This window comes from Streptomyces sp. NPDC003038, assembly GCF_040611115.1.
GTDB lineage: Bacteria > Actinomycetota > Actinomycetes > Streptomycetales > Streptomycetaceae > Streptomyces.
Genome location: NZ_JBEXNN010000031.1, coordinates 1 through 55,603, shown reverse-complemented (window position 1 = coordinate 55,603; position 55,603 = coordinate 1). Strand labels below are relative to the sequence as shown.

General features: G+C 72.7%; 50 protein-coding genes, 4 tRNA genes and 3 pseudogenes (1 of these 57 cut by a window edge). 24 read left to right on the top strand and 33 right to left on the bottom strand.

All coding sequences use genetic code 11. The features are described 5' to 3' along the window. Window positions 1-397, bottom strand: the 5' portion of a protein-coding gene (locus tag ABZX75_RS28255; protein ID WP_355415366.1) for a universal stress protein. The gene continues 137 nt to the left of window position 1, outside the view; the window shows 397 of its 534 coding nt (coding positions 1-397); its start codon is at window positions 395-397; its stop codon lies off the left edge, out of view. Window positions 398-604: 207 nt separating this feature from the next. Further along, entirely contained in the window at window positions 605-796 is a 192-nt protein-coding gene (locus tag ABZX75_RS28250) for a hypothetical protein (RefSeq protein ID WP_355415364.1), read from the bottom strand. Between the two features lie 27 nt (window positions 797-823). On the opposite strand from ABZX75_RS28250, the gene ABZX75_RS28245 reads away from it, so the two are divergent. The 4 genes from ABZX75_RS28245 to ABZX75_RS28230 all read left to right on the top strand — a co-directional run bounded on the left by ABZX75_RS28245 (window position 824) and on the right by ABZX75_RS28230 (window position 3,591). Next, window positions 824-1,144: a hypothetical protein gene (locus tag ABZX75_RS28245; RefSeq protein WP_355415362.1), complete on the top strand. Its 321-nt coding sequence runs from the start codon at window positions 824-826 to the stop codon at window positions 1,142-1,144. 376 nt (window positions 1,145-1,520) lie between these two features. Next, window positions 1,521-2,693 carry a helix-turn-helix domain-containing protein gene (locus tag ABZX75_RS28240; protein WP_355415360.1) on the top strand — a complete coding sequence of 391 codons (1,173 nt, stop codon included), beginning with the start codon at window positions 1,521-1,523 and terminating at the stop codon, window positions 2,691-2,693. Between the two features lie 114 nt (window positions 2,694-2,807). Beyond that, window positions 2,808-3,410, top strand: coding sequence for an oligoribonuclease (orn, locus tag ABZX75_RS28235; RefSeq protein ID WP_355415358.1), 603 nt, complete (start codon window positions 2,808-2,810; stop codon window positions 3,408-3,410). A gap of 108 nt (window positions 3,411-3,518) precedes the next feature. Beyond that, a tRNA-His gene (locus tag ABZX75_RS28230) sits at window positions 3,519-3,591 on the top strand. A gap of 173 nt (window positions 3,592-3,764) precedes the next feature. On the opposite strand, the gene ABZX75_RS28225 is transcribed toward ABZX75_RS28230, so the two are convergent. Further along, window positions 3,765-4,790: a LacI family DNA-binding transcriptional regulator gene (locus ABZX75_RS28225; protein WP_355415356.1), complete on the bottom strand. Its 1,026-nt coding sequence runs from the start codon at window positions 4,788-4,790 to the stop codon at window positions 3,765-3,767. Window positions 4,791-4,892: 102 nt separating this feature from the next. On the opposite strand from ABZX75_RS28225, the gene ABZX75_RS28220 reads away from it, so the two are divergent. From ABZX75_RS28220 to ABZX75_RS28195, 6 genes and pseudogenes are all read left to right on the top strand, one after another. Continuing rightward, window positions 4,893-6,233: an ABC transporter substrate-binding protein gene (locus tag ABZX75_RS28220; RefSeq protein WP_355415354.1), complete on the top strand. Its 1,341-nt coding sequence runs from the start codon at window positions 4,893-4,895 to the stop codon at window positions 6,231-6,233. A gap of 4 nt (window positions 6,234-6,237) precedes the next feature. Then, window positions 6,238-7,230: pseudogene (locus ABZX75_RS28215) on the top strand (sugar ABC transporter permease); the annotation flags it as partial. A gap of 137 nt (window positions 7,231-7,367) precedes the next feature. Further along, window positions 7,368-8,192, top strand: a complete 825-nt coding sequence (locus ABZX75_RS28210; protein ID WP_355415352.1) for a carbohydrate ABC transporter permease — start codon at window positions 7,368-7,370, stop codon at window positions 8,190-8,192. Then, window positions 8,189-9,559, top strand: a complete 1,371-nt coding sequence (locus tag ABZX75_RS28205; protein ID WP_355415350.1) for a GH1 family beta-glucosidase — start codon at window positions 8,189-8,191, stop codon at window positions 9,557-9,559. Before ABZX75_RS28210 ends, ABZX75_RS28205 begins: the two co-directional genes overlap by 4 nt. 291 nt (window positions 9,560-9,850) lie before the next feature. Continuing rightward, window positions 9,851-10,351, top strand: coding sequence for a MarR family transcriptional regulator (locus ABZX75_RS28200; protein ID WP_355415348.1), 501 nt, complete (start codon window positions 9,851-9,853; stop codon window positions 10,349-10,351). Between the two features lie 124 nt (window positions 10,352-10,475). Beyond that, the gene (locus ABZX75_RS28195; RefSeq protein ID WP_355415346.1) at window positions 10,476-11,924 is read left to right on the top strand and encodes an MFS transporter; all 1,449 of its coding nucleotides are present in this window, start codon (window positions 10,476-10,478) and stop codon (window positions 11,922-11,924) included. Between the two features lie 61 nt (window positions 11,925-11,985). Here the strand turns inward: ABZX75_RS28195 and ABZX75_RS28190 are convergent, their stop codons facing one another. From ABZX75_RS28190 to ABZX75_RS28175, 4 genes are all read right to left on the bottom strand, one after another. Next, a complete protein-coding gene (locus tag ABZX75_RS28190; RefSeq protein ID WP_355415344.1) occupies window positions 11,986-12,636 on the bottom strand; it encodes a disulfide bond formation protein B in 651 nt (216 codons plus the stop codon). 3 nt (window positions 12,637-12,639) lie between these two features. Next, on the bottom strand, window positions 12,640-12,804 hold the full coding sequence (locus ABZX75_RS28185; RefSeq protein ID WP_355415342.1) for a DUF5993 family protein: 165 nt from the start codon (window positions 12,802-12,804) through the stop codon (window positions 12,640-12,642). 118 nt (window positions 12,805-12,922) lie between these two features. After that, on the bottom strand, window positions 12,923-14,365 hold the full coding sequence (locus ABZX75_RS28180; protein WP_355415340.1) for a HAMP domain-containing sensor histidine kinase: 1,443 nt from the start codon (window positions 14,363-14,365) through the stop codon (window positions 12,923-12,925). Continuing rightward, window positions 14,362-15,048: a response regulator transcription factor gene (locus ABZX75_RS28175; protein WP_355415338.1), complete on the bottom strand. Its 687-nt coding sequence runs from the start codon at window positions 15,046-15,048 to the stop codon at window positions 14,362-14,364. The genes ABZX75_RS28180 and ABZX75_RS28175 overlap by 4 nt, the downstream gene beginning before the upstream one ends. Window positions 15,049-15,127: 79 nt before the next feature. Here ABZX75_RS28175 and ABZX75_RS28170 point away from each other — a divergent pair, with 79 nt between their 5' ends. Then, complete coding sequence (locus ABZX75_RS28170; protein WP_355415336.1) at window positions 15,128-15,667, top strand: hypothetical protein; 540 nt, start codon at window positions 15,128-15,130, stop codon at window positions 15,665-15,667. A gap of 25 nt (window positions 15,668-15,692) precedes the next feature. On the opposite strand, the gene ABZX75_RS28165 is transcribed toward ABZX75_RS28170, so the two are convergent. Together ABZX75_RS28165 and ABZX75_RS28160 are read right to left on the bottom strand one after the other, a co-directional pair. Beyond that, the gene (locus ABZX75_RS28165) at window positions 15,693-16,583 is read right to left on the bottom strand and encodes a fused MFS/spermidine synthase (RefSeq protein WP_355415334.1); all 891 of its coding nucleotides are present in this window, start codon (window positions 16,581-16,583) and stop codon (window positions 15,693-15,695) included. Between the two features lie 17 nt (window positions 16,584-16,600). After that, window positions 16,601-17,011: a hypothetical protein gene (locus ABZX75_RS28160; RefSeq protein WP_355415332.1), complete on the bottom strand. Its 411-nt coding sequence runs from the start codon at window positions 17,009-17,011 to the stop codon at window positions 16,601-16,603. Between the two features lie 280 nt (window positions 17,012-17,291). Here ABZX75_RS28160 and ABZX75_RS28155 point away from each other — a divergent pair, with 280 nt between their 5' ends. Continuing rightward, window positions 17,292-18,611 (top strand): tetratricopeptide repeat protein, encoded by a 1,320-nt coding sequence (locus ABZX75_RS28155; RefSeq protein ID WP_355415330.1) that lies wholly within the window; start codon window positions 17,292-17,294, stop codon window positions 18,609-18,611. A gap of 53 nt (window positions 18,612-18,664) precedes the next feature. Here ABZX75_RS28155 and ABZX75_RS28150 read toward each other — a convergent pair whose 3' ends face one another. Both ABZX75_RS28150 and ABZX75_RS28145 read right to left on the bottom strand, forming a co-directional pair. Further along, window positions 18,665-19,006, bottom strand: coding sequence for a VOC family protein (locus ABZX75_RS28150; protein ID WP_355415328.1), 342 nt, complete (start codon window positions 19,004-19,006; stop codon window positions 18,665-18,667). Window positions 19,007-19,086: 80 nt separating this feature from the next. Next, window positions 19,087-19,683 (bottom strand): histidine phosphatase family protein, encoded by a 597-nt coding sequence (locus ABZX75_RS28145; protein WP_355415326.1) that lies wholly within the window; start codon window positions 19,681-19,683, stop codon window positions 19,087-19,089. Window positions 19,684-20,036: 353 nt separating this feature from the next. On the opposite strand from ABZX75_RS28145, the gene ABZX75_RS28140 reads away from it, so the two are divergent. Genes ABZX75_RS28140 through ABZX75_RS28130 form a run of 3 tightly spaced genes read left to right on the top strand, consistent with a single transcriptional unit; the run spans window position 20,037 to window position 24,084 of the window. Beyond that, window positions 20,037-21,176: a hypothetical protein gene (locus ABZX75_RS28140; protein ID WP_355415394.1), complete on the top strand. Its 1,140-nt coding sequence runs from the start codon at window positions 20,037-20,039 to the stop codon at window positions 21,174-21,176. Next, a complete protein-coding gene (locus ABZX75_RS28135) occupies window positions 21,164-22,747 on the top strand; it encodes a hypothetical protein (protein WP_355415324.1) in 1,584 nt (527 codons plus the stop codon). Before ABZX75_RS28140 ends, ABZX75_RS28135 begins: the two co-directional genes overlap by 13 nt. After that, window positions 22,744-24,084, top strand: a complete 1,341-nt coding sequence (locus tag ABZX75_RS28130; RefSeq protein WP_355415322.1) for an AAA domain-containing protein — start codon at window positions 22,744-22,746, stop codon at window positions 24,082-24,084. Before ABZX75_RS28135 ends, ABZX75_RS28130 begins: the two co-directional genes overlap by 4 nt. A 45-nt stretch (window positions 24,085-24,129) precedes the next feature. Here the strand turns inward: ABZX75_RS28130 and ABZX75_RS28125 are convergent, their stop codons facing one another. Next, window positions 24,130-24,603: a MarR family transcriptional regulator gene (locus tag ABZX75_RS28125; protein ID WP_355415320.1), complete on the bottom strand. Its 474-nt coding sequence runs from the start codon at window positions 24,601-24,603 to the stop codon at window positions 24,130-24,132. Window positions 24,604-24,718: 115 nt separating this feature from the next. On the opposite strand from ABZX75_RS28125, the gene ABZX75_RS28120 reads away from it, so the two are divergent. From ABZX75_RS28120 to ABZX75_RS28105, 4 genes are all read left to right on the top strand, one after another. Further along, window positions 24,719-25,291, top strand: a complete 573-nt coding sequence (locus ABZX75_RS28120; RefSeq protein ID WP_355415318.1) for an NAD(P)H-dependent oxidoreductase — start codon at window positions 24,719-24,721, stop codon at window positions 25,289-25,291. A 172-nt stretch (window positions 25,292-25,463) separates the two neighbouring features. Beyond that, the gene (locus tag ABZX75_RS28115; RefSeq protein ID WP_355415316.1) at window positions 25,464-25,811 is read left to right on the top strand and encodes a hypothetical protein; all 348 of its coding nucleotides are present in this window, start codon (window positions 25,464-25,466) and stop codon (window positions 25,809-25,811) included. Between the two features lie 334 nt (window positions 25,812-26,145). Further along, on the top strand, window positions 26,146-26,757 hold the full coding sequence (locus ABZX75_RS28110) for a bifunctional DNA primase/polymerase (RefSeq protein ID WP_355415314.1): 612 nt from the start codon (window positions 26,146-26,148) through the stop codon (window positions 26,755-26,757). Next, window positions 26,748-26,821, top strand: a tRNA-Lys gene (locus tag ABZX75_RS28105). The genes ABZX75_RS28110 and ABZX75_RS28105 overlap by 10 nt, the downstream gene beginning before the upstream one ends. Before the next feature lie 76 nt (window positions 26,822-26,897). Here ABZX75_RS28105 and ABZX75_RS28100 read toward each other — a convergent pair. Next, complete coding sequence (locus ABZX75_RS28100) at window positions 26,898-28,091, bottom strand: M6 family metalloprotease domain-containing protein (RefSeq protein WP_355415312.1); 1,194 nt, start codon at window positions 28,089-28,091, stop codon at window positions 26,898-26,900. Window positions 28,092-28,454: 363 nt separating this feature from the next. Here ABZX75_RS28100 and ABZX75_RS28095 point away from each other — a divergent pair, with 363 nt between their 5' ends. Then, window positions 28,455-30,374 carry an EAL domain-containing protein gene (locus ABZX75_RS28095; protein WP_355415392.1) on the top strand — a complete coding sequence of 640 codons (1,920 nt, stop codon included), beginning with the start codon at window positions 28,455-28,457 and terminating at the stop codon, window positions 30,372-30,374. A gap of 43 nt (window positions 30,375-30,417) precedes the next feature. Here the strand turns inward: ABZX75_RS28095 and ABZX75_RS28090 are convergent. Together ABZX75_RS28090 and ABZX75_RS28085 are read right to left on the bottom strand one after the other, a co-directional pair. Further along, a pseudogene (locus ABZX75_RS28090) lies at window positions 30,418-32,141 on the bottom strand (glycosyl hydrolase family 18 protein). A 254-nt stretch (window positions 32,142-32,395) separates the two neighbouring features. Then, window positions 32,396-33,508, bottom strand: coding sequence for an LLM class flavin-dependent oxidoreductase (locus tag ABZX75_RS28085; protein ID WP_355415310.1), 1,113 nt, complete (start codon window positions 33,506-33,508; stop codon window positions 32,396-32,398). A gap of 252 nt (window positions 33,509-33,760) precedes the next feature. Between ABZX75_RS28085 and ABZX75_RS28080 the strand changes: the two genes are divergently transcribed. Then, window positions 33,761-34,519 carry an IclR family transcriptional regulator C-terminal domain-containing protein gene (locus ABZX75_RS28080; protein WP_355415308.1) on the top strand — a complete coding sequence of 253 codons (759 nt, stop codon included), beginning with the start codon at window positions 33,761-33,763 and terminating at the stop codon, window positions 34,517-34,519. Between the two features lie 167 nt (window positions 34,520-34,686). Here the strand turns inward: ABZX75_RS28080 and ABZX75_RS28075 are convergent. The 5 genes and pseudogenes from ABZX75_RS28075 to ABZX75_RS28055 form a co-directional block, all read right to left on the bottom strand. Beyond that, window positions 34,687-34,760: transfer RNA gene (locus ABZX75_RS28075), tRNA-Lys, on the bottom strand. 84 nt (window positions 34,761-34,844) lie between these two features. Next, window positions 34,845-35,060 (bottom strand): annotated as a pseudogene (locus ABZX75_RS28070) (DNA-binding response regulator); the annotation flags it as partial. A 158-nt stretch (window positions 35,061-35,218) separates the two neighbouring features. Then, window positions 35,219-35,812: a lytic polysaccharide monooxygenase gene (locus ABZX75_RS28065; RefSeq protein ID WP_355415390.1), complete on the bottom strand. Its 594-nt coding sequence runs from the start codon at window positions 35,810-35,812 to the stop codon at window positions 35,219-35,221. A 185-nt stretch (window positions 35,813-35,997) separates the two neighbouring features. Next, on the bottom strand, window positions 35,998-38,097 hold the full coding sequence (locus ABZX75_RS28060; RefSeq protein ID WP_355415306.1) for an SPFH domain-containing protein: 2,100 nt from the start codon (window positions 38,095-38,097) through the stop codon (window positions 35,998-36,000). Between the two features lie 11 nt (window positions 38,098-38,108). Further along, entirely contained in the window at window positions 38,109-39,437 is a 1,329-nt protein-coding gene (locus ABZX75_RS28055) for a peptidoglycan-binding protein (protein ID WP_355415388.1), read from the bottom strand. Between the two features lie 221 nt (window positions 39,438-39,658). On the opposite strand from ABZX75_RS28055, the gene ABZX75_RS28050 reads away from it, so the two are divergent. After that, window positions 39,659-39,732 (top strand) — tRNA-Lys (locus ABZX75_RS28050). A gap of 66 nt (window positions 39,733-39,798) precedes the next feature. On the opposite strand, the gene ABZX75_RS28045 is transcribed toward ABZX75_RS28050, so the two are convergent. The 12 genes from ABZX75_RS28045 to ABZX75_RS27990 all read right to left on the bottom strand — a co-directional run bounded on the left by ABZX75_RS28045 (window position 39,799) and on the right by ABZX75_RS27990 (window position 51,846). Further along, complete coding sequence (locus tag ABZX75_RS28045; protein ID WP_355415304.1) at window positions 39,799-40,461, bottom strand: class F sortase; 663 nt, start codon at window positions 40,459-40,461, stop codon at window positions 39,799-39,801. After that, the gene (locus tag ABZX75_RS28040) at window positions 40,458-41,114 is read right to left on the bottom strand and encodes a hypothetical protein (protein WP_355415302.1); all 657 of its coding nucleotides are present in this window, start codon (window positions 41,112-41,114) and stop codon (window positions 40,458-40,460) included. The genes ABZX75_RS28045 and ABZX75_RS28040 overlap by 4 nt, the downstream gene beginning before the upstream one ends. Window positions 41,115-41,259: 145 nt before the next feature. Then, window positions 41,260-42,039, bottom strand: coding sequence for an HAD-IIA family hydrolase (locus ABZX75_RS28035; protein ID WP_355415300.1), 780 nt, complete (start codon window positions 42,037-42,039; stop codon window positions 41,260-41,262). Between the two features lie 116 nt (window positions 42,040-42,155). Beyond that, the gene (locus ABZX75_RS28030; protein WP_355415298.1) at window positions 42,156-43,712 is read right to left on the bottom strand and encodes an alkaline phosphatase family protein; all 1,557 of its coding nucleotides are present in this window, start codon (window positions 43,710-43,712) and stop codon (window positions 42,156-42,158) included. Window positions 43,713-43,902: 190 nt separating this feature from the next. Next, window positions 43,903-45,003 carry a 2-aminoethylphosphonate ABC transporter substrate-binding protein gene (locus tag ABZX75_RS28025; RefSeq protein ID WP_355415296.1) on the bottom strand — a complete coding sequence of 367 codons (1,101 nt, stop codon included), beginning with the start codon at window positions 45,001-45,003 and terminating at the stop codon, window positions 43,903-43,905. 73 nt (window positions 45,004-45,076) lie between these two features. Then, window positions 45,077-45,874: an ABC transporter permease subunit gene (locus ABZX75_RS28020; protein WP_355415294.1), complete on the bottom strand. Its 798-nt coding sequence runs from the start codon at window positions 45,872-45,874 to the stop codon at window positions 45,077-45,079. Then, a complete protein-coding gene (locus ABZX75_RS28015) occupies window positions 45,861-46,880 on the bottom strand; it encodes a 2-aminoethylphosphonate ABC transporter permease subunit (RefSeq protein WP_355415292.1) in 1,020 nt (339 codons plus the stop codon). The genes ABZX75_RS28020 and ABZX75_RS28015 overlap by 14 nt, the downstream gene beginning before the upstream one ends. Further along, on the bottom strand, window positions 46,870-47,922 hold the full coding sequence (locus ABZX75_RS28010) for an ABC transporter ATP-binding protein (RefSeq protein ID WP_355415290.1): 1,053 nt from the start codon (window positions 47,920-47,922) through the stop codon (window positions 46,870-46,872). Before ABZX75_RS28010 ends, ABZX75_RS28015 begins: the two co-directional genes overlap by 11 nt. Further along, the gene (locus ABZX75_RS28005) at window positions 47,919-48,656 is read right to left on the bottom strand and encodes an HAD family hydrolase (RefSeq protein ID WP_355415386.1); all 738 of its coding nucleotides are present in this window, start codon (window positions 48,654-48,656) and stop codon (window positions 47,919-47,921) included. The genes ABZX75_RS28010 and ABZX75_RS28005 overlap by 4 nt, the downstream gene beginning before the upstream one ends. Window positions 48,657-48,805: 149 nt before the next feature. Next, window positions 48,806-49,927, bottom strand: a complete 1,122-nt coding sequence (locus ABZX75_RS28000; RefSeq protein WP_355415288.1) for a TIGR03364 family FAD-dependent oxidoreductase — start codon at window positions 49,925-49,927, stop codon at window positions 48,806-48,808. Window positions 49,928-50,032: 105 nt separating this feature from the next. Further along, a complete protein-coding gene (locus ABZX75_RS27995; RefSeq protein WP_355415286.1) occupies window positions 50,033-50,839 on the bottom strand; it encodes a GntR family transcriptional regulator in 807 nt (268 codons plus the stop codon). A gap of 242 nt (window positions 50,840-51,081) precedes the next feature. Then, entirely contained in the window at window positions 51,082-51,846 is a 765-nt protein-coding gene (locus tag ABZX75_RS27990; RefSeq protein WP_355415284.1) for a hypothetical protein, read from the bottom strand. Between the two features lie 347 nt (window positions 51,847-52,193). On the opposite strand from ABZX75_RS27990, the gene ABZX75_RS27985 reads away from it, so the two are divergent. Then, window positions 52,194-52,790, top strand: coding sequence for a dihydrofolate reductase family protein (locus ABZX75_RS27985; protein WP_355415282.1), 597 nt, complete (start codon window positions 52,194-52,196; stop codon window positions 52,788-52,790). Window positions 52,791-53,065: 275 nt separating this feature from the next. On the opposite strand, the gene ABZX75_RS27980 is transcribed toward ABZX75_RS27985, so the two are convergent. After that, the gene (locus tag ABZX75_RS27980) at window positions 53,066-54,265 is read right to left on the bottom strand and encodes an ROK family transcriptional regulator (RefSeq protein WP_355415280.1); all 1,200 of its coding nucleotides are present in this window, start codon (window positions 54,263-54,265) and stop codon (window positions 53,066-53,068) included. Window positions 54,266-54,337: 72 nt separating this feature from the next. Between ABZX75_RS27980 and ABZX75_RS27975 the strand changes: the two genes are divergently transcribed. Continuing rightward, window positions 54,338-55,456, top strand: coding sequence for a Gfo/Idh/MocA family oxidoreductase (locus ABZX75_RS27975; RefSeq protein WP_355415278.1), 1,119 nt, complete (start codon window positions 54,338-54,340; stop codon window positions 55,454-55,456). Window positions 55,457-55,603: the final 147 nt, after the last annotated feature.

Sequence of the window (55,603 nt, the reverse complement as noted above, 5' to 3'; positions counted from 1 at the left end):
GCTCGTGGCAGATGTCACCGCCCCGCTCGACCAGGATCCACGGCACCTCGGCGAGATAGTCCGCACAGGCCAGTTCCAGACCCAGGACCTCGGTGCGGTGGTCGGGCACGTCCACGAAGACGGGGGGCTCGCATCCGGCCCACACCGTGGTGGGCAGCCGGTTGGCCACATGGACGATGATCAGACCGGAGCCGGAGCGGCGTGCCATGCCGATCGCGTACGCGAGGGCGCGCTCGCTGGACGTGGAGCCGTCGAATCCCACAACGACCCCGTGCCGGAAGGCCGGATCGCAGGGAAGGCGTGCCTGTTCCACCGCCCGCAGATCGGCGGCGGACGCGGGGTCGGCGAGCCGTTTGCGCTTGCGGTCCGCGGGTTCGGAGAATTCGTGACCGGCCATGGGTGTCTCGGCGAGGAGGTCCTTGGAGGAAGCAACAGGGGCGAAATCGGCGACGCTGGGTAACGGAGCTCTGTCCAGGAAGCATCTTCCCAGCCCGTACCCCCCAGGGTACGGCGACACCCCTGTCCTGCACAGGGCTTGCCGCCCTTGGAGAGCGTCCCAGGGAGCATGCCGGAGCGAACGCGCCTTGGCAATGGCCGCTGCCCCCTACAGCCAGTGACGAGTCAGGTCGGCGCCACCCGTGCGCGCAGTGACCGAGCCGCGCCGCGGGGCGTTGGTCAGGAGTCCGACCGTCCAGGAAGAGCCCGCAGGGAGCACGCCGTGCCCGGTCATCCGGTTCACCCCGTCCAGCCAGCTCAGCCGACGCAGCCCGTCCGGTACACCGACACGACGCCGCATTTCACCCCCTCCCCTCTTCACTCGTCCGTGCACCCCGGCAGACGCCCCCATGACGACCCCGCGGGTGACGTGGTGCGCTGGGCGGCCTTCAGCTGCCTGCTCGTCCCGGTGGTCCTCGTCGTCTACGGGACCTCCTTCGGCGGAGCCGCCGTCGCGACCCTCGGCCTGGTCGCCGTCACGGCCGTCTGCCGGGCGATGCTGCGCTACTCGGAGAAGACGGAACGGGCCGCGGCCCGCGTCCTCGCGGAGGAGCGGCTTCCGTCCGCCCACCGCGGCCGGCACTCGCGCGGTGGGAGCGGGGCCCACCGCGGCTGCCACGGCTCGGACTCCCCGCCCCCTCACGACTGACCGATTCGCACACCCACACCCGCACGTTTTCAGCCAACTTCCCGGCAGGGCGCCCCCCTTGCCGGAATGTCCGGCCGACCCCGCTACCACCAGTGACGACAGCGCCCCGGGTGCTCACTGACCCTATGGGTACTGGCCACGGCCGGACGGCACGGTTCCCACCCAAGTAGCGGAGTGGAACGCTTCCTGATCGAATGCTTTTCGCCAAGTTGCCAAGTCGACATAGCGCTGCGTGCTGAACTTGTCACGCCGACACCACGGGACGCAGTAGATTCGATCATGTATTTACGGCGGGGGATCCACGTGCAAGGCCGAGGGGAAACGTGCAGGTGCGACCAGACCAAGGAGTCGCGACACCCAAGGGGGGCTTAGCGCCATGAGCCAGGATTCCACCACCGTCGTCGCAGACGCCGGCCGGAAGCTCGCGGGGCGTCGCCGCAGGGAGATCGTCGCGGTGCTGCTCTTCAGCGGCGGACCGATCTTCGAGAGCTCCATTCCACTTTCCGTGTTCGGCATTGACCGGCAGGACGCGGGAGTTCCACGCTATCGACTACTCGTTTGCGCCGGTGAGGACGGTCCGCTCAGGACCACCGGCGGACTCGAACTGACCGCGCCGTACGGGTTGGAGGCGATCGCCCGCGCCGGCACGGTCGTCGTGCCCGCCTGGCGCTCCATCACCTCACCGCCGCCGCCCGAGGCGCTCGACGCACTGCGTCTGGCGCACGAGGAGGGGGCCCGGATCGTCGGACTGTGCACGGGAGCCTTCGTGCTCGCCGCCGCCGGTCTGCTGGACGGCCGGCCCGCGACGACGCACTGGATGTACGCGCCGACGCTGGCCAAGCGGTACCCGTCCGTCCACGTCGATCCGCGCGAACTGTTCGTCGACGACGGCGATGTGCTCACGTCCGCGGGCACGGCGGCCGGAATCGACCTGTGCCTGCATATCGTGCGCACGGACCACGGCAGTGAGGCGGCCGGCGCTCTGGCCCGCCGGCTCGTCGTGCCACCGCGCCGCACGGGCGGCCAGGAGCGCTATCTCGACCGGTCGCTGCCGGAGGAGATCGGCGCCGACCCGCTGGCCGAGGTCGTCGCCTGGGCGCTGGAACACCTCCACGAGCAGTTCGACGTGGAGACGCTGGCCGCCCGCGCCTACATGAGCAGGCGCACCTTCGACCGGCGGTTCCGCTCCCTGACCGGCAGCGCGCCGCTGCAGTGGCTGATCACCCAGCGGGTGCTCCAGGCACAGCGGCTGCTGGAAACCTCCGACTACTCGGTCGACGAGGTCGCCGGGCGCTGCGGGTTCCGCTCGCCGGTCGCCCTGCGCGGGCACTTCCGGCGGCAGCTGGGGTCCTCCCCGGCGGCCTACCGCTCGGCCTACCGGGCACGCCGGCCTCAGGCCGACGTGGCGCAGGTGGCTCAGCTCTCGGACGGTCCCGTTCCGCACCAGCGCACGCCGCAGCCCCAGCGGGCGGCCGCCGCCCTGGCCGCTGCGGGCCCGACCGTGACGGAGCTGTACGCCCCGGGCCGGGTGCTGCGCGAACACGCCTAGTCACGCCTGACCCGCACAACGGGTACGGAACGCGAAGGTCCCCCATCGGTCACCGCCGGTGGGGGACCTTCCGCGTATGCGTCCGCTCCTTGGGGACCGCATAAGGTGGGACACATGAACGATCGCATGGTGTGGATCGACTGCGAGATGACCGGGCTCTCGTTGACGGACGACGCACTTATCGAGGTGGCCGCACTGGTCACCGACTCGGAGCTCAACGTGCTCGGCGAAGGCGTGGACATCGTGATCCGCCCGCCGGACGCCGCCCTGGAAACCATGCCCGACGTGGTGCGCGCGATGCACACCGCCTCCGGGCTGCTCGACGAGCTGCCCGGCGGGACCACCCTCGCGGACGCCGAGGCCCAGGTCCTGGCGTACGTACGCAAGCACGTCAAGGAACCGGGCAAGGCCCCGCTCTGCGGAAACTCGGTCGGCACCGACCGCGGGTTCCTGCTGCGTGACATGGGCGCGCTCGAGTCCTACATGCACTACCGGATCGTGGACGTGTCCTCGATCAAGGAGCTGGCGCGGCGCTGGTACCCGCGGGCGTACTTCAACAGCCCCACGAAGAACGGCAACCACCGGGCGCTCGCGGACATCAAGGAGTCCATCGCCGAGCTGCGCTACTACCGGGAGGCGGTCTTCGTGCCGCAGCCCGGCCCCGACTCGGACACGGCGCGGGCCATCGCCGCCAAGTACGTCCTGCCCGGCGAGTAGGACCGGGCGGCGTCTTCCGGAGGCCGGGCACGGGGAAAGAGGGGAGCGAGCACCCTCCCGGACCCTGTACCCTTTTCTTCGGCCGGTCGGTTTCTCCGACCGGACATGGTGGGTGTAGCTCAGTTGGTAGAGCACCTGGTTGTGGTCCAGGTGGCCGCGGGTTCAAGTCCCGTCACTCACCCTGCGAGAGGGCCCCGGTACGCGAAAGCGGACCGGGGCCCTCTGCGTTGTACCGCCGGGGCCCCTCGGCGTTGTCCCGGGAGGCCGCAGCCGGACGACGTGGGGCCCGGGCCGGCCCCGGGGTGGCCCGGATCGGCCGTAGGAGGGGCCGGGTCGGCCGCAGGAGGGGCTGGGTCAGGACGATTCCCGGACCACCAGCCTGTTCGGCAGGACGACGGCGACTTCGCCCGCCTCCCCCGAGATGCGCTCCAACAGCATGCGCGCCATCGTGCGGCCCATCTCCTCGACCGGCTGCCGGACGCTGGTCAGCGGCGGGTCCATGTGCTGGGCCAGCACCGAGTCGTCGAAGCCGACCAGCGCCACGTCCTGGGGAATCCGGCGTCCGGCGGCGCGCAGCTCCCGCCGGGCGCCCGCCGCCATGACGTCCGAGGCGGCGAAGACCGCGTCGAGCGCGGGGCGTCGCTCCAGCAGCTCCCGCATGGCCCGGCGGCCGCCGTCCTCGGTGAAGTCGCCGACCGAGATCAGCAGCTCGTCGACGGGGTGTCCGGCATCGGTGAGGGCCTGACGGTAGCCGTCCAGGCGGCACTGGGCCCCGTACACGTCCAGCGGGCCGGTGATCGTCGCTATCGAGCGGCGGCCCCGCTGGAGGAGGTGGCGTACGGCCTCGGCCGCGCCGGCCAGGTTGCCGGAGTCCACGTACGGCAACGTCTCCGCGGCCGAGCGGCGGCCGCTGATCACGGCCGGGATGCCGAGCTCGGCGAGCAGCTCCGGCAGCGGATCCCCGGCGTGGACGGAGACCAGCAGCACCCCGTCGACGCGGTGCCCGGACAGGTACTGGGCCAGGCGCCGGCGCTCGCGGTCGCTGCCGGCGAGGGTGAGCACGAGCTGGATGTCGGTGTCGGCGAGGGTGGCGCCGACCCCGCGCACCACGTCGGAGAAGTACGGCTCGGCGAAGAAGCGGGCCTCGGGCTCGGGGATCACGAGGGCGATGGCGTCGGTACGGTTGGCGGCGAGGGCCCGGGCCGCGCGGTTGGGCACGTACCCCAGCTCGGCGACGGCTGCCTCGACGACGGTCCTGGTGTGCTCGCTGACCTTGGAGGAACCGTTGATCACCCGGGAGACCGTGCCGCGGCCGACACCGGCGCGCGCCGCGACCTCCTCCAGCGTCGGCCGTCCCCCGCTACGCCCATGCCCGTTCATGGTTTCCTCCCGGTTGTGAATCTACCTCTTGACGGCTGTGGGAGCGCTCCCACACTGTGTCACACGACACCCGGCAGGTTTCGTCCTTCAGGGAGGATGCACATGCGAGCTCAGGCCCGAACCCGAAGAACCCTCGTCACCCTGGGCGCCGCGGTCACCGCGGCGGCCCTGCTGCTGACCGGATGCGCGCAGGATCCGGCACCGAGCCCCGAGGGGAGCAGCTCCGCGGGCGGCGGAAAGGCGAAGACCACCCTCACCGTCGGGGTGTTCGGGGCCTTCGGTCTCCAGGAGGCCGGCCTCTACGACGAGTACATGGCGCAAAACCCGGGGATCAAGATCGATCAGACCTCCATAGAACGCAACGAGAACTACTACCCCCAGCTCCTCACCCACCTGGGCACCGGCAGCGGGCTCGCCGACATCCAGGCCGTCGAGGTCAACAACATCGCCGAGATCACCGCCACCCAGGCCGACAAGCTGGTGGACCTCGGCAAGGCCCCGGGCGTGGACAAGGCGGCCTACCTGCCCTGGAAGTGGGCCCAGGGCACGGCGAGCGCGGCGAAGGGCGGTGCCACGGTCGGTCTCGGCACCGACATCGGGCCGCAGGGGATCTGCTACCGCAAGGACCTCTTCGAGGCGGCCGGGCTGCCCACCGACCGGACGGCGGTCGGCGCGCTGTGGGCGGGCGACTGGAACAAGTACCTCGAGGCGGGCAAGGCCTACCAGGCCAAGGCAGGAGCCGGAAGGGCCTTCGTGGACTCGGCGTCGGGCGTGATGGCGGCGGTGACCGGAAGCAGCGGCCAGCGCTTCTACGACGACCAGGGCAAGATCGTCTACAAGACCAACCCGGCGGTGCGCAGCGCCTTCGACACGGCGGCGCAATTCGCCACCGAAGGGCTCAGCGCCAAGCTCCAGCAGTTCACCCCGGCCTGGGACCAGGGCTTCGCCAACGGCGCCTTCGCGACGGTCTCCTGCCCGGCCTGGATGCTCGGCTACATCCAGGACAAGGCGGGCCCGGCCGGCAAGGACAAGTGGGACGTGGCCCAGGCGCCGAAGCCGAGCAACTGGGGCGGCTCCTTCCTGATCGTGCCGAAGGCGGGCAAGCACACCGAGGAGGCCGCGAAGCTGGCCGCCTGGCTGACGGCGCCGGCGCAGCAGGCCCGGCTGTTCGAGAAGCGGGGCAGTTTCCCGAGCGCGAGTGCCGCGTACAAGCTGCCGGCGGTGTCGGGCGCGCAGCACGCGTACTTCGGCGGCGCACCGATCGGCGAGATCTTCTCGCGGGCGGCGGAGGGCGTGCCGGTGACGGTGCTCGGGCCCAAGGACCTGGTGATCGCGCAGAACCTGGCGGACATCGGGATGCTCCAGGTCGACCAGAAGGGCCGGACGCCGCAGGAGGGCTGGGAGGCCGCGGTGAAGGCCATCGACAACGCGCTGGACCAGTGAGGCGATGACGACCGACGAAACCACTGTCCTCTCCCCCTCCTCCCCCCGCCCGGTGCGGGGGGAGGAGGGGAAGGGGGCCGGGGGCGGCGCCCAGGGCACTGGCCGGAGCCAGGTGTGGCGCTCGCGCCGCTACCGGTGGGACCTGCGCGGGAGCCCGTACGCCTTCGTGGCGCCCTTCTTCCTCTTCTTCGCCGCCTTCGGGCTGTTCCCGCTGCTGTACACGGGGTGGGCGGCGCTGCACCAGGTCGAGCTGACCGACCCGGACAGCATGACGTGGGTGGGGCTGAGGAACTTCACGCGGCTGTGGAACGACGAATTCTTCTGGAACGCGCTGCGCAACACCGTCACCATCGGGCTGCTGTCCACGGTGCCGCAGCTGGCGATCGCCCTCGGCCTGGCCCACCTGCTCAACTACAAGCTGCGCGGCTCCGCGTTCTTCCGGGTCGCGGTGCTGACGCCGTACGCGACCTCGGTGGCGGCCGCCACGCTCGTCTTCGTGCTGCTCTTCGGCCGGGACTACGGGATGGTCAACTGGGCGCTCTCGGTCGTCGGTTTCGATGCCGTGGACTGGCAGAACGACACCTTCGCCTCCCAGCTGGCGGTCTCCACCATCGTGATCTGGAGGTGGACCGGCTACAACGCGCTGATCTACCTGGCGGCCATGCAGGCCGTGCCGAACGAGCTGTACGAGTCGGCCGCGCTGGACGGGGCCTCGCGCCTGCAGCAGTTCATCCATGTGACGGTGCCCTCGCTGCGGCCGACGATCTTCTTCACCTGTGTCGTGTCGACGATCGGGGCGACCCAGCTGTTCGGCGAGCCGCTGCTGTTCAACGGCGGGGCGGGCGCGACGGGCGGTTCGGACCACCAGTTCCAGACGCTCGGGCTGTATCTGTACGAGCAGGGCTGGGTGAACCTGCACCTCGGGCGGGCCTCGGCGATCGCCTGGGCGATGTTCCTGATCCTGCTCCTGATCGCCGGTGCGGCACGACTGCTCCAGGCATGGGGCCGGGGCCGTGAGCAGAGCCGGGCACGCGGTGGCGGGCGGGATCGGGCTCGGGGCCGAGGTCTGGGCCGGGGTCGGGGTCGGGTGCCGGGTCTGGGACCGAGCACGGCACAGGGACGGAAGGCTTCGCGATGAGATCACTGCGCGCGGGCAGGCTGACGTACGTCGTCCTCGCCCTCTTCACGGCCGGATCGCTCTTCCCCCTGGTGTGGACGGCTATCGCGGCCTCCCGCACCAGCACGCGCCTGGCCCAGACCCCGCCGCCCTTCTGGTTCGGCGGGAACCTCGGCCGCAACCTCCAGATCGCCTGGACCGACGCCAACATGGGCACGGCCCTGCTGAACACCGTGATCGTCGCGGGTACGGTCGCCGCCGGCACGGTGGTCTTGTCCACCCTGGCGGGCTTCGCCTTCGCCAAACTCCGCTTCCGCGGACGCCGGCTGCTGCTGTCGCTGGTGGTCGGGACGATGCTGATCCCGCCGCAGCTGAGCGTCGTCCCGCTGTACATGCTGATCGCGCAACTGTCCTGGACCGACCGGCTCCAAGCGGTGATCCTGCCGACCCTGGTCTCCGCCTTCGGGGTGTTCTTCATGCGGCAGTACCTGGCACAGGCACTGCCGATGGAGCTGGTGGAGGCGGCGCGCACGGACGGGGCGAGCTCGCTGCGGATCGTGTGGCACGTGGTGTTCCCGGCGGCCAGGCCGGCGATGGCGGTGCTGGCCATGCTGACCTTCGTCATGGCCTGGAACGACTTCTTCTGGCCGATCGTCGCGCTGACCCAGAACGGCAGCCCGACGGTGCAGGTGGCCTTGACGGGGCTGGGCCGGGGATACATCCCCGACCAGTCCGTGATCATGGCGGGTGCGCTGCTGGGCACGCTCCCGCTGCTTGTTGTGTTCCTCGTCTTCGGCCGCCAGATCGTGGGCGGCATCATGCAGGGAGCGGTCAAAGGATGACGGATACGGACATGCGCCCGGGCTCCGGTACGGACACGGGCATGCGCTTCCCAGAGGGTTTCCTCTGGGGTGCGGCCACGGCCGCCTTCCAGATCGAGGGGGGCGCCGACCAGCGCGGGCCGTCCATCTGGGACACCTTCTGCCGGACACCGGGCAAGGTGCACGGCGGTGACACGGGTGACGTGGCGGTGGACCACCACCGGCTGTGGCGGGAGGACGTCCGGCTGATGGCCGAGCTGGGGCTCGGCGCGTACCGGTTCTCGGTATCGTGGCCGCGCGTGCTCTCCGGCGGGATCGGCTTCTACGACGCGCTCGTCGACGAGCTGCTCTCGCACGGGATCCAGCCCTGCGTGACCCTGTACCACTGGGACCTGCCGCAGGAGTTGGAGAGCGCGGGCGGCTGGCCCGAGCGGGAGACGGCCTACGCCTTCGCCGAGTACGCGGCGACCGTGTCCGGCGCCCTCGCGGACCGGGTGGGGCTCTGGACCACCCTCAACGAACCCTGGTGCAGCGCCTTCCTCGGCTACGCCTCCGGGGTCCACGCCCCCGGCCGCACCTCCCCCGCCGACGCGCTGCGCGCCGCCCACCACCTCAACCTGGCCCACGGCCTGGCCGCCTCCGCCCTGCCCACCTCGGTCCGGGTCGGCATCGCGCTCAACCCCAGCGCGGTGCGGCCACTGACCGACTCGGCCGCCGATCTGGACGCGCAGCGCCGCATCGACGCCCTGGCCAACCGGATCTTCACGGGGCCGCTGCTCCACGGGGCCTACCCGCGGGATCTGCTGGCGGACACCGCTGCCCTGACCGACTGGTCTTTCGTACGGCCCGGCGACGAGGCCCTGATCCACCAGCCGCTCGACTTCCTCGGCGTGAACTACTACACCCCGGCGGTGGTCTCGGCGGCTCCCGGCGGGGACGGTCCCCGCGCCGACGGCCACGGGGCCACGGCTCACTCCCCCTGGCCGGCGGCGGACTCGGTCGCCTTCCATCAACCTCCGGGTGAGCGAACCGACATGAACTGGTCGATCGACCCGACCGGCCTCTACGACCTGCTGATGCGCTTCACCCGCGAGGCGCCCAACCTGCCCCTGCTGGTCACCGAGAACGGCGCGGCCTATGCCCCGGACGTGCACGACCCTTTGCGCATCGCCTACCTGGAGTCCCATCTGGCCGCGATCCACCGCGCGGTGGCGGACGGCGCCCCGGTCGAGGGTTACTTCCTCTGGTCCCTGATGGACAACTTCGAATGGTCCTACGGCTACAGCAAGCGCTTCGGCATCGTCCACGTGGACTACGAGACCCAGAGCCGCACCCCGCGCTCCAGTGCCCACTGGTACGCGCGGCTGGCCCGGACGGGAGTCTTGTAACCCGTAGGGAGAGGCGCGGGTGTGGTGCAGCCCATGGGGTAGTGCTCGGACCTGTGCGTGGCCCCGGTCTGGAAGGCCGGTGGCCACACCCCCTCCCGCACCCCGGGGACGCACGCCCCGGGCGGCGAGGAGGGCGGAGAGGCCGCGGGCGACGGCGCCGCGAGCGCCGGTGACGAGGATCGACATGGCAGCTTCCTGTTCCTGGATTCCGGATAGAGTGGATACGTGGCACAGATTCTGCATGACACACTCTCTGTGTCACACAGGTAAATCTGGAGCATGGAGAAGCCGATGTCAACCGATTCCCCTCGTACGGGTGATGAGTGGAGCCGCGCCGAGCTGCTCGCGCGCGTCGTCACCGAGAGCCAGCGGCACCACGCCGACTACTCGCTCTTCAACCAGGCCCTGGCCGACCACGTCGGCCTGCACCCCACCGACATGCAGTGCATCGCCCTCCTCGACAGGGAGCCCGCCCCCGTCAGCACCGGCGACATCGCCCGGCTCACCGGCCTGACCTCCGGCTCCGCCACCCGCCTCGTCGACCGCCTGGTCAAGGCCGGCATCGTCGAGCGGCACACGGACCCGAACGACCGCCGCCGTTCCCTCGTCTCCCTCGCACCCGAGGCCCGCGAGCGCGTCGACGCGGCCTGGGACACCCCCGGCCGTGCCTTCGGCGCCGTACTGGAGGACTACTCCGACACCGAACTCGCCGTCATCGCCGACTACCTGCACCGCGCAGCCGAGGTCGGGCGGGCCCAGGCCAAGCGGTTGACCTCGGGCGACACCGGCTGACCGGTCTGTCCAGCCACTGAACAGGGGCTTTCAGAAGGGGGGCCTGCGGCGCTACGGTCCCGCACAACGGGCCATGACGCGCGCCGGAGAAACGGGAGGGTCGGCGTGCGGATGGAGGTTGTCCGTGACCCGGTCCACGCCCGTTTCCACGCCCGCGAACGCAAACGCGTCCGCGAACGAGTCCACGAACGAGCCCGCGAACGCGTCCGCATCCACACCCCCCGGCTTCCGCGGGGTGTTCGCACTCGGCGGTACCGCTCTGCCGCTCTACGCGTTCCTCGCGCGGCTGCCCGCCGCGCTGTGCCCCATCGGAACGCTCCTGCTCATCAATGAACGCGACGGCATCGGCGACGCCGGCGCCGTCGCCGCCGCCCTCTGGCTCGGCCAGGCCCTCGGCGGCCCCGTCATCGGCCGTTACGCCGACCGGCGCGGCCACCGCCCCGTGCTGCTCGTCGCCTGCGCCGCGAACGCCGCCGTCCTCGCCGCCCTCGTCGCGGCCGTCCTGGGCGGCCTGCCGCTGGCCGCCCGGATGGTCCTCGCCGTCGCGGCGGGGCTGACCGTCCCGCAGGTCGGGCCACTGGCCCGGGCGCGGTGGGCGCGGCTGGCCGGCGACGACAAGAGACTGCTCGGCTCCGCCCTGTCCTTCGACACCACCCTGGACGAGGTCGGGTTCATGGTCGGCCCCGCGCTGGCCGGGATCCTGGCCGTGACGGTGCATCCCGCGTCGGCGCTCGTGCTCGCGGCCGGGCTGATCCTCGTATTCGGCACGCTCTTCGCGGTGCACCCGACCGCGCCGGGCCCGACCGCGCCCGAAGCCACGGCCACAGCTACGGGTACGACCCCGGGCGCGCGGTCAGGCGTACGTCTGTGGTCGCCCGGCCTGGTCCTGCTGTTCGCGATGGCCGTGCTCCAGGGAGCCGCGTGGAGCGGTGCCAACACGGGGGTCAACGCACTCGCCGAGTCGCTGGACGAGGCGGGCGCGGCCGGGTTGGTGTGGGCCGCCATGGCCGTGACCAGCTCGATCGCCGGCTTCGTGACGGTGGCCCGGCCGGGTTCGGCGGACCTGACCGTGCGGCTGCGCTGGACCATCGCGGCCCAGGCGGTGCTGACGCTGCCGCTGCTGGCGGTGTCGGAACTGCTCGGCGCCACCCTCGCCCTCGCCGGGATCGGGCTGGCCGTGGCCCCGCACCTGATCGCGCTCTTCGGTCTGGTGGAGCGGGCCGGCCCGGCGCAGCGGATGGGTGAGGCCATGACCGTGGTCGGCAGCGGCCTGATCCTCGGCCAGGCGGCGGCAGCGGCGCTCGCCGGGCCGCTGGCCGCGGTGTACGGGTACGAGGCGGCCTTCGCCGTGTCCTGCGCGGCCGCCGTGACCTCCGGAGTGCTGGCGCTGGCGGTCGTGGGCCGGGTCCGCTTCGGCGCGCCCGCCCCGGCCGACACCGCCCCGGCCGACTCCACCCCCGCCGACACCGCCCCGGCCGACCCCGCCCCCGCCGACACCGCCGCCGACACCACCCCGGCCACGACCGCCGTCACGAAGGCCGCATCGCCGCCAGCCCCTTCGTCAGATCCCTGACGTTCACGACGGGAGCGACCGCGACCTCGGCATTGAACCGAAGGCCCCGGTCCGGGCGGTTCTACTCCAGGATCCCGACGTCGTAGAGGAACTGATACCGGGTCGGGTCGTCGGGCAGGAACCAGTGGAAGCCCTCCTCGAAGAAGACGGCCACGACGTTGACGGCGAGGACCAGCCCCAGGAACCACAGCGCCGCCGTCCCAACCGTCCGGTACGGCCCCGGCCCCGTCGCCGGCACGGTGCGGTCGGCCGTCGAGTGGGCGAAGGCCAGGACGATGCCGATGGCGACCACCGAGGCCTGGAAGAGGATCCAGGCCCACACGTACAGGTGGAGGCCGAGCACCTCGCTCCCGTACCCCTTGTCACCCGGCAGGATGTGCAGCATCGTCTGCCGCCAGGACGCGAAGGAGCCCGCGACGACCGCGACGAGGGACAGGCCCCAGCCCGTCATGTAGTCGCGGCCGGTCACCACGCCGTACGTCAGCGCCGTGCGGATGATGTACGCCGCGCCCATCGCCGCCAGCAGCATGAACATCCGCTGCACGATGCAGAGCGGGCACGGGTACTCCCACAGCCCGAACTGGTAGAAGAGGCCACCGCAGACGACACCCGTCCAGCCGATGGCGAAGAAACAGGCGAACCAGTACTGGGCCCGCCCCAGCAGAGCGCCCCTCGACGGGGCCTCCGGGAGGAGGCTCTGCATCGCGGCCATCGGTCAGTAGCTCAGGGTCAGGGCGAGACTGCTGGTGATGTGGTGTGCCATCAGCAGGATCACGGCGATCAGCATGACCCACCACGCTCCGAGCACGACCGTCCGGGACGAGTCCCGGTACAAGGCGATCAGCGTGGCGAGGAGCCCGCCGAAGATGAGGGTGTCCATGCCGCGGACCGTATCGACGCGAGGACATACCGGCTGCTAGGCGCGCCCCCGGGTACGTCGGTTGCCGCGCCCACCGCCCCGGCCACGCGCCGCGCCGCGCGCTGTGCCACGCGCCGCGTCAGCCGCCCAGCCGCTCTTCGCTCCGGCCTTCGCCCCGGTCCGCGCCCCGGCCTTCGCCCCGGTCGCCGCGCCGCTTACGCCGGCCCCTGCGGCCCCGCACGCCTCCCGAGTCGCCGCGCGTCCGGCCGTCCAGCGCGATCCACACCCGGACCTCCGTCCCGCCGAGCACCGAGCGGCCCAGCCGCACGTCCCCGCCCGTCGATTCCGCGACCCGCCGCACGATGTCCAGACCGAGGCCCGTCGACCCGTCGCGGCCGCCGTCGTTGCCGCGGCGCAGGGCGGCATCCGGGTCCGCGATGCCGGGCCCCGCGTCCGAGACCAGCACGATGACCGCGTCCGACGCGTCGTGGACGTCCACCGCGAAGGGCGTGCCCTCGGGGGTGTGCCGGAAGACGTTGCCGAGCAGGGCGTCGAGGGCGGCGGCGAGCTCGGGCCGCGCCACGGGGATCCGTACCGTACGGTCGACCCCCGCGAGCCGCACCTCGCGGCCCTCGTCCTCCGCCAGCGCCGACCAGAAGGCCATCCGGTCGCGGATCACTTCCGAGGCGTCGCAGCCCGCGCCCGCCCCGACCAGGCCGGTGGCCGGCCGCTGTTCGCGGGCCGTACGGATGATCGTGTCCACCTCGCGCTCCAGCTGCTCCACCGCCTCCCGGGTCTGCTCGGCCGCCGGGCCGTCCCCGAGGGAGGCCGCGTTGAGCCGCAGCACCGTCAGCGGTGTCCGCAGCCGGTGCGAGAGGTCGGCGGCCAGTTCCCGCTCGTTGGCGAGGAGTTCCACGACCTGGTCCGCCATCGCGTTGAAGGCGACGGCCGCCGAGCGGAGCTCCTTCGGCCCGTCCGCCGGCACCCGCGCCCCGAGCCGGCCCTCGCCCAGCTGGTGCGCGGCGTCCGCGAGCCGTTCGGCCGGGCGGACCAGCCGGGCGCCGAGCCGGTCGGCGACCGCCACCGAGCCCACGATGAGCGCCAGCCCGACGCCGGCGAGCACCAGCCAGGCGGTCGCGACACCGTTGCTGACCTCGCTCTCCGGTACGAAGATCTCCACCACCGCGATGTCCCCGGACCCGAGTGCGGTCGGCTGGAGCAGGGCGGAACCCCCGCCCGCCACCGAGGCCGTCGTGGCCCGCCCGATCCGCCGGGTCTGCGCCACGGCCTGCTCGCCCGCCCAGCCGTCTCCGATGTCCACGTGCGCGCTGTCGCCGATGGCGGGCAGGTGTACGGCCATCCGCCGGGCCGCCCCCATCTGCGTGGATTCCACCGCCCGGCGCAGCTGGACGGGGTCGGTGGTGATGGAGAGGGTCGGTCCGATGGTGGCGGCCTGCCGCTCGGCGTTGGAAAAGGCCCGGTCGCTGGCCATCTCCTGGACGACGAGCCCGAGCGGTACGGCGAAGGCCACGACCACCATGGCCGTGACCGCGAGGCACACCTTGACCAGCGCCCACCTCACAGCGGCGGCTCCAGCTTGACTCCCACACCCCGCAGCGTGTGCAGGTAGCGCGGGCTGGCCGCCGTCTCGCCGAGCTTGCGGCGCAGCCAGGACAGGTGCACGTCGATGGTCTGGTCGTCGCCGTACGCCTGCTGCCAGACCTCGGCGAGCAGTTCGCGCCGGGCCACGACCACCCCGGGCCGCCCGGCGAGGAAGGCCAGCAGGTCGAACTCGCGCCGGGTGAGGTCCAGTACCGTACCGTCGAGTTCGGCCTGGCGGCGCAGCGGGTCGATCGCCAGCCCGCCGACGCGCAGGACGCGCGAGGGCGGTTCTGCGGCGGCCGCTTGGGAGCGGCGCAGGACGGCGGCCATCCGGGCGGAGAGGTGCTCCACGGAGAAGGGCTTGGTCAGGTAGTCGTCGGCGCCGTCGTTGAGCAGCCGGACGATCTCCGCCTCGTCGTCGCGCGCGGTCGCGATGATCACCGGTACGTCGGTGATGCCGCGCAGCATCTTGAGCGCCTCGGAACCGTCCAGGTCCGGCAGGCCGAGGTCGAGGATGACCACGTCGAAGCGGTGGTGGGCGACTTCGCGCAAGGCCTCCAGGGCCGTGCCGACGCTCCGCACGGTGTGTGAGGCCTCGGTCAGGTGCCGGATGAGGGCGGAACGTACGAACTGGTCGTCCTCGACCACGAGCACACTTGCCATGGCCCGCACGGTAGCCCATTCGGGGGACACCGGGAGGCGTCGGGCCACCTCTGGGGCGGGTGGTGCAGTATGGCCCCTGATGCAACGAGGACTCATACATGCCATGGCTTGGACGCTGGCGACCGGGGCTGCGGTGACGCTGTCGTGGTGGGGCGTGCACACCGTCATGTCGGGTACCGCCTACGATCCGCCGCTCGCGGTGCCGCTCGCCACGCAGCCGCTGTCCTCCTCGACGCAGGGGGGCCGGCCCTCGGAATCCGCGTCGCCCTCGCCGTCGCCCGCCCCGCCCGCGTCGGTGTCCGCCTCCCCCTCCGCCGCCGCTCCGTCCCCGCCCAAGGCGTCCGGGAAGGCTCCGCCGCCTGCCCGCCCCTCCGCGCGGGCGGGCGGCGAGGACGCGGGCCAGGTGAAGGCCTACCCCGTCTCCGGCGGCCGGGTCGTCTTCGACCTCGGGGAGTCCTCGGCCGAGCTGGTGTCCGCGACCCCGGCGGCCGGCTGGCGGATGCAGGTGTGGAAGCTGGACACGTGGATCCGGGTCACCTTCACCCGGGACGACCGTGAGGTGTCGGTGTTCTGCACCTGGCACGACCACCCGCCGATGGTGGAGATCGTCGACCCGTGACCGGGCGCCCGGACCCGGACAGGACCTAGCGGAAGACCGAGGGCGGCGGCTGTGGTGAGGCCACCGCCGAGGCGTCGGCGACCGGGGCGGCGCCGCCCGCGAAGTCCGCCAGGGCGCGGCCGTGCTCGACCCGGCCGGGGTGCGGGTCGCTCGCCACGCGGCGGGTGAACTCCGCGACGGGCAGTTCCCGGTCCGCGGCCACCAGGACCGCGTTGCCGAAGCGTTTCCCCCGCCACACCACGGGATCGGCCGCCAGCGCGAGCTCCCTGAACCGGGATGCGGCCGTCGCGATCTGGCTCCGCAGGTGGGTGAGCGGCGGCCCGTCGGCGAGGTTGGCGACATACCACCCGGTGGGCGCGAGGGCGCGGCGTACGTCGTCCAGGAACTCGGTGCTCGTCAGGTGGGCCGGGGTGCGCGCGCCGCTGAACACGTCCGCGATCACCAGGTCCGCCCAGCCGTCCGGTACCTTCGCCAGGCCCGCCCGCGCGTCCACCGCCCGGACCCGCACCCGCGCCTGCGGGTCCAGCGGCAGGTGTTCCCGTACGAAGGTGACCAGAGCGGCGTCGATCTCCACGATCTGCTGGGTGGAGCGCGGGCGGGAGGCGGCCGTGTAGCGGGCGAGGGTGAAGGCGCCGCCGCCCAGGTGCACCACGTTGAGGGGTTGCCGGGCGGGCGCGACGAGGTCGATCAGGTGGCCGATCCGCCGCTGGTACGCGAAGTCCAGGTATCCCGGATCGTCGAGGTCCACATGCGACTGCGGGGCCCCGTCGATGAGCAGCGTCCAGGCGCCCGAGCGCTCGCGGTCGGGTGCGAGCTCCGCCCGGCCGCCGTCCACCTGCCCGACGACCGCCTCGGCGCTGCCGCGTCCGCGCTGCTTGCCCCTGTCTCTGTCCTTGCCTCTGTCCTTGCCTGCCACGACCCCATTGTGACCGGTCAGCGGCAGTTGTCCGCGGCCTCGATCAGCCGGGCCGCCTCACCGAGCGCCGCGCGCAGCACCTCCGGGTCGGTGACGGGCCCGACGGCCTCGGGCGGCAGCAGCCAGCCCGTGCCCGCCGGGGTGGTGGCGGCGGCCTCGCCGAAGCGCATTCCGCGCCCGTTGGTCTGCGTACACGCGCTGCCCGGCAGGTCCCAGGCGTCGGCGGTGCCGGGCGGGACGAGGAAGCCGAGGGTGTCGCCGGAGCCGTCGTGGAGAACGGGGCCCACGCCGCCGGCCTGGCTGGCGGCGCGGCGGATGATGTCCACCGCCTCCAGTCCCTGCCGGGTGGGCACGGTCACCAGGTCCGGCGCGTCGATCGGGGTCGCGCCGGGCTCGGGCGGCGCGGTGTCGATTCCAGTGCTCTCCATGCCGGCCTCCACCAAGGGAACCCCTCCTCGATCCGCGTACGAGCCGGGAGGGGTCAGTCGCCTCCCACTCCGCATGGGTTCAACGCACGGGAACGTCAACAGGTGCGGCGGCAAGACGCTGCAAAGGATGGCAGTTCATGGCGGATCGCGGGTGAGATATCCGTTTTGTAGCCAAACACCGCATGAACGCCCTGTCGCTGGCGGTACGTTCATGCGCGCCGGGCTCAGCTTCACATGTCACAGCACCGGCGGTGCGTTCCTTGCCAGAGAGGCCACGTCCATGGCGGCGTCCCCCCACTCACCCAACTCCTCGTTCCGGCGGCTGCGCGGTCAGCACTCCCCGGCCGAGTTCGCGGCCCTGGTGCGCCGGGCCGCGAAGGAAATCGGCGAAACGGTTTCCTGCGACGCGCGCTACGTCGGCCGGGTCGAGTCCGGCGAGATCCGCTGCCCCAATTACGCCTACGAGCGGGTCTTCCTCCATATGTTCCCCGGCCGTACCCTGGCCGACCTCGGTTTCTCCCCGCGTGAGTCCGTCCGCGGCCGCTCGGCGCAGCGCGCCCCGTTGTCCGTCCTCACCCACCCTTCCCGTCCCAAGGAGAGCGACGTGCTGCGTCGCGCGTTCATGGCGGGCGGCTCCGCGACCGTGGCAGCCGCGACGCTCACCCTCACTCTCACCCTGCTCGGCGACACCCGTCGCTTTCCCGCCCGCGCCGGTGAGTCCGAAGCCGCCGCCGTCGAGGACGCCGTACGCCAGATCCGGCTCCTGGACGACCGGCACGGGGCCGACGCCCTGTACCGCAGGGCCGCCGAACCCCTGCGCACCGCCTACGCGCTGCTCGACGCGGGGGCCACCCGGCAGTCCACGGAGGACCGGCTGCACGCGGGCGCCGGTGAGCTGGCCGTCTCCGTCGGCTGGCTGGCCCACGACTCCGGCCGCTTCGACGACGCCCGCTCGCACTACGCGGAGGCCCTGGCGACGGCCCGGGTGTCGGGAGACGCGAGCCTGGAGGCGCACGCCTTCAGCAACATGGCCTTCCTGGCCCGGGACTGCGGTCGTTCCCGCGAGTCGGTGCGGGCGGCCCAGGCGGGCCGCCGCGCCGCCCGCACCCTCGGTTCCCCGCGGCTGCTGTCCCTGCTCGCGCTCCGGGAGGCGGGCGGCTGGGCGGGCCTGGCCGACCGCAAGGCCTGCGAGGAGGCGCTGACCCGGGCGCACAGGGAGTTCTCGCGCGGCGAGGCGGGCGCGGACCCGGAGTGGATGTCCTTCTTCGGCGAGGCCGAGCTGGAATTCCTGGAGGCGCGGTGCTGGGCGGTGCTCGGGGAGCACGCCCGCGCGGCCCGGCACGCGCGCCGCGCCGCGGACCTCCAGGGACCGCACTTCGCCCGGAACGTGGCCCTCTACACCGCCGAGCTGGCCGACAACCTCGCCCACGCGGGGGCCCCCGACGAGGCGGCCTGGGCCGGTGGGCGCGTGCTGGACCTGCTCGCCGAGGTGCAGTCCACCCGGGTCCGGTCCATGCTCGCGCAGACCGCCCGCACCCTGGTCCCGCACCAGCGCTCGCCGCGCGTGGGCGCCTTCCTGACCCGGCACGCCGCCGTCTGACCCGGAGGGCGCCGTCCGACCCGGGGGGGCGGCCTCCGACCCCGAGGGCGTCGTCAGCCGCCGACGTACTCGTAGACCCCGCCGTCCGGGTGCCGGACGACGGCCCGGTGCCCGTTGGGCGTGGCTGTGGGGGCGGCGATCACCTCGCCGCCGGCGGCCTCGCAGTGCGCGACCGCCGCCTCCAGGTCCCCCACGGCCAGCGTGGCGGCCACCCCGGCGAACCGCTCGGCGATCCCGTCGGGGCCGCTGAACAGCAGGAACGGCCCGACGCTCGCGAGGTCCAGGCCGGCGAACTCGAACCTGGTGGCCGGCTGGCCGGTGAGCCGTACGTAGAAGTCCAGCGCCGGGCCGAGTTCGTTCACGCGTCGCCGCAGCACCACGGAAGTAATCGTCATGCCCTCATCCTCGCAGCCGGCGCAGGGCTCAACTCACCCTCGGGGAAGCTAATTTCACAACCGGCCGGCGGGGACGGCGTTTACGCGTCCAGGTGTCCCGTGTCGTTCCAGCGCTCCAGCGCGGGCGCCCCGTAGGCCCACCCGAGGACCGAGAGGGAGGTCGGCTCCAGGCGGATGCGGGCGCCGAAGGAAGCCTCGAAACCGAGCCAGCGGGCGGCCAGGGTGCGCAGGATGTGCCCGTGGGCGAAGACCAGGACGTCACGCTCGGCCGAGCGGGCCCAGCCGACCACCTCGTCCGCGCGCGCCGCGACGTCGGCGACGGACTCGCCGCCCGGGACGCCGTCGCGCCAGATCAGCCAGCCCGGGCGGACCGCCTGGATCTCGGCCGGGGTCATGCCCTCGTAATCGCCGTAGTCCCACTCCATCAGCGCGTCCCACGGATCCGCCTGGGCGCCGAAGCCGGCCAGGTCGCAGCTCTCGCTCGCGCGGACCAGCGGGCTGGTGCGGACCTCCAAGCCCCGCAGACCCTTCCACGGGTCGCGGGCCAGCCGCTCGCCGAGCAGCTTCGCGCCGCGCTTGCCCTCCTCCAGCAGGGGCACGTCCGTGCGTCCGGTGTGCTTGCCGAGCTGGGACCACGCCGTCTGGCCGTGGCGGGCCAGCAGGATGCGGGGGGCCATGTGAATCTCTCCCGGTCCATGAGAATCCGCGCGTTTTACGGTGATTCCGTCGTCCGACCATCATCCATCACATGAACGCCCGGCAACCTCCCGCATCCCCCGGTAGCCGCGAGCAGCCGGTTTCCACGGTAAGTCCACGATTGTCAGTGGCGGATGGGAGACTTCCGCGGGTGAGCTCCTACCCGCACAGCGGCCCTCCCCGGCGAACCGCGCTGCCGACTCCGCAGGCCGCGCCGGCGACACGAGCCGTGCAGACCGTTCCGGCCGCTCAGACGGTTGCGGCCGCTCAGACCTCGCAAGCTCCGCAGCCTGCGCGGACGCCGCAGAGCCGGCAGGCTCCGCGCGCGACGACCCTGCGGCAGCGGCTCGCCGACCTGCGCGGCCCCGCCGTGCCGCCCCGGCCGCTCGACGCCCGGGCACTCGCGGCACTCGCCGCCAACCCCGGCTGCGGCAGACGCGCCCTGCTCGACGGCGCCGGCGTGGACAAGACCGCGCTCGCCTCGGCCCTCGGCTCACCGGCCGCCTTCGGGCAGTCGCAGTTCGCCATCGTCCGCGGGAACTCCTTCGAGGCCAAGGTCAAGGGCGACGGCGGAGCCGAGCTGCTGCGGCTGGTCCACGAACACCTCGGCGCCGGAGCCGAGCCGCCAGGGCCGGTCGCCCGCGTCCCCGACCTCACCGCCGCGGGCCCCGAGGGCCGCGCCGCCCGCACCGCGCTCGCCCTGCGCGAGGCCACCGCCGCCGGACGCGCCGTCGGTGCCTGGACGCTGCTGGACCACCCGATGCTGGCGCTGGAGGTGGCCGGCTCCCCCGCGTACCTGGAGCCCGACGCCGTCGTCGTGCATCCCGACGGCCGCTGGACCGTCGTGGAGATCAAATCGTTCCCGATGATCGACGGCGGCGCCGACGCCGCGAAGGTGGGCGCTGCCGCGCGGCAGGCCGCCGTCTACGTGCTGGCCCTGGAGAAGACCGCCGAGAAGCTGGACGGCGCCGAGGTCGGGCACACCGTGCTGCTGGTCTGCCCCAAGGACTTCTCCAACCTGCCCACCGCCTCCCCCGTCGACATCCGCCGGGAGCGCGCCGTGACCAGGCGCCAGCTGGAGCGGCTGACCCGGGTCGAGGAGCTGGCGGCGGCGCTGCCCGAGGGGCTCAGCTTCGACCCCGCCCGGCCCGCCGAGGAGCTGACCGAAGCGGTGTCCGCGGTGGACGCCGCCTACGCCCCCGAATGCCTGGCCGCCTGCGAGCTGGCCTTCCACTGCCGGGACCGGGCCCGCGCCGCCGACGAGGTGACGGCGCTGGGCCGTGCCGTACGGGGTGAGCTGGGCGCGCTGACCACCGTCGAGGGAGCCCTCGCGGCGGCCGCCGGCTCGGGTCCCGCCGGCGATCCCACCGCCGAGGCCCTGCACCATGCGGCCCGGTTGCGCGCGGAGGCGCTGGAGCTCGCCGCCGCCCGCCTCCCGTACCAGCGTCCGGAGAGCCCCGCATGCCCCTGCTGAGCACCCTGGCCCGGCTGGAGGCCGTCCGGGCGGGCCGCGCCCAGCCGCTCGCGACCGTACGCCACCGGCATCTGAGCCCGGATCCGATGGTCTTCGTACCGCTGACCACGGCCGGTGAGGCCGGTGCTCCGCTGGGCGCCCTGGTCGGTACCGACCGGCACGAGCCCCGGGTCTTCGTGATACCGCAGCCGCGCGACCGGGACCTGCGCTGGGAGTTCCTGGCGGAGCTGGCGGTCGAGGTGCTCGGGTACATCGACTCGTACGCGGACGACGTGGAGCCGGCCGAGCGCAGCGAGACCGATCCGGAGACGGGCAAGAAGGTCAAGGTCGAGACCGAGCTGTGCGTGGACGCGCCGCAGCTGATCGTGCCGAGCCGGGCGGGCATCGAGTACGTACGACTGCTCGGCCGGTCGATGCGGTTCCGGCGCACCGCGGAGGAGGATCCGGACCATCCGTATCCGGCGCCCGCGCGGGTGCCGATGCTGGGGCGCTGGTTCACGCACCTCGCCGAGCGCTCCCGCGTGCCCGGGTCGTCGATGCTGGTGTCGGCGACGGATCTGCTGTCCCGGCACTGGGCCACCGGCCAGAGCAACCTGGAGGACCAGCACCTGGGCGCCCTCCTGGCCTGGATCGATCCCCCCGAGGGCACATCGGGGGCGGAGGCGGCACGACGGGCGGAGCTGGACCGCGACCAGGACGGCCTGCTGCTGTGCCCGCCGGCCGGCCCGGCCACCGACCCGGCCTTCGACAACAGGACGCTGGCGCCCGCGATCGCCCGCTACGACGCGGCCCGATCGGCTCTGGCAGCCCGCCCCGAGAACGACGACCGCCCCCTGCGGGTGGCCGAACGGGCCGTCCGCGACGCCGTCGTGTCCCAGATGCGGGGCGCCTGGTGGCAGACCTGGCAGGCGATCGACCTGCTGCGCGCGCTGCCCCCGGGCGAGCGCGCCGAGGAGCGCTGGACCCGCGACCGCTGGTCGTACACCGGCCACCGGGACCGCGTACGGGCGGGCGAGCCGCCGCAGCCCCGCCGCGACGACGCGGTGACGGCGGCCCAGAAGCTCGCCACGCGGGAGACCGAGCAGGTGCGGCTCGACGCCCAGGAGGCGCTGGACGACCCCCTGGTGATGGCCGGCCGGCGCCTCGCGGGCGAGGCCTTCGCGGGCGAGGTCACCGAGGTGGTGATGGAATGGATGGAGTCGAAGCGGCCGAGCCCGCGGCCCCTGGTGACGGTGGCCACCGAGGACCGTCCGCAGCTCGCGGACGGGAGCGGCGCGAAGGTGTTCCGCTCGCTGGACGGGCGCCCGCAGTCCGCACGGTTCGTCCGGTACGACTACGACGGGCGGCTCGTGCTGCGGCTGCTGGACAAGATGGGCCGCGGCAAGGACCCGGAACCCGGCTCGGTGCCCGAGAAAGGCGACCGCGTGTGCTGGACGCTCTTCGAGCACGACGCCCGCGGCGGCCCGAAGCTCCCGGACCCGGAGCAGACCCCGTGGACGCACGGCGGCCCTCCCGGCTCCGCCGCCGCCGTCGCCCGCCCCGACACCGTGACCGACGAGGACATACTGTGACCGCGACCGCCTCCTTCGATCCGGGCGCGGCGGCCGCACGGGCGACCGCCGCCATCCTGCACGACACGCTCCACGGCACCGAGCGGGGCGTGGTCGTCGACTCCCCGCCCGGGGCCGGCAAGTCCACGCTCGTCGTCCGGGCGGCCCGCGAGCTGGCCGCGGCCGGGCGCCGCCTGATGGTGGTCGCGCAGACCAACGCGCAGGTCGACGACCTGGTGCTGCGGCTCGCCGACAAGGACCCCGAGCTGAAGGTCGGCCGCCTGCACAGCAGCGACGGCGAGGCGTACGACCCCGCGCTGCGCGAGCTGCCCTCGGTCACCCTCTCCGCCAAACCGGGGGACCTCGCGGAACTACCGGTCACCATCTCCACGGCGGCGAAGTGGGCCTACGTCAAGGACGCCGAGCCGTGGGAGCACGCCATCGTCGACGAGGCGTACCAGATGCGCTCGGATGCGCTGCTGGCCGTCGCCGGGCTGTTCGAGCGGGCCCTGTTCGTGGGCGATCCGGGGCAGCTCGACCCCTTCAGCGTGGTCGGCGCGGAGCAGTGGGCGGGCCTGACCTACGACCCCTCCGCCTCGGCGGTGACCACCCTGCTGGCCCACAACCCGCAGCTGCCGCAGCACCGGCTGCCCGTCTCCTGGCGGCTCCCGGCGACGGCCGCGCCGCTGGTCTCCCGCGCCTTCTACCCGTACACGCAGTTCCGCAGCGGTACGGGCCCGGGCGAGCGGCGGCTGTCGTACGGGGTCCCCTCGGACGGATCGGGCCCCGACCGGGTACTGGACGAGGCCGCCGAGTCGGGCTGGGGCCTGCTGGAACTGCCCGCCCGGCACACCCCGCGCACCGACCCGGAGGCGGTCCGGGCGGTGGCCCTGGTGGTCCGCCGCGCCCTGGACCGGGGGGCGGTGACCTCGGACGAGCACTCCGAGGCCCCGGCGCCGCTCACCGCCGACCGCATCGCCGTCGGCACCGCGCACCGCGACCAGGCGGCCGCGGTGCGCGCGGCGCTGACGCTGCTGGGGGTCAGCGGGGTGACGGTGGACACCGCGAACCGGCTCCAGGGCCGCGAGTACGACCTCACGGTGGTGCTCCACCCGCTGTCGGGGCGCCCGGACGCGACGGCGTTCCACCTGGAGACGGGCCGCCTGTGCGTGCTGGCCTCCCGGCACCGGCACGCGTGCGTGGTGGTGGCCCGGGCGGGCATAGCGGAACTCCTGGACGACCATCCCTCGACGGAACCGGTCCAGCTGGGCGTGACGGTGAAGTTCCCGGACGGCTGGGAGGCCAACCACTCGGTCCTGGCCCACCTGGCGGAACACCGGATCCCCTGGCGGCCGTGACTCCGCCTGGCGGCACACCGGATCTCCCGGCGGCCGTGACCGCGGCTACGTCTTGCGGGTGAGGCCCATCCGTTCGCGGAGCAGTTCGCCCACCTCGGCCAGGGTGCGCAGCTGCTCCGGGGTCAGGACGTCGATGAGGTGGCGGCGTACCGACTCCACGTGCAGCGGGGCGGCCGTCATGATCGCGTTCACCCCCACTTCGGTGAGGACCACCTCCGCGCCGCGGCCGTCGGTGGCCACCTCCTCGCGGCGGACGATTCCGCGCTGTTCCATCCGGGTGAGCTGGTGCGACAGCCGGCTGCGCGACCACTGCATCAGGACGGCCAGGGCACTGATCCGCATCCGGTGACCCTCGGTCGAACCCAGGACCGACAGGACGTCGTAGTCGGCCTCCGAGAGACCGCTGTCCTGGGTCAGGTCCCGCGCGATCTCCGCGTTGACGAGCGGGAACATGCGCCGCCACGCGTACCAGGCGTCCTGTTCGGGCTCGGTGAGCCAGCGCGGCTCGGATTCGGTCATGAGTGCACTGTAACCAGTTGCATGACACGTCACCTATCTAGTTGACACATCACCCACCTCTCGCTTTGATAGGTGACGCGTCAACAACATCAGGCCACCACCGGGAGCCCTCACCATGACCCGTCTTCACGTCATCTCCGCCGCGGTACGCCCCACCTCCGCCGCCGGCCCCCTCTCCCAGTGGGTCACCGGACAGGCCCGCGCCCGGGGCGGCTTCGAGGTCACCCCGGTCGATCTCGGCGTGATCGCGCTCCCCTTCCTCGACGAACCCGAGTACGCCTCCACCGGCGTGTACACCCACCAGCACACCCGCGACTGGAGCGCCCTCGTCGACTCCGCGGACGCCTTCCTCTTCGTCCTGCCGATGTACAACGGCGGCTTCACCGCCCCCTTCAAGAACGCCATCGACTTCCTCTACCGCGAGTGGCAGGGCAAGCCGGTCGGCCTCGTCAGCTACAGCGCCGGCCCCTCGGGCGGCGCCCCGGCCGCCGAGATGCTGCTGCCGGTCCTCACCCGGATCGGCATGGTGCCGGCCGAGCGGTCCGTCGCCATCCCCGGTATCGCCGGTCTCGTCGACCCCGAGGGGTTCCGCGCCCCGGACGGACTCGCGGGGCAGCTGGCCGGCGTACTGGACGACGTGGCGGAGCTGGCCGCGCGGCGGCGGCTGGAGGAGCCGGTCACGGTGTGACGGCGACGGCGACCGAGCACCCGCTCGACTCCTCCGCCCCACGGCCTCACGGTCTCCTCGTGCACACCACCGGCCGCACAAACGTTCCAGTCCACCGCTGTGTGCCCTTGCGCGGCGTTGGACAATGGACGGTGGCCCGGAAGGATTTCGCACGCGCACCAGGAGGACACGCATGGCAGAGCCCGAGCGGACCGAGCGGAGGCTGCGGCCCGCGCCGCTGCTCTTCGAGCCCTCGGAGGCCGCCACGGACCCGGAGCACTTCTTCGACCTGGAGTCCATCGACGACCCCCGCGAGCTGCTGGCCCGCGCCACCGAGCTGACGCTCGCCTTCCGGGCGGCGCAGGAGCGGGCGGTGGAGTACCAGGCCCTGGCGGCGGCCCAGCTGGCGGATCCGCGGCGCTTCGACCGCCTTTCGCCGGCGGTGATCGCCAGCCAGGCGGAATGGACCGAGGACTACGCCCGCAAGATGATCGAGTTCGGCGAAACCCTCCAACGCGACGCCGGCCCGGACAGCCTCTAGCCTCCGGCGGCCACCACTGCTCCACGAGGCCCCTGCGTGCGACGCGGCCGACGCCCGCAGGAGCCGAGGCCACGCCACCGCCACGCACCTACGGCACCAGGCACGGCACAGACGCGACGCATGCCGAGGGGCCCGGCTCCGCCGCACCCATACGGCACAGGCACGCCCGCAAGCCGAGGGCTCCGGCGAGCAGAGCAGAGCAGGGCAGGTCCGGTAGAGCCAAGCGCAGCGGACTGGCATATGCGGGGCGCAACATACCCCAGCCCTGCCCGCCCTGTCCCGGATTCCGGTAACTCACCGAAAACGGAGCGCTACGGCCGGTAGACCTGAGGACATGACGACCCTGACGACGGCTTCCGCCTGCCCCGCCCCCGACGCACGCACCGCGCCCGCCACCCACGTCACTCCGCAGGGCGCCGCCTGGCTCGCCTCCGCTTCCGCCCACCCGCGGACCACCCTCGCCCTGTGGGAGGCCCGCCCCGCCGCGCCCGCCGTGCTGCCCTGCGGGACCGCCTTCGACGTCGTCAACGTCCCGCTCGTCCTCGGCCGCCGCGTCCTGGACCTGCTCTGGGCGGAAGGCCCGGGCTCAGGGCCGGTCGCCGTCCACCGCGGCCGGCTGCTCCTCTTCGCGTCCCCCGGCACCGCCCACCGCCTTCCCGCCCTGCTGGCCTGGGAGGAGTGGGGAGGTTCCCGTACCGCCCCGGCGCCCCTGTGCCACGGCCGCGGCGATGCCGTCACCGTGCCACCGCTGGCCTACGCACCCGGGCCCTCCCGCTGGCTCGTGGCCCCGGACACCCGGGTGCCGTGGCTTCCGGGGCCGGACGCCCTGCTCTGGGCCTTCGTACGCGCCGCCCGCACCACCGGCCCCACCACGGACCTGCGGGTATCGATTTTTCCTTCCTCGGATCCGGATGCTAATGTCTACGACGTCAGCAAGCGCCGCTAGCTCAGTTGGTTAGAGCAGCTGACTCTTAATCAGCGGGTCCGGGGTTCGAGTCCCTGGCGGCGCACAGACGGAGGAAGGCCCCCACGCGAGTGGGGGCCTTCTTCGTGTTCCCTTCGGGGTCCTCGCGGCCCCGGGTCCCGCTATGTCGTGACCTTCACCGTGTACGCGCCCGACCGGGTCCGGTCCGCCACCTCGATCGTGATCCGCTCCCCCGGCACCGTGTACGTCTCGCCCACCTCCAGCGGCGCATCCGCCAGCGGTGGGTACACCGAGCGGTCCCAGCAGGCCTCCGACCGCGGATGGCCGTCCAGCACCTCGATCGGGCCGCCGCCCGAGGCGGCCTCGTTGCGGACCCGGTAGACCAGCACCCCTTCCGTGCAGGTGTCCCCGTCGTTGCCGGCCGAGCCGCGCGCCTCGATGGCGATCGCGCTGCCGGTGCCCGTACGGACCACCGCGAGGCGGGTGCCGCCGGTGCCGCCCTGCGGCGGGGTCTGCGCCAGCGGCTGCAGGGTGTGCAGTGAGGAACCGGACTGCACGCAGTCCACCTGGGACGCGTCCAGCCAGCCCAGCTTCCACTTGTGCCAGGCGAAGAGGTCCGGGGCCATGCCGAACTGGCTGCCCATGACGTCCCAGTCCCCGACGTAGGTGTCCCAGTCGCCCTTGCCGTCCGACGGCCGGTGGTAGAGGTCGGGCAGGTCGAAGACGTGGCCGGTCTCGTGGGCGAGTACGTTGCGGTCCGGCGGGTGCTGCTCGAAGACGGTGACGATCCGCCGCAGCTGGGCGCCGTCCGCCGTGATCGGGCGGTCGAAGTTCACGACCTTCGTGGCGTCGGAGTCCACGCCGGGGGCGTCCGGGTCGGCGATGAAGTAAACGACGTCGTACTTGCCGAAGTCGACTTCCGCGTCGGCGGCGGTGACCGCGTCCCGCAGGTAGGCCGCCCGGTCCTCGGGGGCCCAGTCGCGCTGTATTTCGTACGCGGCGGACGGCTTGGGCATCCGGACCCACTGCTTCTGCGGGTGCGGGACCAGGTGGAAGCGCCCGTACGAGGCCCGCTCGAAGAAGTCGCTGGTGGCGGGGAAGTAGTCGCCGGTCAGCTCCTCCGTGGTGAGGGTGGGGCGGTGGTCGGGGAAGGAGAGGAAGACCATGACCGCGTCGAGCGTGCGCTCGGGTTTGGGGTAGGCGCCGTTCCAGGTGTCCAGACCCAGGGAGTGGTGCGCCGCGGTCCGGGTCAGCGCGCAGGGTCCGGCCCCGGAGTCGGCCACTGCGGGTCCCGCGACGAGCGACATGGCGGCGAGCGCCGTCAGCGACGTGAGCACCGCCGCCGTGCTGCGCATGCGGGAGCGGTCCACTCCCCCGGGTGGCTGCTGTCGCGGCACATCGACCTCCGGTGGTGGATTTCTGCCATTTCGTCCACCTTGAGGCGATTGTCTTACTAATGCCCTGTTCCGCTGCCCCACACGAGTGAGCGATGTGGCAAGTCGGTGACCCCCGAACTTCACGCCCCTCTCTACAGAACGTCACGACCGATCACGTGAGATCAACAGGCGGCTTCTGGTGCTCACAGCCGCGCAGAAACGATCGCCCGCTGTCGGGCCGACGAACCGTCATCACGGCGTCATCCCGCCGAAGTACCGTCGCCCACCCGGCGACGCCGCTGGATAGGGCCTCCCGGCAGCCTCTATGATCGGCAGACTTTCCTGCACGGACACTCACGAGCACTGCGGGAGCCAACGGTGAGCGGAACCTCAGAGGGAACCGGTTCGGCGGCCGACAGCATCCGACCGGCCATTACGGAGCGTCACCCAGCAGTGCCGGCAGCCCCGTCGGCATCGGTCGGCCCGGCGCCGCTTTCCCGCGCCGAGGCCGAACAGAACGACTACCGGGCCGCCTTCAACGCGGCCCACCTCGCCATGGCCGTCGTCGACCGCGAAGGCTACGTCGTCACCGCCAACCAGGCCCTCGCCGGGCTCCTGGGCACCGAGCCGCACACGCTCGCCCGGCGGTCCGCCGCCGACCTGGTGGACCTGGCCTCGGAGGCCCGCACCTGGGGGGCGTACCAGGAGGTGCTGCGCGGGCGGCAGGCCCGGCTGCGCTGTACCCGCCGCCTCAAACACCCCGACGGGCACTCCCTGTGGACCGAGGTCACACTGGGCCCCGTACCCGGGACCCGGGACGTCCTGCTGTCGGTCGCGGACATCAGCGACCGGCGCGACCTCCAGGCGCGGCTGCGGCACCTCCAGATGCACGACCCGGTCACCCGGCTGCCCAACCGGGCGCTGTTCTTCGAGCGGCTCTCCGCCGCCCTGGAGGCGTCCTCGTACGAACACGGCGGCACGGGCCGGATCGGCCTGTGCTACCTGGACCTGGACGGCTTCAAGGCGGTCAACGACACCCTGGGCCACCGGGTCGGCGACCGGCTCCTGGCCGCCGTCGCGGCGCGGCTGACCCAGTGCGCCGACCAGAGCGGCTACGGACGGACCAGCGGGCACCTGGTGGCGCGGCTCGGCGGCGACGAGTTCGCGCTGCTGGTCGAGGACTCCACCGGGACCGAGCAGCTCGCGGACCTGGCACGGAGCGTACTGGCCTCCGTACAGGAGCCGTTCGACCTGGCCGGTCAGCGACTGTCGGTCTCCGCGTCGATCGGGGTGGTGGAACGGGTGGCGGCCGGGACCTCGGCGACCGGGCTGATGCAGGCCGCCGATACGACCCTGTACTGGGCGAAGGCGGACGGCAAGGCCCGCTGGACCCTCTTCGACCCGGAGCGCAACGCGCACCGCATGACCCGGCAGGCGCTCTCGTCCACGCTGCGGCCCGCCGTGGAGCGGGGGGAGTTCGAGCTGGAGTACCAGCCGCTGGTGGACCTGGAGAGCGGGACGGTGCGCGGGGTCGAGGCCCTGGTGCGCTGGAACCACCCGCAGTTCGGCACGTTGACGCCGAATCGGTTCATCGGAATTGCGGAAGAGGACGGCTCCATCGTGCAGTTGGGGCGGTGGGTACTGCGGACCGCCTGTCGGCAGGCGCGGCGCTGGCAGATCGAGCAGCCCAGCGACTCCCCGGTCTTCGTGTCGGTCAATGTCGCGGTGCGGCAGGTGTGGGACTCGGACCTGGTGGGCGATGTCGCGGAGATCCTGGCCGAGACGGGTCTGGCGCCGCAGCTGTTGCAGCTGGAGCTGACGGAGTCGGCGGTGATGGGCTCGGCGGGCCGGCCGCTCCAGGCCCTCCAGGCGCTGAGCGACATGGGCGTGCGGATCGCCATCGACGACTTCGGCACCGGGTACTCGAACCTCGCCTACCTCAGCCGGCTGCCCGTCTCGGTGCTGAAGCTCGACGGCTCCTTCGTACGGGGCTTCCGCTACGAGGAGGGCGCCCACCCCAACCCGGCCGACGAGACCATCGTCGAGGCCCTGGTCCAGCTCGCTCACCGGCTGGGCCTGACCGTGACGGCGGAATGCGTGGAGACCGCCGGCCAGGCGGCCCGCCTGCGCCGCGTCGGCTGCGACACGGGCCAGGGCTGGCTCTACTCCCGCGCCGTGGCTCCGGATGTGATCGCCGGCATGATCAGCCGCCAGGCCGCCGCCGACCTGCGGCACGGGCCCGCCCCGCACCCCCTCGTGTGAGGGGTGCGGGGCGGGCCGTCGCTCGGCGCGGGGTGGGGGGCGATCAGCAGGCGCCGAGGTCCTTCCAGACACCCCATTCACCGGTGGTGCCCGGCGTCTCGTTCTGCGTCCACCACTGGGCCTTCCACTTGCGGCCGTTGTGGGAGACCTCGCTGCCGCCGGTGTAGACGGTGCCCGCGACGTACGCCGGCGTCGACCGCAGCCCGCGGGAGGGGTGGTGGGCGGGTTCGTCGTCGGAGGCGGCGTGGTCGGCGGCGTGGTCGTCGGAGGCGTGGTGACCGGCGGCGTCGTGACCGGCGGCGTGGTGACCGGCGGCTGGGTGGTCCCGCCGAGGGCGTCCGAGATCTGGTTGAGCAGGGTGGTGTTGGTGTCCAGGCCGAGCAGGGAGTACATCATCGCGCCGGCCAGGCCGCGCTGCTTGCCGTAGTCGACCCGGGCCTGGATGGACTTCTGGTTGAGGCCGGTGAAGAACTCGCCGTCCTTGTAGAAGTAGGAGGCCTTGGCCCGGTCGTCCCAGAAGGTGTTCGCCGGATTGTCGACGATCCCGCCGAGCTCCTTGTAGTTCGCGATGCCGGCCTGCTGACTGGTGGGCCGGGCGGCGGAGGCGCCGGTCGCGGGCTGGGCGAGGCCGCCCGCGGTGCCCGCCGGGACGCCCTTCCAGCCGCGGTAGTAGAACTCGTATCCCAGCGTCAGCTTGGCGGCGGGGAAGCCTCCCGCGATCCCGTAGGCCGGGTTGCCGTCGATCCAGGAGTCGATGGCGTTGTCGATGCTGTACTTCTCGGTGCCCGGCGCGATCGGGTCGGTCGGGTCGGCCGCGGACGGGTACAGCGGGGATTGGTGGTACGTCGGCCCGTCGCCGTCCCAGGCGCCGTGCATGTCGTACGTCATGATGTTCGCGTAGTCGAGGTACGCGCCGATCTTGTCCGTCTCGATGTACTTGATCTTGTCCTGGCCGGCCGGGAGCGCGGAGGTCAGGAGGTACTTCTTGCCGCCGTTGGCCTGGCCGTGGGCGTCGAGCTGCTGGCGGAACTCCTTGAGCAGCAGCGTGAAGTTCTGCTTGTCCTCGGCGGCGTAGTGGTTGCCCAGGTGGCCGCCGGAGGAGCCGGGGTACTCCCAGTCGATGTCTATGCCGTCGAAGATCCCGGCCGCGGTGCCCGGGCCGCCGTAGCCGCCCTCGACCGGCAGGTTGCCCTTGATGTACTGGTCGATGCAGGAGGACACGAGCTTCTTGCGGGAGGCGTCGGTCTTGGCCGCGTCACTGAAGTACTTCGAGTAGGTCCAGCCGCCGAGCGAGATGTTGATCTTCAGGTGGGGGTACTTGGCCTTCAGCTGCTTGAACTGGTTGAAGACGCCCACGATCGGCTGGTCCCACTTGTCGGCGACCCCGCTGACGCTGTCCGCCGCGCTGAAGGACTTCTGGTAGTCGGCGTACGAGTCACCCGCGCCGTCACCGGCGTTGGGGTTGTTGTCGTCGCCCGCCGCCTTGTTGGCCTCGAAACAGGTGAGCTCGGTGGGGTGGATGTTGCCGAACGAATAGTTGATGACGTCCAGCTTGCCCGCTATGCCGCGGGTGTCGAGGTGCTTGGGGTGAAAGGCGTTCCCGTACACGCTCCACTGGTCGTAGTAGGCGATGCGGACCCCGCCGGCCGCGGCGGTGGTCGAGGTGTCGGCGGCCTGGGCGGTGCCGAGCCCCGCGAAGGAGGCGAGCGCTCCGGCTGCCAGCGCGGCCGTGGCGGCGGCCGCGATGAGGGGTTTACGGAAGTGCATGAACTGCCTCCGGGGGGTGGGAGGGGCGAGCAAGAAGTTCAGGTGGGAGAAGTGATAGCGATCAGCGCGGCCCCGAGTCAATGGTTTGGACCAAAGAAGGACTAGACCACTCCCGTGCCAAATCCCCTCGTCAGAGACCTGAGCGCACAACAGAAACCGCCCGCCACCCCGGGTGACGAGCGGTTTAAGGGTGCCTTCAGACACCCCCGCGCAAGGTTTCGGCAACAAACCAGCCGAATCGCCTTCGCCTACGGTCAATCAGCTGCGGGCTCCCGCGTCGGCATCCCGTACGCATCTGCGACGAGCCCGTACGAGCGCAGCCGGGCTTCGCCGCTGTGCGCGTTGGCGGTCAGCATCAGCTCGTCGGCGCCCGTCCGCTTGGCGAGGTCGTCCAGTCCGGAGCGCACCTCGTCGGGCGTGCCGTGGACGATGTTCGCGAGCCATCCGTCCACGAATTCCCGTTCCAGGGAGGAGAACGGGTACGCCGCCGCCTCCTCGGGCGTCGGCACCAGCCCCGGCCGCCCGCTGCGCAGCCGCAGCATCGACAGGGCGCCCGTGAGCACCTGGGCTCGGGCCTCCCCGTCGGTGTCGGCGGCGAGCGCCGAGACCCCGATGACGGCGTACGGGGCGTCCAGGACCGCCGAGGGGCGGAAGGTCTGCCGGTAGAGGTCGAGCGCGGGCAGGGTGCCGGCCGCCGAGAAGTGGTGGGCGTAGGCGAAGGGCAGGCCGAGTTCACCGGCGAGGCGGGCGCTGAATCCGGAGGACCCGAGCAGCCACAGCGGCGGCCGCCCGGCGGGACCCTGCACCGGGCCGGGTACGGCGTGGACGCGGGCGTACGGGTGCCCGTCGGGGAAGTCGTCGTCGAGGAAGCGGGTGAGCTCCGCGAGCCGCCTGGGGAACTCGTCGGCGGCCTCGTCGAGGCGCCCGGGCCCGCGCAGCGCGGCGGCCGTGCGGCCGTCGGTCCCGGGCGCCCGGCCCAGCCCGAGGTCGATCCGCCCCGGGGCGAGCGCCTCCAGGGTGCCGAACTGCTCGGCGACGGCCAGCGGGGCGTGGTTGGGCAGCATGACCCCGCCCGAGCCGAGCCGGATGCGGGAGGTGTGCGCGGCGAGGTGCGCCAGGATCACGGCCGGGGAGGAGCTGGCGACCCCGGGCATGGAGTGGTGCTCGGCGACCCAGTGGCGGTGGTAACCCCGGGACTCGGCGAGCCGGGCGATGGCCACGCTGGTACGCAAGGAGGCGTAGGCGGTGCTGCCGGCGCCGACGGTGACGAGGTCCAGGACCGAGAGCGGTACGGGCGCCCGGCCGCGCGCCGTGCCGCGGATCCCGTCGCGGCCCTCCTGCCGATGTGCGTCCCCGCTGTCACTCATCGTCGCTCCCGTCTCGGTTCACCATGCGTACGGCATCCGTGGGCAATCCGTACGAAGAACTCGAACCATGGGCGGCGGCCGGGCATTCCCCGGCACCCTGGGACAGTGGACATGACCATGGCATATGCCAGGTGAGTAGATCCAGGCAGAAGGACTTGATTGAGCCATCAATCTCCTCAACAGACGCTCCACACGGGCCTCTTGATGGCTATCGTGGTAGGGCAAGCGGTAACAACCTGCTAGGGGGAAACCGTGGCGCTGAAGCCCGAGCCGACCGCGCCGTTCCACTCGGTGCAGTACGCACTACGCGTACTCGAAACGATCGCCCGCCACACCGGCGGTGTGACCGACGTACAGATCGCGCGTGAGACCGGCCTGCCCGCGGTCCATCTCAGCCCGATGCTGCTCATGCTGCGCCGAGAGGGGTACGTACTGCAGGTGTCCGACGGCGCCTACGCCATAGGGGACTCCCTTGTCCTGCTCGGCTCCGGCATCAACCGTCAGCAGGCTCTGACGGACAAGCTCCAGGAGACCCTGGACCGCCTCCGGGACTCGGTCGGCGCCGCCGTCTACATCAGCCGGTACGTGGACGGGGAAGTCAAGATCACCCAGTTCGCGGACAGCCCGCGCACCCCGAAGGTGCACGAGTGGGTCGACTTCCGCTCCGCGGCGCACGCCAGCGCGGTCGGCAAGTGCCTGCTGACCCAGCTCGACCAGAACGGACGGCGCGACCACCTGTCTCGGCACAAGATCGCCCGGCTCACGTCGAAGACCATCGTGAACGAGCGCATCCTCTTCTCCCGGCTGGACAGCCAGCCGGCCACGGTGCCGGTGCTGGACCTGCAGGAGTACGCCGTGGGCACGGTCTGCGCGGCGGTCCCGATCACCGCCGGAGCCTCGGTGGGCTGCCTGGCCCTGTCACTGCCCGTCGAGCACGCGCACCGGCTGCGGGCCGCGGCGGACACCCTGAACCGGAAGGCCGCGCCGCTGCTGCTGTCGCTCACGCTGTGAGGTGCGGAGAGCGAGGGGAGCGAGAGGCGCCCGGATCCCGGCGATCCGGGGTTTCCGCGAAGATCCGAGGACCCGAAGACCCGAAGATCCAGGGTCTCCGGCGAGCGCCTCGGGCCACAAACACTTCGGGCGGTTCCCGGTGAACCGGAAACCGCCCGAAGGACAGGTGCGCCGCCAGGGACTCGAACCCCGGACCCGCTGATTAAGAGTCAGCTGCTCTAACCAACTGAGCTAGCGGCGCCTGCTGACAGAGAAAATACTACCTGCTCCTCTGGAGTGCTCAAAACCATTACCCGCGGAGGTACGCGAGGACCGCCGGCACCCGGGCGATGGACCCGTTCGACCGTCCCTCGGCCACCAGGCCCAGCGCCTCCCGCTCGCGCGGGGTCAGCCCGGACAAGGGGTCGCGCCGCCGACGCAGCAGCCGGCGCAGCAGCCTGCGTACGACCTCGGGGTCCACCACCGTGCCGCCGCCGGCCACGGTGACCACCGCGTCGAGGAACCGCTGCACCTGACCGACCCGGTCCTTCAGGAGGTGGCCGCGCGGCTCCCCGGCGGCGCGCAGCCCCCCGTCCGCGAAGCCGGGGGGGCATCCGTACGTCCCCCCGGCCGTGGTCGCCCCATTGGACGCGCCATGAGCTCCGCGGCGGTTTCGGGTGCAGTCGTCGTCCGCATGCCGCCGGAGCTGGCTGCCTGCCGTCAGAACTGGACGTCGGAGCAGGCGTAGAAGGCGTTCGCCGTGTCGTTGATGGTCCAGACGGCCAGGATCAGGTGCCGGCCCGACTTGCCGCTGGGCATGGCGCCTTGGTGGACGGTGGTCATGGCGGGCCGGGCGCCGTTGTAGGCGACCGTGAGGAAGGGCTGGGATTCGAGGGAGGCCCGGGTGAGCGGCTTGGTGGGATCCCAGCCGTTGCGGGTGACGTAGTACTTGAAGTCGGTGGTGGAGTGGTTGGCGGTGAACTGCCACCGGAAGCCGTAGCTCTGGCCACTGGACACCTTGGTGGCGGGCCAGGCGCCGCCGCGCGGGTTGTCGAGCTCCGCGAACTGGGAGTTTCCGCCGGCGCATATTCTGCCGTCGGCGGGACCGGCGGCCGGGAAGCCCTTGAGGCCCTCGACGCTCTGCGGTTCCCACTGGATCTGGCCGCAGTTGGAGACGGTCTTGTTGGCGCAGAGCTTCTGGCGGCTGATGGGGGTGTCGGTGTAGCCGTGACTGCTGGCGCTGGGGGCGCCGAGGAGGGTGATGCCGGCGAGGACACCGAGGCCGAGCGTGGCGGCGCCGGCTCGTTTGGGCATGCGGGAGTTACGCATGATGCTCCTTGAACGTGGGGGGAGTTCGGTGAGAGCGTGCGCACGCGTGGGGATTTAGGTCTAGACCAAGTCCCAGACTATGGACGGGAGTTGTCCGTGTCCATACCAAAGGGGGAACGGGTGGTCCGGTCGGTTCCGGCCACCCGTTCCCCGTACGCCCCCCAGCGCCGTTACTCGGAACGTCCCGTGTAGAAGGCGACGGTGAGGTCCTTCACCAGGGCCTTGCGCTCGTAGTCGTCGAGCTCCACGAGCCCGCGCGACGTCAGCCGGTGGACCGTGTCGTCGACCGCGTCCACGACCGATGACAGCACGGTGTCCCGGTGCTTGGCGTCGATCGCCGCGACCCGGCGGCGGCGCATCGCCTCGGCGACCTCGGGGGCGTACTCGATCCGGGTCGGCTGGGCCGAGAACACCTCGATCCCCACGGCCTCGGTCTCCGCCGCCAGCATCCGCGTCAGCGCGTCACCGACGGCCTCGGCGTCGCGCAGGGTCGGGGCGGCCTCGTGGAAGGCGTCGGCGGGGAGCTGGGACAGGACGCGGGCCATGGCCGATTCGACCTGTTCGGCGAGGTACTCCGTGTGGTCCGCGACGGCGAGGGTGGCCCGGGCCGTGTCCTTGACCTGCCAGACGACCTGGACGACGACCTGGAGGGCGAGTCCGCCCGAGTCGACGGCGGGCATGGGGTCGCTGCGCCAGTGCCGCAGGCGGACGTCGACCCGGCGCCGCAGGAGGAGGGGGCTGACCCAGGTGAGGCCGGTACGCCGGACCGTGCCCCGGTAGCGGCCGAAGAGGGTCAGCACCCAGGCATGGCCCGTCTTGGCGCGCCCCAGCCCGCCGAGGGCGAGGAGGGCGACGATGCCGAGGAAGGCGAGCGGGGGCCAGTGCGTGGCCCGCAGGCCCTGGTAGGCGCGGGGGGCCGCTCCGAAGGCGGCCACCAGGACGGCGGGGACGGCACCTGCCCGCCAGAGCACCGCCGCACAACCGGTGAGGGCGATCCCGCCGACCACCACGCCGATCCAGCCGGGCAGGACCGGGCCGCGATGCTCCCGGAGGCGGTCGTCGCCGCGCGGTACCCGACGGCCGGCGGCGGGGCGGGAGGTGACGGCGGCTCGGGGAGCCGGGGCGGCGGGTTCGGCCGGGGAGGGCGGGGCGGCGGGGGCCTTCTGCCCGCCGCGGAACGGCAGATGGACCGGCACCTCGGTGACGGCGGTCCCCCGGCCTAGGACCACGCGGGGGCCGGGGTGCGGGGCGACGCGGGGGTCGACCCGGATGTCGGCGTGCGGGCCGGGGCGGGGCCCGCCGGGTGCGCCGAGGTGCGGGGTCGAGTGCGGGGTGAGGTGGGGGCCGACCCGCGGGAGGTCCTGCGTATCGTCCTCCTCCCGCTCCATTCCGCGCGCCACCGCCTGCGCGACGATCTCGGCGACGCCCGGGCCGGGCACCCCGGAGGAACCGGGCCGGGTCTCGGGCATCGGCCGGGGGGGCGGTTCGGGCGCGGGTTCGGGCGCGGGTTCGGGCGCGAGCTCGGCCAGGGGTCCCGGCCGCCCGGGCTCCGCAGCGACCGCCGCAACCGGCGGAACGGGCGGAACGGGTGGAGTGGGTGGAGTGGGTGGAGTGGGTGGAGCGGCCGGAACGGGCGGAGCCACCGCGACGGGCACAACCGGCGGAGCGGCCGGAACGGGCGGAACGGGCGGAGCCGCCGGAACGGGCGGAGCCGGTTCCGAGTCCTGCGGGTGCGGGATGGCGGCGGCGACGGGCCGGGCATCGGCACCTGCTTCGCGCTCGGCGCTCCGCAGCCGCAGCGTGGCCACCCCGGCGCGGGCCGGCTCCTCCTGCGGGTGCGGGAGGTTCTGGTCCAGGTCCGGCGCCACCGCCGGCGCCGGCCCGGGCGCCGGTACGTACGCATCGCCCCCGGCGGGCGCGTGCACCGGTTCGGCTTCGGCCCGGGCCCGGGCCCGGGCCCGGGCGGCCGGCACCTCGCTCCACGCGGTATCCGCCGCGGGGGCCGGGGCCGGGAGTTCCGGCGGCGCGGGCTCCGTCGCCCAGGACGGCACCGCGTCGGCCCGGGTGGTCGGGGCCGCCGGAGCCTCCGGAGCCGGCGCCGCGGGAACCGCCGGAACCGCCGGAGCCGGCGCCGCGGGAACCGCCGGAACCGCCGAAGCCGGCGCCGCGGGAGCTGGAGCCTGAACCGGGGCCCGAACCGGTGCCTGAACCGGAGCCACCGGGAGCATCCGCAGGGTGCCCGTCGTCGAGGTCGTGCGCGTGGGGTACATCGTTACCTCCGTCATGCGAACAGCCGGCGCCAGGTTTCCGGGCCCGGGTAGCCGTTGGCCGAGGCGCCGCGCCAGCCCTGGGCACGCTGGAAGGCCTCGACGTTGCGGCGGTCGGCCTCGCCCCAGCGGGGGCCCGGACCGGACGTGTAGTACTTGCCGAAGCCCTTCTTCACCAGCCGGCGGCCAAGGGCGGTGACCGCATCGTGGGACGTGCCCGGGCGGAAGACCGCGGCCCCCGGGTAGGCGCGGACGGCGCCGCGCCCCGGCGCCCCCGTCATCGTCGGCGGGATGTCCTTGCCCTGGCGCCGGACCAGCAGGCGCCAGGTGTGCTCGCCGGGCATCCCGTCCGCCTCGGCGCCCGTCCAGCCCTGGGCACGCTGGAAGGCCTGGGTGGCCAGCCGGTCGGAGTCGGTCCACTGCGTGCCGGCACCCTGCGGGTAGAAGCGGGAGCCGCCGCGGTCGATCAGCATCCCGCCGAGTTGGGCGATGTGCTCGTTGCTGCGCCCCGGGCCGAACTTCCCGGCGCCCGGGAACACCGTCGAGACCGCCGGCTGGGGGCCCGGCGCCGGCTGTTCGGTACCGGGTACCTCCGGAACGATCCCGCCCGTGATCCCGTTGAACCGGTACGGGAGGTACTTCGTGGCGTTGTTCCAGTAGCCGTAGGGCGTCGCCTGCCTCCGCGTCACGGGCCGCGTCTGCTCGTAGGCGATGTAGTGCGTCCGCCGCTCGTCGACCCAGCCGCCGAAGAGGGTGACGTGCGAGCCCTTGCTGGGGTCCGCCGGGTTGTGGAAGAGCAGCATGTCGCCCGGCAGCAGCTCGTCCTTGGTGATCCGGGTGGCGAACTTGTCGAGGCTGCCGGTCCACTCGTTCGTACCGAGGTTCCAGGCCATGGAGACGTAGCCCGAGCAGTCCTGCCGGTATCCGTCGGTCCAGTACTTCGTCATGCTGTACGGGACCTTCGCGTCCAGCCACCGCTTCGCCCGGTTGATGATCGTCGTCCGGTCGATCCGCTTCACGGCGCCCGGCGCACCGGGCGCGCCCGGCTTCGCCTTCGGACCGTGCAGCGGGGCCCGGCCGCCCTGCGGGGAGCCGGGGTCGTCCACGGCCACGGTCCCGGGGGCCGGGGTGGTCACCTCCACCGCGGCCGCGCCGCCACCCCCCAGGACCACTCCCGCGGCGGTGGCGAGCACCAGCGCCCGGCGGGCACCTCGTGCGGCGGGGTGGCCCCCGTCACGCAGCGGTATGGCCCGCCCGCGGGCGAGGGTGCGCCGGCGCTGGGCGCAGCCGCGGCACGCACAGTCGCCCGCGGGCTCGTACTCCTCGAAAGCGGGCGTCGGCATCGGCGTCGGCACATGCGTCGGAGGCTGCATCGTCATGCGGTTCCGTCCACTCCCCTGCTCGTCCACTGGTCGGCCGCCACCGCATCTGGCGGGGCATCAGATTCGGCACGGCCAGACATATCGTGCACGATAAACCCCCTAAACATGGGTTAATCGGACAATGCGGGCGTGGCTGGTCGGGAGCACCGTTACGGGTGGGGTAGAGTTTTCCCTGTCAGCACGCGCCGCTAGCTCAGTTGGTTAGAGCAGCTGACTCTTAATCAGCGGGTCCGGGGTTCGAGTCCCTGGCGGCGCACAGACGGAGGAAGCCCCTCGCAGCGAAAGCTGCGGGGGGCTTCTTCGTTTGCTCCGTCCGGCGGCGCTACGCGGCCGTGCCGCCCGGCCGTACTCCCGCGCCCGTCAGGTACGCGGAGACGACCACATTCGCCGTGTACTCCTTGGCCGCCCTGTCGTACCTGCCCCCGCAGGTGACGAGCCGCAGCTCCGCCCGGCCTTTGATCCGCTGGCCGTACGCCTTGTGCGGGTCGAAGCCCGCGCGCTCGTAGACCCGTATGTCCTCGATCGTGAACTCGGCGACCGACCCGTCCGCCCGCACCACCCGTACCTTGTCGCCGGGCTGCGCCGAGCTCAGGCCGTAGAACACCGCCGGCTTGGACCGGGTGTCCACGTGGCCCACCATCAGCGCCGCCCCGGCGGCGCCCGGCTGGACTCCGCCGCCCCACCAGCCCACCGTGCCCGGACGGTCGTACGGGGGCGCCTCGATCGCGCCGTCGGCGTCCAGGCCCCGGGAGATCACCGGGGCCTGGACGCCTATGGACGGTATGTCGACCCGCTGGGGCCGGGCCCCGGAGAGGGGGGCGTGCGCTACCGGCAGACCCCGGCCGACCGACCCGCCGGCCTGGCCGGCGAGGGGGCCCGGAACTCCGGTGAGCTGCCGGCCCCACAGCCACAGGCCCAGCACCAGCACCGACCAGGCGACGAAGGTGAGCAGCCGGCCGCCGCGCGGGGCCCTGCCCCCGTTCATTCGCCGCTGCGGCGACGGCGCAGGGTCAGCGCCCGGCCCGCGACGGCCAGCGTGGCCGCGGCGGCGAGAACGGCGCCGATCAGCGTGTGCGGCATGCTCGGGCCGTCGCGCCCGTGGTCCTTGTCCGTCGCCGCGGCCGGCCGGGACGTCTCGGCGAGCTCGGCGGCCATGCCGCCGCCGCCCGCGTGGACGGGCCAGACCGGCGAGGGGTGGTGGCTCGGACGGTGGTGGTCGGGACGGTCGTGGTCGGGACGGTGGTGATCCGGGCGGTGGTGGTCCGGCCCGTGGCGGATGACCTCGAGGGAACCGGTCGCCTTCCCCTCCCGGCCGTCGCAGGTGACCCGGATGTCGTGCCAGCCCGGCCGTGCGTACGAACTGATCATCGCCTCGCCGTAGAGGGGCTTGCCGTGGCCGTCCCGGCCGGACAGGTCGGCATCGGCGACGAAGGCCGAGGACTTGGCGGAGCCGGTGGTGCCGTGGCAGCCGCGGACGCGCAGCTCGACCTGCGCCCCCGGCCGGGCCTTCGACGGGGTGGCCCAGACCGTGCCGCGGTTCTCCTCGCCCGCGAGGGCGGTGGGCGCGGCCACGGCGGAGAGGGCCGTCAGGGTGACGGCCACCCCGGTGGCACGGAGAGCGATCCGAACACTGCGCATGGTGAACCTCCTCAGAAGGAGACTCACGCGCGGCGCGCCGCTCCGCACCCGGAGCAGCGCCGTACGGGTCAGGCGCACCGGCCGCGATAAGGATCAGCCGTACGGATCAGCGGTGCGGATCAGCGGTGCGGATCAGCCGTACGCGTCAGACGAGGTCGATCAGGTCCGCGATCGAGTCCACCGTCTTGGTCGGGCGGTACGGGAACTTCTCGGTGTCCGCCTCCGACGTCAGGCCGGTCAGCACGAGGAAGGTCTGCATCCCCGCCTCCAGCCCGGCCAGCACGTCGGTGTCCATCCGGTCGCCGATCATGGCGCTGCTCTCGGAGTGCGCGCCGATGGCGTTGAGGCCGGTCCGCATCATCAGCGGGTTGGGCTTGCCGGCGAAGTACGGCTTCTTGCCGGTCGCCTTCGTGATCAGCGCGGCGACCGCGCCCGTGGCCGGGAGCGGGCCCTCGGCGGAGGGACCGGTCTCGTCGGGGTTGGTGCAGATGAAACGGGCGCCCGCGTTGATCAGGCGGACCGCCTTCGTCATCGCCTCGAAGCTGTACGTCCGGGTCTCGCCCAGGACCACGTAGTCGGGCTCGTGGTCGGTGAGGATGTAGCCGATGTCGTGCAGGGCCGTGGTCAGACCGGCTTCGCCGATGACGTACGCCGTGCCGCCCGGGCGCTGGTCGTCGAGGAACTTCGCGGTGGCCAGCGCGGAGGTCCAGATGTTCTCCACGGGGACGCCCAGGCCCATGCGGGCCAGGCGGGCCTGCAGGTCGCGCGGGGTGTAGATGGAGTTGTTGGTCAGCACCAGGAAAGGCTTGCCGGACTCGCGCAGCCGCTTGATGAAGGCATCGGCGCCGGGGATCGGGGTGCCCTCGTGGATGAGGACCCCGTCCATGTCGGTGAGCCAGGATTCGATCGGCTTGCGCTCTCCCACGTGACTGTTCTCCGCTCTCGGTGGCTTCTGACCTCTGCGCATGTGGTCTCGACCACCCTATCGGGGCCGGGCCGCGGACGCGTTCGGCGTCCACGGCCCGGACGGATCAGCTCAGCTCAGCTCAGCTGGACGTTGTCGACGGTCCAGTACCAGTTGTTGTCTCCGCTGTAGCGGAAGCGGACCTGGACGTCTGTGGCGCCGGCCGGGACCTGGAGCGTGATCGACTCGGTCTTCGCGACCGCGTCGGCGGTGTACGACCTGACCACCGACGGGGCGCCGCCGTTGTAGGAGACCAGGACCTGCGCGCTCTGGCCGGACTCATGGCGGTAGTGCGTCTGGTAGCTCAGCTTGGCCGTGGTGCCCGTGGCACCGCCCGCGACCGGCCACTTGGGGGTGATCAGGGTGGAGTCGAAGGCGCCGGTGTGGCTCTTGTCGTCCCATTCGTCGGAGTCGGCGACGGCGAACACGTCACGGGAGCGGACATTGAGCTCGCGCCACTGGTCGCGCTGCGACTGGCTCCAGAACTCGTCGGTGGCGAAGGCCCAGCCGGCCCACTCGGTGACACCGCCCGTGCCCATCCCGGAGTTGTCCACGGACCAGCCCGCCGGCGGCGTGTGCGTGAAGCCCTTCACGCCCGCCGGGATGCCCGTCTCGTCCACCCGCGCCCGGAGGTTGGGGCGCAGGGTGTCGAAGGCGTCGCCGTCCGGCGTGTGCAGTGCGGTGCCGTCGATGCCGGGGGCGCTGACGCCGACCTGGGCGAGGGCGATCGCGGCGACGTCGACGAGCCGCACGTCGTCCCGTACCGAACCGGCTTGGACGCCCGCGCCCTTGGCGATCACGAAGGTGCCCCGCTCCGCGAGGGTCGAGCCGCCGTGGCCACCGGTGCCGGTGTGGCCGTGGTCGGTGGTGACGAGGATCTTCCAGTTCTCCTGCGCGTACGTCGGGCGGTTCTGGACGGCGGTGAGCAGCCGGCCGACGAGCACGTCGACGCGGGCGATGGCGTCGAGGTACTGCTGGCTGGCGGCGCCGTAGGAGTGGCCGGCCGCGTCGATCTCGCCGAGGTAGACGAAGGCGGCGTCCGGGTTCTGGTCGCGCAGTTCGGTGGAGGCCGCGGCGGCGATCTTAGGGTCCTCGTTGCGGTAGCCGTCGCGGTCGCCCTTGAGGGAGAGGCGCTTGTCGACCTTGGCCGAGAAGATCGGGCCGTTCTGGTCGGTGGACGTGATGGGCTCCCAGTCGGCGGCCGCGTACGTGTTGAGCGCCGGCTTGGCGTTCTCGATGCGGGTCAGGAAGTCGGGGTGGGCCGCGTAGTTCTTGCCGGTGAAGGAGTTGTCCCGCACTCCGTGCTTGTCGGGCCACACACCGGTGGCGACGGTGGACCAGCCGGGGCCCGAAGAGGTGGCGCCCATCGGGTTCGCGTACAGGGTGCTGCGCGCGGTCAGGCCCTGGGCCATCAGGCCGTTCAGGTGGGGCGCGTTGGCGGCCTTGACTCGGTCGAGTACCGCGCCGTCGAGGCCGATGACCAGGACCTTGTCGGTGGAGGCCGCGGGCGCGGCCTCTTCCGCGGTGGCCGTGGTCACGCCGAGGGCGGGGGTGGAGAGCAACACGGTCGCGAGCAGCGCGGTGGCGGTGGCGGCCACGGCGAGGGCGCGTCCGGGCAGGACAGCAGTGGGCACGTACTCCTCCGGGAGGGATCGTGGGGAAGGCGCGGCGGGGTGGGGCGGTGTGACGTGCGGTGCGGCGGTGCGGCGGTGCGGCGTGGCGTGAGGTGCGGCGTGGGGCGGGCCGGACCGGATGTGCGGTCCGGGTCCAGACCGGTTACGCAAGCGTCACTCTCCCGGTCACGGGTGGCCAGAACGTAACCAGTCAGCTTCCGGTCGCCGACTTCCACGCGTCGACGTAGCCGGCGAGGTTCGTGTCGATGTCCGCCCAGTCCGGCTCGAAGATCTCGACACCGGTCATGATCCTGGTGAGCTCGACGGCGTTGGCGTCGGTCGGCTTGACGTCGGCGCGCGCCGGGAAGCCGCCTCCGACCTCGCTGACCAGCCTCTGCGCGTCCTCGCTGAGCAGGTGGTCCAGCAGCTTCTTGCCGTTCTCCGTGTGCGGGGCCTTGTCGAGCAGGCCGGCCGCGTACGGCAGGGCGAAGGTGGTGGGCTTGCCGCCGTCCTTCGCCGGGAACCAGATGCCCAGGTTCGGCATGGACTTGGACTGCGCGAAGTTCATCTGCACGTCGCCGTTGGCGACGAGCAGCTCGCCCTTGTCGGTCTTGGGCGCGAGCTTGCTGGTGGAGGAGGACGGACCGACGTTGTTGGCCTGGAGCTTCCTCAGGTACTCCATCGCCGGTTCCTTGCCGCCGAAGTCGTGCATCGACTTGATGAGGACGGCGGTGCCGTCGCCCGCGACACCGGGGGTGGAGTACTGCAGCTTGCCCTTGTAGGTGGGGTCCAGCAGTTCCTCCCAGGTCTTGGGGGCCTCGGCGAGCTCCTTCTTGTTGTAGATGAAACCGAAGTAGTTGTTGACGACCGAGGTCCACTTGCCGTCGGCGGCCTTGTCGGCGCCGTTGACCTTGTCGGAGCCCTGTGGCCGGTACGCCTGGAGCAGACCCTTGCCGTCCGCCTGCTGGATGAACGGCGGCAGCGTGATCAGCACGTCGGCCTGGGTGTTGGTCTTCTCGCGGACGGCGCGCTGCACCATCTCGCCCGATCCGCCTTCGACGTACTTGACCTCGATGCCGGTCTTCCGGGTGAAGTCGGCGAAGACCTTGTCGTACCAGCCGTCGCCCTTGTCGCTCTTGAGACCGTCGGCGCTGTAGACGGTGACGGTCTTCTCGCCGCCCTCGGAGTCGGCGGAGGAGGAGCCTCCACAGGCGGTGAGGGAGGCGGCGAGGGCGAGGCCGACGGTGACGGGGGTGGTGGTGCGCAGGAACGGGCGACGGCTGCGGGGATGGCTGCGGGGTGTGCTGGGCATGGAACGTCCTTACGGCGCAAGGGAGTCGGTGAAAGCCTGACGTGGCCGGCGGTAGGGCGGTAGTCAGCGGAGGTCAGCGGTACGAGGCTTTGGTCCGGATGCGGGAGACGGCCAGGAGGACCAGCAGGGTGGCGGCCATCAGGACCACGGCGACGGCGGAGCCGGTGAAGAGCGAACCTCGGTCGGTGGCCGTGAAGATGCGGACCGGCAGGGGCATCCAGTCCGGCGGGTAGAGCATCATCGTGGCGCTCAGTTCGCCCATGGAGAGCGCGAAGCAGAGCCCGGCGGCCCCCGTCAGCGACGGCATCAGGAGGGGCAGCCTGACCCGCCACAGCACGTACGCGGGACGGGCCCCCAGGGAGGCCGCCGCCTGCTCGTAGGCGGGGTCGAGTCGTACGATCGCCGCCGAGACCGACTGGTAGGCGAACGCCGTGACGAGGATCGCGTGCGCCAGGACGACGATGGAGCCGGTGCCGTTGAGCAGCAGAGGCGGCCGGCTGAACGCGACGAGCACGGCGAGGCCGACGACCACGGACGGGACGGCGACGGGCAGCATGAACAGCGCGTCCAGGGCCCGCTTTCCGCGCTTCCTCAGCCCGGCGGCGGCGAGCGCCGCCCAAGTCCCGACGGTGAGCGCGAGCAGGCTGGCGACGAGGGCGGTGACCAGGCTGGTGGTCAGCGCCTGGAGGGAGTCGCCGCGGACGGCGGAGGCGTAGTTCCCGCCGGTCGGGCCGGAAGGGAAAGCGCCGGACCAGTGGGTGGCGAAGGAGGCCGCCACCACCACGAGCAGGGGCAGGGCGAAGAGGGGGAGGAAGAGGAGGCCGAAGCAGCCCCAAGCGGCCCAGCGGCCGGTCCTGCTATGCACCAGCACGCTTGCCCACCACCCGGTAGAGGCCGAACAGGCCCACGGAGATCGCGACGTTGACGACGGCGACCACGCAGGCCGCCGAGTAGTCGGATTCCAGGATCGCCTTGCCGTAGATGAGCATCGGGAGGGTCGTGACGTCCTTGGCCCCGGTGAACAGGACGATCCCGAACTCGTTGAGGCACATGACGAGGACGAGGCTGCCGCCGGCGGCGAGGGCGGGAAGGGCCTCCGGAAGGATCACCTGCCTGACGATCCTGGCGGGGCGGGCGCCGAGGCCGGCGGCGACCTCCAGCTGTGCGGTGTCCAGTTGGGAGAAGGCGGCGAGCAGGGGACGCATCACGAAGGGCGTGAAGTACGTGATCTCCGCGAGGAGGACACCCCAGGGAGTGGTCAGGAAGTCGAAGGGGGCGTCGGCCGCGCCGGTGAGGTCGGTCCAGACGCCGTTGGCCATGCCGGCGGTGCCGTAGATGAAGAGGAGGGCGAGGGTGATGAGGAAGGAGGGGAAGGAGAGGAAGACGTCGATGAACTTGGCGACGGCGCGGGCCCCGGGGAAGGGCACGAAGGCGATGACCAGCGCGAGCGCGAAGCCGAGGACGAGACAGCCGACGGTGGCGCCGACGGCGAGCCAGACGGTGGTCCCGAGGGCGTCGCGGAAGGCGGTGGAGGCGAAGACGGAGGCGTAGGCGTCGAAGGCCCCGCCGCCGTTCTCGGGGGTGAGGGACTGCTGGACGACCAGGGCGAGGGGGTAGAGGAAGACCAGCGCGAGCACGACGAGGGGCGGCAGCACCCAGATGCCCCGGGGGACGCTACGGGCCCTCTGCGGGGAGCCGGTCTCCTGCGGGGAGCTGCTCGGGCCGGCCGCGGCGGCGGGCCCGTGGCGGGAGCTGCCCGGGCCGGCCGTGGGGCCCCCCAGCTCACCCGTCCGGGCGGGGTCCGGCTCGGCGCGGGACGGCGGGGGCGGGAGCATCGGCGTGGTGTGTGCCGTGGAGCGGAAGGCGTCAGCCGCCATCGGACACCCCCGCCGACAGCAGCACCGCGTCCCGAGGTTCGAAGTGCAGGGTGACCCGGCCGCCGAGGCGCGGGGTCTCGCGCAGCTCGGGCACGTCCGCCTTGACGCGGTGGCCGTCGATGTCGACGTAGAGCCGGTGCGTGGAGCCGCGCCACTGGACCTCGGCGATGGTGCCGCTGAGCGCGTTGGGGCCGTCCCCGAGGCCGAGCAGGTGCGGCCGTACGCACAGGGTCGCCCCGGAGCCGGGCACGGCGCGGCCCCGGTCCAGTTCCAGCGCGCGCCCGGCGAAGACCGCCCCCGCCTCGGCCACCGTCACCGGCAGCAGATTCGCGTTGCCGACGAAGGACGCGGTGAACTCGGTGCGCGGGGCGCGGTAGAGCTCCTGCGGGGTGCCGCAGTCCTGGAGCCTGGCCCGGTCCATGACGGCGATCCGGTCGGCCAGCGTGAGCGCCTCGACCTGGTCGTGGGTGACGTAGAGAATCGATACGTCGGGCAGTTCGCGGTGCAACCGGGCCAGTTCGGCGAGCATCCCGGAGCGCAACTGCGCGTCGAGCGCGGACAGCGGCTCGTCGAGCAGGAGCACTCCGGGGCGGATCGCGAGGGCGCGGGCGATGGCCACGCGCTGTTGCTGGCCGCCGGACAGTTCGCGGGGATGGCGCTTGGCGTAGGCGGCCATTCCGGTCAGTTCCAGGGCGGCGGCGACCCGGCCGGGGATCTCCCCCCTCGGCGCCTTCTGCGCCTTGAGGCCAAAGGCGACGTTGTCCTCGACCCGCATGTGCGGGAAGAGCGCGTACTGCTGGACGACCATGCCGATGCCGCGCTTGTGCGGCGGCAGCGCGGTGACGTCCTGGCCGCCGATCAGCACCCGGCCCGCGACGGGCCGTACGAAACCGGCGACCGCGCGCAGCGCCGTGGTCTTGCCCGAGCCCGAGGGGCCCAGCAGCGCCATCACCTCGCCCGGCTCGACGGCCAGGTCGAGGGAGTCCAGGACGGTGGTGCCGCCGTAGGCGACGGAGACGGAGTCGAAGCGGATGCCGCTCACGCCGACTCCGCCGGGGAGTCGAGGACGCCGAGGGAGCCGCGGGAGCCGCGGGAGTCGAGGGAACCGGAGACGTCCAGGGCGTCAAGGGCGTCCAGGACCGCCGGAAGTCCGGCGATGGATTCGAGGACGTGGGTCGCGCCGTGTTCTGCCAGCGCCGTGCGGTCGTGGGCGCCGGTGAGGACGCCGGCCACCACGCCGGCGCCGGAGCGTCGGCCGCTGAGCATGTCGTACGCCGTATCGCCCCCGACGACGATCTCCCGTACGTCGGCCACGGCGCCGGTGCGCAGGAACGCGGCCAGCACCATGTCCGGGTAGGGCCGGCCGCGGCCGCCCGCGTCTGCGGGGCAGAGAGTGAGGTCGGCGAGGTCCTGCCAGCCGAGGGCGTCGAGGATGGCGTCCTGGGTGACGCGGGCGAAGCCGGTGGTGAGGACGACGGTGCGGCCGTCGGCTCGGAGCTTCTCGATGGTTTCGCGGGCGCCGGGGAGCGGGGCGACGAGGCCACCGTCGACGAGGTCCCCGTACGCCTCTTCGAAGGCGGAGTTGGCGCGCTGGGCGAGCTCCTGCGTACCGAAGAGTTGGCGGAAGACGGAGATCTTCGATTCGCCCATGGTGTCGCGGACGTAGCGGAGCTTCTCGGCGTGGCCGGGGGTGCCGGGCTCGACGCCGAGGCGCTCGGCGGCACGCTCGAAGGCGCGCTCGACGAGGCCGCCGTCGGCGACGGTGGTGCCGGCCATGTCGAGGACGACCAGGTTCCGGGTGCCCCTGCGGTCGCGGCCACGGTCGCGGGCGGCGTCGCGGTCGCGGTCGACGTCACGGGTGACGTCCCGGGCGACGTCACGATCACGGTCGACGTCGCGGTCGCGGGTCGTGTCGGTCATCTGCTTCACCAGCCCAGTTCGTTCGCGGTCGTCTCGGCGATGGCGGGCGAGCAGGTCATACCGCGCCCGCCCGGTCCGGTCACCAGCCAGACGCCGTCGCCGACCTCCTGGCGGTGGACGACACGGGTGGTGTCGGCGCACTGCGCGTACACGCCCGCCCAGCGGTGCCGGATCTTCGGCAGCGGGCGGCCCAGGAAGGCTTCGACCACCTCGGTGAGGTGCTCGTAGGGGTCTTCGAGGGTGTCGAAGGCGAAGGGGTGCTCGTACGCGTGGGTGTCGCCGATGGTCAGTCCGCCGTCCCGGCGCTGGACCATCAGCAGCTGCATCTTGTGCTCGGCCGCGATCGGCGCCTGGGCCTGACCGGCGTTCAGCTCGTCGAGGGCCGGGGACTTGTAGGCGGGGTAGTAGCGGAAGCTGTCGGCATCCGCGACCGAGGTGGTCAGCTCCTCGCCGAGCGGGGCGGTCTGCATCATCTGGAGCCGGACGCGGCGCACGGGCAGGCCCGGGGCCAGCTCGCGGACCAGGCCGGAGAGCCAGGCGCCGGTGGCGAGGACGATCGCGTCGCCGCGGTGGACGTCGCCGTGGTCGTCGCGGACCGCGGCGGCGGCGACGACCTCGCGGACCTCGCGGCCGGGGAGGAAGCTGTAGCGGCCGGAGGCCTTCAGGGCCTCCCGGAGGTGGAGCTGCGCGGTGCGCGGCTCCACGGCCGCGTCCCGCTCGCACCACAACGCGGCCTCGAAAGCGCCGCGCAGGGCCGGATTGATGCCCCGTGCCTCGGCGGCGGTGACCAGCTTGTAGCCGCGGGCGGCGGCGTCGGGGCGGGCCACGGCCGCCTCCGCGACCGCGTACTCGCGGGCCGTGCGGACGGGGGTGAGGGAGCCGATCGCGCGGAAGCCCAGCCCGGGCACCCGCGCACCGATGCGCTCCCAGAGCTCGCGGGCCCGCAGGGCGGTGTCGAGTTCCTCGCCCCCGGCCCGCCCGCTGACCCAGATCTGGCCGAAATTGCGCAGTGACGCGCCGCGGGCCTCCGCTTCTCGCTCGATCTGGACGACCTCGTGGCCGCGTTGGACTGCTTGCCAGGCGTGCATGGTGCCGACCACGCCGCCTCCGACGACTATGACTCTCACGGCGTCCACGGTGGCCGGGAGCCGTGACCCGGGAGGATCGGCCCGGCAACGTGCCGGTGAACAGCCCCCGACACTTGGACTAGACCCGTTATCTTACTGTGATCTCTATGGGTCCTCTTGCGATCGGTTCGGGAGGATCCGCTCGGGCGATTCGGGCCGCAGGCGGGCCGTGAAGCTGAACCGGTCCCCACGGTAGAGCGAACGCACCCGCTCCAGGGGACGCCCGTCCCGGTCCCGCGAGAACCGGTGGATGAGCAGCATGGGAAGGGCGGGAGGAGTGCCGATCAGCAGGGCTTCGCGCGGGGTGGCGAGGACCGTCTCCAACTTCTCGTCGGCATCGCCGAAGGAGATGCCGAGGCTGTCGCGGAGGTACCCGTAGAAGGAGGAGTCCGGCTGGAAATCGATGTCCAGGCGGGGCGCTCGGGCCACCCGGACGTACGTGCTCTCCAAGCCGACCCGCTCGTCGTCGGCGAGCAGGACGCGCTCCAGGTGCCAGACGGGCTCGCCCGGCTCGGCGCCGATGCCGGGGGCGAGGCCGGGCGGGCAGGGCAACTGCTCCAGGCCGATGAGATGACGGCCCGGGCGGCGGCCCTGGCGGCGCACTCCCTCGGTGTAACTGGCGAGGGAGAGCGGCTGTTCCAGCTTCGGGCCGGCGACTACGGTCCCCCGGCCGGAGCGGCGCAGCCGGCCCTCCAGCAGCAGCTCGCGCAGGGCTTGGCGGACGGTCTCGCGGGAGACTTCGTACCGCTCTGCGAGGATCCGCTCGGTGGGCAGCGCGCCGCCTTCGCCGAGCTCGTCGAGGAGCTCCGCGATGCGGGCCTTGACGGCGTAGTACTTGGGGATGCGGCCGTGCTCGGGGATGCCGGAGCGGACCGGGGAGCCGGGGCGGTGGGGCTGGGTCTGGTCTTCCACGGTGGGACTCTATGCGGGGCAGGTGTACGGGCCGCCGCGCGGAGCGTCGTACGGGGAGACGTACGGGGACACGTACGGGACATCGCGCGGCGCGTCGTACGGGAGGTGTGCGCGGCGCGTCGTACGGGAGTGTGCGCGGCGCGTCGTACGGGGAGACCGGGCGGGGCCGCCGGGCGGTCGGGCGGTCGGGCGGTCGGGAGCCGGGCGTCGGGCGTCGGGAGGCGGGAGGCGGATGGCGGGGTTCAGCGCGCCGGAGGGCGCAGCCGACGGGCCGCCAGCAGGAGTCCACCGCCGGCGGCGAGGGCGGTCACCGCGCCGACGCCCGTGGCGTACGCCCACTCGCGGTGACCGGTGCGCGCCAAGGCCGCCGCCTCGACGGGATCCTGCGGGCCCTCGACGGTGAACCGGTAGCCGCTGGTCTCGCCGACCCAGTCTCCGTCGTCCCCCTTGCGCTGGACGAGGGCGGCGTCGGCGACGACCTCGCCGACCGGGGCGTCGGGGGCGAAGGCGAGGCCGACCCGCACGGTCCGCGAGCCGCCGGCGCCGACGGTGAAGCCGGGGAAGGCGTCGCCGCCGTCGAAGACGGCGATGATCTCGTCGCGGTCGGACCGTTCCAGGCTGACGGGGAAGGTACCGCCCGGGGCCTCGAACTCCATCCGCAGGTGGGCGGGGCGCAGGGTGCGGGCCTTGTCGGTGAAGACGACGACGGGGTGAATGGCCTTGCACTCGGAGTCGGTGGTGTTCGCCAGGTCCAGGTACCAGGTCTGCGGCTCGCCACCGGTGCGGTACACGGCCGGGCCGCCGCGGATCCGCGCCCCGATGGGGAAGGCGGTGCTCTTGCTGTCACCGCAGGTGGCCTGCGCGCGGGACGGCAGCGCGGGAGCGGGCCGGGCTCCGCCGCCGGTGCCGACGTCTGCGGTGGCGGTGGGTGAGGTGGCGCCGGCCAGGGCGGTGGAGAGTACGGCGGAAAGGGCGGCGGAGAGGGCAAGGGCTTTGCGTAGTCGCATGGAAGACCTTCGCTGCTCGCCGGACGGGACGATGGTCGGACGAGGTGACAATCACCCCGGTCCTGAGCGCACCCTGCCACGCACGCGCGACTGCCTGCCGCGCGCCCCGCCCGAGTTGCTCTGGTTTACGCCCGATTGGCGGACCGCGTCAAGGGGGCAACGGCTCGCGACCTCAGCGGAGTCGCCAGAGCCGCGGCTTCAGCCTCAGTCTCAGCCCCAGCTCCAAAGGAGCCTGCCATATGACCCAGGTCACACGGGTGGGATCGAGGAGAAGCGATGATTTCCGATCAGCGCGACAGTCTCTATTGCCGTAACCCGCAGCGAGTAAGAGGAAGAGGAACGAGTCCATGCGCATCGTCATCAGTGAGTTCATCAGCCTGGACGGCATCGTGCAGGCGCCGGGCGGCAAGGGCGAGGACACCGACGGCGGGTTCGCCCACGGCGGCTGGACTCACCCGTTCTTCGACCCGGAGGTGGTGGGCGGCGCCTTCGACGACGCGACGAGCAAGGCCGAGGCACTGCTGTTCGGGCGCCGCACTTGGCAGACGATGGCCGGGGCGTGGCCCGAGCGGGCGGGCGACCCGTTCGCCGACCGGATGAACGCCCTCCCGAAGTACGTCGTGTCCCAGACGCTGCGCGATGACCAGCTGACGTGGAACAACACCACGCGCATCCCCGGCGTCGAGGCCGTGGACCGGATCCGGGAGCTGCGCGAGGCCGACGGTGGCGACCTGCTGGTCATGGGGAGCCCCACGCTGGTGCGCACCCTCCTGGGCGAGGGTCTCGTCGACGAACTGCGGCTCATGGTCATGCCGGTGCTCCTCGGCGGCGGCAAGACGATCTTCCCCGACGACGGCGGGCTGCGGACGCTCGAACTGGTCTCCACGGTCGTCAGCGACGCGGGCGTGCACGTGTGCACCTACCTGCCGGTGGCGGGCAAGTAGACCGGTGCCCGACGCCGCGGCGACCACCCGCCTGCGGCACTGCCGGTACGGAGCCCGCTGTGGACGGCGACCACCCGCCTGCGGCACTGCCGGGCCCACCTCCGGCTCCCGTCGTCACGACGCGGCACGGGCCGACCCGGCACCGGGCACCCTCCCCCCTCCCCGGCCGGCCAAGGCGCGACGGCCGGGATCGGCCCGGCAGGTTTTGGTACGCCCGCCAGCCCACGCAGCCGCGGGTCGGCGCCCGAGCCGGTCCCCGCGCTGGGGCGTCGCCTTCAGGTGTGGCCGAAGAAGGGGGCCAGGGTCAGTTCCGCCGCGCCCTCCGCGACTCCGGTACCGGCCAGGGCGACCGTGGGCGGGTTCGGGGTCAGCGCGCGGGCCGCGAGCACGGCCCGGACCCCGGCCACGAAGACTTCCGGGGCAGCCGCCACGACGCGGCCACCCAGGAGGACGCGGTCCACGTCCAGCAGCGCCACCAGGTTGGCCGCCCCCTCGCCCAAGATCCGCGCCGCCCCGGGCAGATCACCTCGGGCCACCGCCGCCAGGCAGAGCACCTCCGCGCAGCCCCGTCCCCCGCACCGACAGGGCGGGCCGGCCAGGTCGAGCACTTGATGGCCGAACTCGCCCGCCGCCGAGCGGGCACCCCGGTAGACCGCGCCGTCCAGCCGCAGGCCCGCGCCGAGGCCCGTGCCGACGTGCAGGTACACCGAGGTCCCGGAGCCGGAGCCGTGGTCGGAGCCGTGGTCGGAGCCGTGGTCACCGGAACCGGAACCGGAACCCAGCCCCTGCCCGAACCCCGACCGCTCGCCGGCCCGCGGCCCGGGTCCCACGCCCCGACCCGCCCCGGCCGCCCCCGCATTCGTGTCCTTGTCCAGCAGCACCGGCAGCCCCAGCCGCTCCTCCAGCACCTCCCGCAACGGGAAGCCCTCCCACTGCGGGAAACCGGTCACCCGGCCCATCACCCCGGCGCGGTGGTCGAGCGGCCCCGGCGCAGCCACCCCGACACCCAGCAGCGGCGCGAGCCCCTCCGCATCGCAGACCCGCGCGACCGCCCGTACGACCGCCTCCACCACCACGTCCGGTCCGGCCCCGAAGTCCAGCGGGCCGCCGCTCTCGGCGACGACACCGCCCGCGAGGTCCACCCGTACCGCCCGGAGCTCGTCGCGGTCCAGGTGCACGCCGACCGCGTGCCGGGCCTCCGGCACCAGCCGGAGCAGGGTGCGCGGTTTGCCGCCGGTGGACGCGGCCCGACCGGCCTCCGCGACCAGCCCCTCGGCGGCGAGCCTCGCGGTGATCTTGCTGACGGCCTGCGGGGTGAGTCCCGTACGGGCGGCGAGTTCCGTGCGGCCCATGCCCCCCGGCCCGGCGCCGCGCAGCAGGTCCAGCAGCAGCGCCTCGTTGTGTCCGCGCAGCGCCGGCAGATTCACCCCGCCACGACCCCAGCGCCCGTCCCCGTCGCCGCTATCCCTGATCACCGCTACCCCTGTTCACCGGCCCATTGTCCACCTTCCTTGCACTTCGGCAACACTGTTGCCAAAGTGGTGGACATGAACGCCACCGCCCCGCTCCGCGTCGGACTCATCGGCTACGGACTCGCCGGCTCCGTCTTCCACGCCCCCCTCGTGGCCGCCACCGACGGACTCGTCCTCGACACGATCGTCACCTCCGACCCCGCCCGGCAGGCTCGGGCGCGTGCCGAGTTCCCCGACGTCCGCATCGCCGGGTCCGCGGCCGAGCTCTGGGACCGCGCGGAGACCGCTCCCACCGCGCCCGGCCTCGACCTCGTCGTGATCGCCTCCCCCAACAAGACCCACGTCCCGCTCGCCACGGCCGCCCTGACCGCCGGCCTCCCCGTGGTCGTGGACAAGCCGCTCGCCGCCACCGCCGCCGAGGCCCGCGAACTCGCCGCCCTCTCCGAGCGGACCGGGACGTTCCTCTCCGTGTTCCAGAACCGCCGTTGGGACAACGACTTCCTCACGCTGCGCCGTCTCCTCGCCGACGGCGAGCTCGGTGAGGTGCAGCGCTTCGAGTCCCGCTTCGAGCGCTGGCGGCCCCAGCTCAAGGGCGGCTGGCGCGAGTCCGGCGCCCCGGAGGAGATCGGCGGCCTGCTGTACGACCTCGGCAGCCACGTCGTCGACCAGGCTCTGGTGCTGTTCGGGCCGGCGGTACGCGTCTACGCGGAGACCGACGTGCGCCGTCCGGGAGCCGAAGCCGACGACGACACCTTCATCGCGCTCACCCACGCGAACGGGGTCCGCTCGCACCTGTACGTCAGCGCGACCACCGCCCAACTGGGCCCGCGGCTACGTGTCCTCGGCTCGCGGGCCGGCTACGTGAAGTACGGCCTCGACCCGCAGGAAGGCGCCCTGCGGGAAGGTCTGCGACCGGGAACGGGTGCGCCGTGGGGCGAGGAACCCGAGCACCTCTGGGGACGGCTGGGCTCCGGCGAGTCCCCGCTGACCGGCGGCGGAACCCCGGTACCGACCACGCCGGGCGACTACCCCGCGTACTACGCGGCGGTGGCGGCCGCCCTGCGCGAGGGCGGGCCCGCGCCGGTCACGGCGTACGAGGCCGCGCACTGCCTCGACGTACTGGAGGCGGCCCGCACGTCGTCCCGCGACGGGGTGATCGTGAAGGTTCCTGCCGCCGCGTCCGATACGCCATAGGGAGCCGGAGGACAGGAACCCGTGGTCGGCGCCCGCCGGAACCGCGGGGCACGCATACGGGAGGGTGGGGGGGGGGGGGGGGGGGCGGGGGGGGGGGGCCGGCGCCGCCCCAAGCTCGACGAGAAGCGACCCGGCGAGCCCTCACGA

What these genes read in the sequence shown, in the direction of transcription:
- ABZX75_RS28115 (WP_355415316.1), top strand. Translation starts at nt 25,464, where the DNA reads ATGGCAGAGCCCGAGCGGACCGAGCGGAGGCTGCGGCCCGCGCCGCTG.
- ABZX75_RS28005 (WP_355415386.1), bottom strand. Translation starts at nt 48,656, where the DNA reads ATGGCCGGCACCACCGTCGCCGACGGCGGCCTCGTCGAGCGCGCCTTC.
- ABZX75_RS28220 (WP_355415354.1), top strand. Translation starts at nt 4,893, where the DNA reads ATGCGAGCTCAGGCCCGAACCCGAAGAACCCTCGTCACCCTGGGCGCC.
- ABZX75_RS28190 (WP_355415344.1), bottom strand. Translation starts at nt 12,636, where the DNA reads ATGGCCGCGATGCAGAGCCTCCTCCCGGAGGCCCCGTCGAGGGGCGCT.
- ABZX75_RS28205 (WP_355415350.1), top strand. Translation starts at nt 8,189, where the DNA reads ATGACGGATACGGACATGCGCCCGGGCTCCGGTACGGACACGGGCATG.
- ABZX75_RS28155 (WP_355415330.1), top strand. Translation starts at nt 17,292, where the DNA reads ATGGCGGCGTCCCCCCACTCACCCAACTCCTCGTTCCGGCGGCTGCGC.
- ABZX75_RS27985 (WP_355415282.1), top strand. Translation starts at nt 52,194, where the DNA reads ATGCGCATCGTCATCAGTGAGTTCATCAGCCTGGACGGCATCGTGCAG.
- ABZX75_RS27975 (WP_355415278.1), top strand. Translation starts at nt 54,338, where the DNA reads ATGAACGCCACCGCCCCGCTCCGCGTCGGACTCATCGGCTACGGACTC.
- ABZX75_RS27990 (WP_355415284.1), bottom strand. Translation starts at nt 51,846, where the DNA reads ATGCGACTACGCAAAGCCCTTGCCCTCTCCGCCGCCCTTTCCGCCGTA.
- ABZX75_RS28150 (WP_355415328.1), bottom strand. Translation starts at nt 19,006, where the DNA reads ATGACGATTACTTCCGTGGTGCTGCGGCGACGCGTGAACGAACTCGGC.
- ABZX75_RS28125 (WP_355415320.1), bottom strand. Translation starts at nt 24,603, where the DNA reads ATGACCGAATCCGAGCCGCGCTGGCTCACCGAGCCCGAACAGGACGCC.
- ABZX75_RS28110 (WP_355415314.1), top strand. Translation starts at nt 26,146, where the DNA reads ATGACGACCCTGACGACGGCTTCCGCCTGCCCCGCCCCCGACGCACGC.
- ABZX75_RS28175 (WP_355415338.1), bottom strand. Translation starts at nt 15,048, where the DNA reads ATGGCAAGTGTGCTCGTGGTCGAGGACGACCAGTTCGTACGTTCCGCC.
- ABZX75_RS28250 (WP_355415364.1), bottom strand. Translation starts at nt 796, where the DNA reads ATGCGGCGTCGTGTCGGTGTACCGGACGGGCTGCGTCGGCTGAGCTGG.
- ABZX75_RS28170 (WP_355415336.1), top strand. Translation starts at nt 15,128, where the DNA reads ATGCAACGAGGACTCATACATGCCATGGCTTGGACGCTGGCGACCGGG.
- ABZX75_RS28065 (WP_355415390.1), bottom strand. Translation starts at nt 35,812, where the DNA reads ATGCCCAAACGAGCCGGCGCCGCCACGCTCGGCCTCGGTGTCCTCGCC.
- ABZX75_RS28135 (WP_355415324.1), top strand. Translation starts at nt 21,164, where the DNA reads ATGCCCCTGCTGAGCACCCTGGCCCGGCTGGAGGCCGTCCGGGCGGGC.
- ABZX75_RS28185 (WP_355415342.1), bottom strand. Translation starts at nt 12,804, where the DNA reads ATGGACACCCTCATCTTCGGCGGGCTCCTCGCCACGCTGATCGCCTTG.
- ABZX75_RS28210 (WP_355415352.1), top strand. Translation starts at nt 7,368, where the DNA reads ATGAGATCACTGCGCGCGGGCAGGCTGACGTACGTCGTCCTCGCCCTC.
- ABZX75_RS28025 (WP_355415296.1), bottom strand. Translation starts at nt 45,003, where the DNA reads ATGCCCAGCACACCCCGCAGCCATCCCCGCAGCCGTCGCCCGTTCCTG.
- ABZX75_RS28120 (WP_355415318.1), top strand. Translation starts at nt 24,719, where the DNA reads ATGACCCGTCTTCACGTCATCTCCGCCGCGGTACGCCCCACCTCCGCC.
- orn (WP_355415358.1), top strand. Translation starts at nt 2,808, where the DNA reads ATGAACGATCGCATGGTGTGGATCGACTGCGAGATGACCGGGCTCTCG.
- ABZX75_RS28145 (WP_355415326.1), bottom strand. Translation starts at nt 19,683, where the DNA reads ATGGCCCCCCGCATCCTGCTGGCCCGCCACGGCCAGACGGCGTGGTCC.
- ABZX75_RS28055 (WP_355415388.1), bottom strand. Translation starts at nt 39,437, where the DNA reads ATGCCGACGCCCGCTTTCGAGGAGTACGAGCCCGCGGGCGACTGTGCG.
- ABZX75_RS28060 (WP_355415306.1), bottom strand. Translation starts at nt 38,097, where the DNA reads ATGTACCCCACGCGCACGACCTCGACGACGGGCACCCTGCGGATGCTC.
- ABZX75_RS28160 (WP_355415332.1), bottom strand. Translation starts at nt 17,011, where the DNA reads ATGGAGAGCACTGGAATCGACACCGCGCCGCCCGAGCCCGGCGCGACC.
- ABZX75_RS28225 (WP_355415356.1), bottom strand. Translation starts at nt 4,790, where the DNA reads ATGAACGGGCATGGGCGTAGCGGGGGACGGCCGACGCTGGAGGAGGTC.
- ABZX75_RS28015 (WP_355415292.1), bottom strand. Translation starts at nt 46,880, where the DNA reads ATGGCGGCTGACGCCTTCCGCTCCACGGCACACACCACGCCGATGCTC.
- ABZX75_RS28085 (WP_355415310.1), bottom strand. Translation starts at nt 33,508, where the DNA reads ATGAGTGACAGCGGGGACGCACATCGGCAGGAGGGCCGCGACGGGATC.
- ABZX75_RS28240 (WP_355415360.1), top strand. Translation starts at nt 1,521, where the DNA reads ATGAGCCAGGATTCCACCACCGTCGTCGCAGACGCCGGCCGGAAGCTC.
- ABZX75_RS28040 (WP_355415302.1), bottom strand. Translation starts at nt 41,114, where the DNA reads ATGCGCAGTGTTCGGATCGCTCTCCGTGCCACCGGGGTGGCCGTCACC.
- ABZX75_RS28100 (WP_355415312.1), bottom strand. Translation starts at nt 28,091, where the DNA reads ATGCGCAGCACGGCGGCGGTGCTCACGTCGCTGACGGCGCTCGCCGCC.
- ABZX75_RS28200 (WP_355415348.1), top strand. Translation starts at nt 9,851, where the DNA reads ATGTCAACCGATTCCCCTCGTACGGGTGATGAGTGGAGCCGCGCCGAG.
- ABZX75_RS28045 (WP_355415304.1), bottom strand. Translation starts at nt 40,461, where the DNA reads ATGAACGGGGGCAGGGCCCCGCGCGGCGGCCGGCTGCTCACCTTCGTC.